Here is a 45,458-nt window from a genome sequence, read left to right on the forward strand (position 1 = left end):
ACTTCGACGCATCGTCCGCGCCGCCGTCGGCGTACGTGGGTGGGGCGCCGGCAGGAGGTGTATGCCACTGTTCCGGCGTCTTCCCCGGGCGATCACGGCGTGGCAGGCTACCGACACGTAGCAACACTGTGCGACCAGCCAACGATGACTGACCGCTAGGAGGACGGCCGATGGGCGAGATGGTGAGCTACCGCGGCAACGGGGGGACGGGCGAGGGGTATCTCGCGATACCCTCCGGCGGTGCGACCAGCCCTGCGGTCATCGTCATCCAGGACTGGTGGGGCCTGGTGCCGCACGTCCGGGCGGTCGTGGACCGCTTCGCCGAGGCCGGTTTCGTCGCCCTCGCCCCGGACTTCCGCCACGGCGGCCCGGCCAGCAAGCCGAGTGAGCCCCGGCAGATGCTGAACAGTCAGCAGATGGACGAGGCGGCGGCGGACATCGCCGGCGCGGCCGACTACCTCGCCAGCCGGCCCGAGGTCGCCGGCAAGGTGGGCTGTGCGGGCTTCTGCGCCGGGGCGAGCCTGGCCCTCTGGGCGGCGACCCGGTCCGAGCGGCTCGTCGCCACCACCGCCTTCTACCCCCGGCTGCCGTGGGACGGGATGCGCCCCGAGTGGCCCGACTACGCGGGCAAGGCGGCGCTCATCCACTGCTCCGAAGAGGACGGCACCTCCGCTGCCGACGGCGTACGCACCGTCCGCCGCGCCATCGAGACCTCCGGCGGCACCTGCCAGGTCCACGACTACCCCGGCACCTCGCACGCCTTCTTCAACGAGGACCGGCCGGAGCACTTCGACCAGCGCGCCGCCGCCACCGCCTGGGCCCGCACCCTCGAACTCTTCCGGGCCAAGCTTGGCTGAGCCCCGTACGCCCGACGAGGTGGTCGCCCGCGCCGCGCGGGCGACCGACCTGGCCGACCTCGACGCCGCCGTCAGCGACTGCTTCGCCTGCCCGCGGCTGGTGCGGTGGCGCGAGGAGGTGGCCCGTGTCCGCCGGGCGGCCTTCCGGGACCAGGAATACTGGGGCCGGCCGGTGCCCGGCTTCGGCGTCCCCGACGCGCGCATCGCCATCCTCGGCCTGGCGCCCGCCGCGCACGGCGGCAACCGCACGGGCCGCATCTTCACCGGCGACCGGTCCGGCGACGTCCTGTTCGCCGCGTTGCACCGGGCCGGGCTGGCCAACCAGCCGACCAGCGTCGCCGCCGACGACGGGCTGACCCTGCGCGAGCTGCGGATCTTCTCCGCCGTGCGCTGCGCCCCGCCGGACAACAAGCCCACCCCCGAGGAACGGGACACGTGCGCGCCGTGGCTGCACCGCGAGGTCGCGCTGATCCGGCCCACCCTGCGCGTCGTGGTCGCGCTGGGTGCGTTCGCCTGGGCCTCGTGGTGGCCGGTGCTGCGCCAGGTGTACGGTCTGCGCCCGCCCAGCCCGCGACCGGCGTTCGGCCATGGGGCACACTGGTCCGGCACGGGCGCGCCGGCGCTGCTCGGCTGCTACCACGTCAGCCAGCAGAACACCTTCACCGGGCGGCTGACACCAGGGATGCTGGACGATGTGTTCGCCCGGGCGAAGCAACTGGCCGGGGCGGACTGAGGCGCGGGGGCGGTGGCGATGACGGACGGAACGCGTCGAGTCGTGGGACACGCCCCGGCGACCCGGAGGTAGCCCCCGATGGAAATCAGCGTCCTGCGCAGGTGGTGGCCGGTCGCGGCGGTGGTGCTCCTGCTGGCCGTCGCCGCGTTCTCGTCCACCCACTCGTCGATCGGCGCCAGCCGGATCCCGCCCGCCGCCGACAACATCCCGTACGTGCCGGAGTATCCGAGCGGCGAGCCGGTCGAGTCGATCCCCGTCGAACCGCGGGACGCCGGTCAGGCCACCCAGGCGTCGATCCCGCAGTGGATCGCCACCGCCGCCATCGTACTGCTCGGGCTGGCGATCCTCGTCGTCTTCGGCTATCTCACCTGGACGTTGGTCCGGGGCGCGATACGCCGCACCACCCGGGCGCTGCCGGCCCAGCGGTCCCGGCGGACGCCCGAGGGCACCGCCCGCGAGGTGGCCGCGGCCCTCGACGCCGGCCTGGAGGAGTTGGACGACCGCGACACCGATCCGCGTACGGCGGTGATCGCCTGCTGGGTGCGCCTGGAGCAGGCCGCGGCCGGGGCCGGCGTGCCCCGGCTGGCCGGCGACACCCCCACCGACCTGGTCACCCGGCTGTTGCGGGGTGACCCGTCGGTGGGCATCCCGGCCATCGCCAGCGCCGACGTGCTGGCCGAGTTCGCCCACGTCTACCGCGAGGCCCGCTACGCCAGCCGTGAGGTCGACGAGCGCACCCGCGACCAGGCCCGGGCGGCGCTGCGCCGGCTGCGCGGCGAGTTGACCGTCGTGGTCGCCGACGACACGGAGGTACCGGCGTGACCGGGGCGCGGCCGGCGCCCGCCCGACGTGGCGAGGTGACGCCGTGAGCAGCACCAGCATCGACGACCTGCTGAGCGTCGAGGACGAGCGGCCGGCACGCGCCGAGTCCCGGCGGGGCGGGCGGGTCGGCCGGGTGCTGCGTCCCCTGGCCGGCGTCGCGGCCGTCGTGATCGTGCTGGTCGCCGGCCTGCGCCTGGTGGGCCTGCGGGCCTCGCTGCCGATCCTCGTGGCCGGGGTGGTCGCGCTGTTCGTGGTGCGTCGCGTCGTCGCCGCCCTCGCGCCCCCGCCCCCGCCCCGCGGCGGCGGCCGGGCCCCTGTCGCCGACGACGACGGCACCTGGAACTGGGGTGCCAGGGACGCGCTGCGCACCGCGATCAACGGCTGGGAACTGCCGCTGGACTGGTCGGCCTCCCGGCCCGAACGCTTCACCACCGTGATCCTGCCCCGGCTCGGGGAGTTGGCCGACGAGCGGCTGAGCCAGCGGCACGGCGTGACCCGCGAGTCGGATCCGGCCCGGGCCCGGGTGCTGCTGGGTGACCAGCTGTGGAAGTTCCTGGAGACCCCGCCTCGCCGCACCCCGTCGCCGCGCAACCTCGCGGCGATCGTCGCCGAACTGGAGAGACTGTGATGAACGACGTGGACCGCAGCATGCCCGCCGCCGAGGTCGGCCCCCTCGCCCGGTCGGTGCTGGAGGCGGTCGGTCAGGTCGTCGTCGGCAAGCGGGACGCGCTGGAGCTGGTGCTCGCCGGCATCCTGGCCGGCGGCCACGTGCTGCTGGAGGACCTGCCGGGCCTCGGTAAGACGCTGACCGCGAGGTCCTTCGCCCAGGCGCTCGGGCTGGACTTCCGCCGGCTCCAGTTCACCCCCGACCTGCTGCCCGCCGACGTGACCGGTTCGTTCCTGTACGACCAGCGCAGCGGTGACTTCTCGTTCCGGGCCGGGCCGGTCTTCACCAACCTGCTCCTCGCCGACGAGATCAACCGGACCCCGCCGAAGACCCAGTCGGCCCTGCTGGAGGCGATGCAGGAGAAGCAGGTCTCGGTGGAGGGCGTGACGTACAAGCTGGACGAGCCGTTCCACGTGCTCGCCACCGCCAACCCCATCGAGTACGAGGGCACGTACCCGCTGCCGGAGGCGCAGCTCGACCGGTTTCTGCTCCGGGTCTCCTTCGGCTACCCCGAAGCCGAGGAGGAGTGGGAGGTGCTGCGCCGGCGGATGGCCCGCCGCCGCGAGGAGGCGGAGATCAAGCCGGTGGTCGACGCGGCGACCCTGCGCGCCATGCAGGCCGCGCTGGAGGACGTGGTCGTGGAGGACTCCGTCGGCCGCTACATCGTCGCGCTGACCGCCGCCACCCGGGAACACCCGTCGGTGCTGGTGGGCGCCTCGCCGCGCGGCTCGCTGGCGCTGCTGCTGCTGTCCCGCGTACGGGCCGTGATGGCCGGGCGCGACTACGTCGTCCCGGAGGACGTCAAGGAGGTCGCGGCGCCCGCCCTGGCGCACCGGATCACGTTGCGTCCCGAGATGTGGTTGCGTCGTGTCGACCCGTCCTTCGTGGTCGGCGAGGTGCTGGAGGCGACCCCGGCGCCCGCCAGCGGTGCGCTGCCCAGCTACGCCGCCGGCCCCGGGCACTGATGGTCGCGTCCGCCGTGTCGGCCCGGGTCGAGTCGCCGCCACCGGAGCCAGGACCCGCGACCGGCTGGGTGCCCACGTGGGCGCTCGGCCGGGCGGTGCTCCTCACCGGGCTGCTGCTGATCGCGGGGGTGCTGCTCGGCCGGGTGGACCTGGTCGTGCTGGCCGCCCCGTTCGCGCTGGGCACCGCGTACGCGCTGCGCCGCCGGCCGACCGCCCTGCCGCAGATCTGGGTCTCCGCCGACGAGGGGCACCTGGTCGAGGGCGGCGAGTTGACCGGCACGGTCACCGTCGGCAACCCCGACCTGCTCGACTACGACGTGGCGGTGGTGCGCAGCCGGGTCTCGCCGTGGCTGCGGGTGCAGCAGGTGACGATCGCCGGGGCGACCACCGCGTCCGGGGCGAGCTCGGCCGTCGCCCCGTCCGTCGCCGACCGGCCGTTCGTGACCGCCGTCCCGACGGCGGCGGCCGTGGACCTGGAGTTGACCGGCACGGCGTTGCGCTGGGGCCGGCACCCCATCGGACCGGCGGGCGCCCGGGCGGCCGCCGCGCAGGGACTGCTGGTCTCCCGCGCCGTGATCGCCGAGCCGTCCCGGTTGCGGGTCTATCCGAGGACCGAGCCGTTCGACGCGGTCGAGGCGATGCCCCGGGCCGCCGGCCTGGTCGGCGCGCACCACTCCCGCCGGCCCGGCGAGGGCGGCGAACTGGCCGGCGTACGGGTCTTCGCCCCGGGCGACCGGCTGCGCCGGATCGACTGGCGGGTGTCGCTGCGCGCCCGGCAACTGCACGTGGCGGCCACCCTCTCCGACCGCGACGCCGAGGTGGTGGTGCTGCTCGACGTGCTCGCCGAGGCGGGCCGCTCGGGCGGCGTGTCCGGGGCCGCCTCCGTGCTGGACACCACCGTCCGGGCCGCCGCCGCGATCGCCGAGCACTACCTGCACCGTGGCGACCGGGTGTCGATGCTCGAGTACGGCCCGTCCGCCCGCCGGCTGCGCCCGGCCACCGGCCGCCGGCAGTACCTGACGGTCCTGGAGTGGCTGCTCGAGGTGCGGGCGGAGCACTCGCCGCACGAGCCGTACGACCAGGTGTTCGGGCCGCAACTGCTGTCGGCGGACGCGCTGGTGGTGGTCCTCACCCCGCTGCTCGACGAACGGTCGGCGCAGATGCTGGCCCGGCTGACCCGCTCCGGGCGGTTCGTGGTCGCGGTGGACACCCTGCCGGCGGACCTCACCCCGCCGAAGGACCGGGGCTGGGCCGAGGTGGCGTACCGGCTGTGGCGGCTGGACCGGGACACCATGATCGGGCAGCTGCGGGAGCACGGCGTGCCGGTGGTGCGGTGGGCCGGCGCGGGCAGCCTCGACGAGGTGCTGCGGGACGTGGCCCGCCTGGCGACCGCCCCGAGGGTGGCCCGGTGAGCGCGAGGAATGTAGCGCAGCGGAGTCCCGCAGTCGCGAACGAAAGGCGGACCCCGTGAGCGCGAGGAATGTAGCGCAGCGGAGTCCCGCAGTCGCGAACGAAAGGCTGGCCCCGTGAGCGCGAGGAATGTAGCGCAGCGGAGTCCCGCAGTCGCGAACGAAAGGCTGGCCCGGTGAGCGCGGTCACCGAACGGGTCAGAGCGCTGCGGTACGCCGCCGCCCGGATCAGCCTGACGCCGCTGCTGGTGCGCGCCGGCATCTTCCTCACCGTGCTGGTCGGCCTGCTGCTCGCGTACCCCTCGGAGGTGCTGCTCGGGCGGCCGCTGCTCGCCCTCGTGGCGGTGGCGGTCCTGCCTGCGGTCGGGCCGCGTCGGGTCTGGCCGACCTTCGCGGCGCTGGTCACGGTCGGCGGCTGGCTGGTCGCCACCGACGGGTACGGCCGGCCGATCGCCCTCTGGCGGCTGCTCGCCGTGGCGGCGGTGCTCTACCTCACCCACACCCTCTGCGCGCTGGCCGCCGTGCTGCCGTACGACGCGGTGGTCGACCCGAACCTGATCGTGCGGTGGCTGGCCCGGGCCGGCGCGGTGCTGCTGGCCACCTTCGTCCTCGGTGTCCTGCTGGTCGAGGTCGGCAGGCTCGGCGGTGACGCCGGACACCAGGCGGCGACGGTGGTCGGTCTGCTCGTGGCGGTGGCGGTGGCGGCGTTGCTGGGGTGGCTGCTGCGCCGCAGGTGACGGCCCCTTTTCGGGGTAGTCATGCAGGTCACAGGGGTTGTGCTCCGTCACAGAGAAGGGGCGCGAGCGGGATTAGCCGGGCCGCGCGGGGAAAGATAGATGACGTGAACCCGAAGCGGATCCTTGTGGTGGGTGCCGGGCACGTCGGTCTCTACGCGGCCCTGCGCCTGTCGAAGAAGCTCAGCTCCCGTGAGGCCGAGGTCGTCGTGGTGGACCCTCAGCCCCACATGACCTACCAGCCGTTCCTGCCGGAGGCGGCGGCCGGCAACATCTCGCCCCGGCACTCCGTGGTGCCGTTGCGGCGGGAGTTGCGGCGGTGCAAGGTGGTGGCGGGCGCGGTGACCCGGATCGACCACCACCGCAAGACCGCCGTGGTGCAGCCCATCAGCGGCCCCACCCGGGAGATCCCGTACGACCACGTGGTCGTCGCCCCGGGTTCGGTCTCCCGGACGCTGCCGATCCCCGGCCTGCACGAGCACGGCATCGGCTTCAAGACCATCGGCGAGGCCATCTACCTGCGCAACCACGTGCTGGACCGGCTCGACGTGGCCGCCGCCACGCCCGACCCGGCCGTCCGCCGTTCGGCGCTGACCTTCACCTTCGTCGGCGGCGGGTACGCCGGCATCGAGGCGCTCGCCGAGATGGAGGACATGGCCCGGGACGCCCTGAAGTACTACCCGGAGCTCAAGCCGGAGGACATGCGCTGGGTGCTGGTCGAGGCGACCCAGCGGGTGCTGCCCGAGGTCGACCGGGACATGGGCGCCTACACGGTGCAGCAGCTGCTCAAGCGGAACATGGACATCCGGCTGGACACCCGCCTGGAGTCCTGCCTCGACGGGGTGGTGAAGCTCTCCGACGGCGACAGCTTCCGCTCCGACACCATCGTCTGGACGGCCGGCGTGAAGCCGTCGCCGATGCTGGACGCGACGGACTTCCCCCGCGACGAGCGGCGGCGGGTCACCTGCCTGCCGACCCTCCAGGTGGTCGACGGCGACCGGGTGGTCGACGGCGCCTGGAGTGCCGGTGACTGCGCGGCCGTACCGGACCTGACCAAGGAGCCGGGCAACTACTGCTCGCCGAGCGCCCAGCACGCGGTCCGCCAGGCCGCCCGGATGGCCGACAACATCGTCAACGTCGTCCGTGGCCGGGAGCCGGTGGAGTACAAGCACAAGCACGCCGGCAGCGTCGCCAGCCTCGGCCTGCACAAGGGCGTGGCCCAGGTGTACGGGATCAAGATGACCGGCTGGCCGGCGTGGTTCATGCACCGGACGTACCACATGAGCCGGATCCCGTCGTTGAACCGCAAGGTCCGGGTCGTGGTCGACTGGTCGCTGGCGTTCTTCCTCAAGCGCGAGGTGGTCGCCCTCGGCCAGCTCCACGATCCGCGCGAGGAGTTCGCCGAGGCGTCCCAGCCGGTCGGCGCCGGCCGCGCCTGACGGAGCACGCGAAGCCCCCTCCGCCTGCGCGGAGGGGGCTTTTCGCGTGTTCAGCGGGTGCGGGTCAGACGCGCCAGGTCCAGGCGTCGGCGATCCGGGTGGCGGGGCCGTAGAGCTGCTCTAGCGTGCCGCGAAGGCTGTCGGCGTGCGGGGTGCCGTCGGCCAGCGCCACGCAGGAGGCGCCCCAGAACTCCGCGTCCTCCGCGGCCTGCCGGCGCTGTTCGTCCCCGATGACGGGTTGCCCGCCGCGCCTGCCGACCTCGGCCAGCAGGGCCGACGTGGGCTGCGCGTAGGTGCCCATCGCCGCCGTGCCGCCGCGACCGTACGGGCCGATGAAGAAGCCCTCCGGCATGCCGAACGCCGCGTCGGCGGCGGTCGCCCAGCGCATCGGCCACGGTTGCTTGGGCGTGGCGAGCGGCACCGGCACCAGCACCCCGCCCGGCTCGACGCACTGGCGCCAGTGCCCGCCGGTGACGAACTCGGGCAGCGGCGGGCGCTCGGCGGTGGGCAGCGGGGTCGGCAGCAGCGGCAGCAGCGCCACGCCGACCGCCGCCGGCACCAGGCGGCGGGTCCGGCCGGTGCCGCGCAGCGCCCGGTCGACCGCCAGCACCAGCAGCGTGGCGATGAGCGGGAGCACCGCGAGGGCGAACCGCATCGGCAGCGCACCGTCCACCACGGGCAGGCCCGAGAGCAGGGCGTACGGGCCCGGGACGGCGGTGCGTTCGCCGTCGACGACCACCCGGGGGCCGAGCGACAGCGCCCCCGTCACGAGCGTGCCGACCACGCACGCGACGACCAGCGGGCGACGGCCCAGCCAGAGCGCGCAGGCGGCGGCGACCAGCAGCAGGGGCAGCCCGAGGAAGGTGTTGTACTCGGCCGGCCCGGTGGTCAGCCGGGCAGCCCCGTCGCCGCCCGCGACCGACAGCGGCGAGACGGTCCACCAGCTGCGCAGGTCCGCCGAGAAGTAGTGCGGGCTGAACATGCCGTCCGCGACGCCCTGCGGGCCGGCGAACTGGAACCACAGCGGCCAGGCCAGTACGACCAGGGCCAGCCCGGCGGCGAGCATCATCCCGGCGGCGAAGCCGGGCAGGGCGCGGCGGGCCAGGTTCCGGTCCGCCACCGCGTAGGTGACCGCCATCACCAGCAGCGTGACCGCGCAGAGGAAGAGCACCTCCTCGCCGACGAAGACCTGCACGGTGACCGCCGCGGCCAGGCCGACTGCCGAACTGACCACCCGCCGGCGGTCCGGCCCGTCGGCGGTGCCCGCCGGGTCGGCGGCCCGCAGCATGCGGACCACCAGCCAGACGATCACCGGCACGAGCCACTGCGCGGTCATGTGCAGGTGGCTGTTGGTCTGCGAGACCATCCCCGGGCCGAACCCGCAGAGCGCCGCCCCGAGCGCGGCGGCGAGCCGGCGGGCGCGCAGGACCCGGGTGAAGAGCAGGTACCAGGCGATCGCGGTGCCCGCCAGGTTCGCCATGGCCAGCAGGGCGAAGGTCACCGGCGCGCCGAACGACAGGGTCACCGGGGCGAGGAGCACCCCGAGCGCGATGACTGTGGTGTTGGTCATCAGGTTGACCCCGTCCGGCGCGTTGAGCCGACCGGTGAGCAGGTCGAAGTCGCCGAGCAGCGCCCGCGAGTCGACGGCGAGGAACCACTCGTAGAGAGCCTGGTCCTCCGGGTTGAGCGCCAGGACCCGGGCCCCCGGGTCGGGCCAGAGCCCGTGGGTGAGCCAGCCGGCCAGCGCCACGAAGAGCAGCGCGACGGTGACGTCCGCCCGGCGACGGTGGAGGGCGGTCAGCAGGCGCGCCGCCCGGAGCCGGCGGGACGGCCGGTCGACGGCGAGGACAGCCTGGTCAGGGACGGCGTCGGGGGCCGTGGGGGCTGCGCTGCTCACGGTCTCGACCCTAGTGCGACCCGCCCGCCGGGGTACGCCGGGTCGCCGCCGACCCGCTACCGTGACACTGCACCACGCGTGTCGACCCGCGCGGTGTCACCCGCCCGGGTGGTGGAACGGCAGACACGGCCGCCTTAAAAGCGGCTGCCGCAAGGCGTGCGGGTTCGACCCCCGCCCCGGGCACGCCGCACTCTCAGCTTCCGCTCAGCTTGGCGATCTCCACGGGACTGCCCTGGGCGTTTACTCTTGGGGGTGCACGTTCACGTGCAACGACCCCCTGAGGGAGGCCTGACAGTGAAGACTTCGAACCCGGTGCTCGCCCGGCTCGGCCAGGCGGCCGAGCGGGAGCGCTCCGCCGGGTACGCCCCGACCGGGCCGTACGGACAGCCCGGTTATCCACAGCAGTACCCGACGGAGGCCGGCTACCCGGCGGCCCCGCCGACCGTCAACACCATGTCGATCGACGACGTGGTGGTCAAGACCGTCACGCTCCTCGGCATCCTCGGCGTCTCCGCCGCGGCCGCCTGGGTGCTGGTGCCCGACGCGCTGCTCGGCGCGGCCTGGATCGGCGCGGCGGTCGTCGGCCTGGTCCTCGGCCTGATCATCTCGTTCTCCCGGATGGCGAACCCGGCGCTGGTCGTCGCGTACGCCGTCGTCGAGGGCGTCTTCGTCGGCATGGTCAGCAAGTTCTTCAATTCGCTCTACGACGGCATCGTGGTCCAGGCGGTGACCGCCACGTTCGGTGTCTTCTTCGTGATGGCCATGCTCTACAAGGCGAAGGTCATCCGGGCCACCCCGAAGTTCGTCAAGGGCATGATCGCCGTGATGGCGGGTCTCTTCGCCGTCATGCTGATCAACCTCGTGTTCGCGCTCTTCGGCGTGAACACCGGCCTGCGCGACGGCAGCCCGCTGGCGATCGGGTTCAGCCTTGTCTGCATCGTGGTCGCCTCGCTGAGCTTCGTGCTCAGCTTCAAGGAGGTCGAGGACGGCGTCCGGATGGGGCTGCCCCAGCGCTACTCCTGGGTCGCCGCCTTCGGCATCCTGGTCAGCCTGGTCTGGCTCTACATCGAGATCCTGCGCCTGCTGAGCTACTTCCAGGGCGACGACTGACCGTCGCCCGCGACCGACCGGCGCCCGCCCCCGCATCCGCGAGGGCGGGCGCCGTCGTCCACCCCCGCTCGCCCCGATCCCCGCCCGCCCTGGCCCCGGCCGCTCCGGCCCCGCCCGCTCCGGCCCCGCGTGAACCGTCCCGGGCCTGGCCCTCGCCCCACCCTCGCCGCCGATCCCGCCCACCCCTCCCTCCCCGCCGCCCTGCCCCAGCTCTCGCCGTCGATCATGCAGTTGTGGTGTCCCGCGAAAGGGGCGAAAGCGCCCCAGTCGCCCACCACAAGTCCATGATCGACGGCGCGGGCCGGGCCGGGCCGGGCCGCGGGCTGGGCTGGGGCGGCGGGCCGGGGCAGGGCAGGCGGGGACGGGTCCGGGGCCGGGTGGGGCCAGGGCAGGCCGGGCAGGGCGGGGCCAGGCGGGGCCAGGGCCGGGCAGGGCGGGGTCGGGGTGCGGGGAAGGGACGCGGGGCGGGGGTTCGTAGACTTTGGATGTGGGTGGCGGGGAGTTGGGGCGGGCGGTGGAGTTGTTGGTGCGCCAGGTCGGGCACTGGCAGCAGCCCCGCTGGGCGGCAGCGGCCGCCGGTGGCAACGTGTCCCGCGCCGACCTCGTGCACCGGCTGGTGCAGGAGATGGCCAACCTGGCCGCCGACGTCGAGGGCGGACCCCGACGCACGGTGCCCCGGCTCGACAACGACCTGGCGCTGCCCGACCAGCTCCGGGTGGTGGCCGCCGACCTGGTCGCCACCGCCCCGCCGCCGGAGGTGCTGGCGCGGGCCGCCGCCGAGGTGACGGCGACCCGCAACGCTCTCTAGGGCCGACGGCGACCCGCAACGCTCTCCAGGGGTGGCGGCGACCCGCAACGCTCTCCAGGGGTGGCGGCGACCCGCAACGCTCTCCAGGGGTGGCGGCGACCCGCAACGCTCTCCAGGGGTGGCGGCGACCCGGTGCGCTCTCCAGGGCCGACGGCGACCCGCGACGCCCTCCAAGTCTGACGGCGACCCGCGACCCTCTCCACGAGGAACGGCGACCCACAGCTCGTCCGGGCTCCGGCCGGGCGGCGAGGGCCGCTCGGGACGATCCCGGCGCCCGGCCGGGCAGCCCGTGGTGGCGCCGTCCGCTCAGCTCAGGCGCTCGACGACCATGGCCATGCCCTGGCCGCCGCCCACGCACATGGTCTCCAGGCCGATCGTCTTGTCGTGCCAGTCCAGGGCGTTGAGCAGGGTGCCGGTGATCCGGGCGCCGGTCATGCCGAACGGGTGCCCGACGGCGATCGCGCCACCGGCGACGTTCAGCTTCTCGAGCGGGATGCCGAGCTGGCGGTACGAGGGGATCACCTGCGCGGCGAACGCCTCGTTGATCTCCACCAGGTCGACGTCGTCGATGGTCATCCCGGCCCGCTTGAGCGCCTGCCGGGTGGCCTCGACCGGGCCGAGGCCCATGATCTCCGGCGAGAGGGCGGTCACGCCGGTGGAGACGATCCTGGCCAACGGCGTGATGCCGAGGTCCCTGGCCCGCTGGGCGCTCATGATCACCACGGCGGCGGCGCCGTCGTTCAGCGGGCAGCAGTTGCCGGCGGTGATGCGACCGTCCGGACGGAACACCGGCTTCAGCCCGGAGACGCCCTCCAGGGTGACCCCGGCGCGCGGACCGTCGTCGGTGCTGACCACCGTGCCGTCCGGCGCGGTGACCGGGGTGATCTCCCGGGCCCAGAAGCCGTCGGCGATGGCCTTCTCGGCGAGGTTCTGGCTGCGTACGCCGAACTCGTCCATGTCGGCGCGGGTGACGTCGTACACCTGGGCCAGGTTCTCGGCGGTCTGCCCCATGGTCAGGTAGATGTCCGGCAACTCGCCGGCCTCGCGCGGGTCGGTCCAGACCGGGGCCCCGCCCTGGGCGCGGGCCTTCGAACGCTCGGCCGCGGCGGCGAAGCGCGGGTTCTCCCAGCCGCCGCCGACCAGCGCCTGCGCCTCCTTCGGCAGCCCGTCGGAGTTGCCGCGGGCGTACCGGGAGACGGTCTCCACGCCGGCGGAGACGAACACGTCGCCCTCGCCGGCCCGGATCGCGTGCATCGCCATCCGGGTGGTCTGCAGCGACGACGCGCAGTAGCGGGTGAGCGTCGCGCCGGGCAGGGTGTCCAGGCCCATCAGGGTGGCGACCACCCGGGCCATGTTGAAGCCCTGCTCGCCGCCGGGCAGACCGCACCCCAGGTAGAGGTCGTCGATCTCGGTCGGGTCGAGCTGGGGAACCTTGTCCAGGGCGGCCCGCACGATGGTCGCGGCGAGGTCGTCCGGGCGGACGTCGCGCAGCGAACCCTTGTGCGCCCGGCCGATGGGGGAGCGGGCGGTGGCGACGATGACGGCGTCGCGGGACGACTCAGTCGGCATGGACCAACGTTAACCCGTCGGTAACTTCGGGCGGAAGCTGCCCGCCGGCCGGGAAATGTCACGCCCGGCGGGACAGCGGGGACGGCCGCCGGGTCAGTGCCGGGAGCCGGCCGCAGTGCCCGGCCGGGACGGCGGGTGGATCAGCGCCGGCAAAGCGGGCACCGCGTCCGGGCGGGGGCGGCCGGCGGGTCACTGCCGGGAGGCGACCGCCGCGGCGGCGGCGACGGCCGGCAGCAGGGCGTGCGCCCAGACCCGGTAGCCGTCGGCGGAGGGGTGGTAGCCGTCGTGGCAGAGCGTCCCGGCGTCGGCCCGGAACACGGCGCCGGTCTCGGTGGCCAGGTCGACCACCGTGCCGCCGGCGTCGAGCACCGCCGCCGCCTGGGCGCGGGCCACCCGCCGCCCCGACCAGCCGACCACGGTGCGCAGCGGCGGCGCGATGGCGCGTACGGCGCCCAGGTCGGGGCACGTGCCGACGACCACCTCCACCCGGGCCTCGCGGAGCCGGTGCACGGCCGCCCCGAGGTAGGCGGCGGCCTCCACCGGGCGACGCAGGGTGGTGGCGTCGTTCGCCCCGATCAGGATCACCGCCACGTCGGGGCGCTCGCCGAGCAGCGCCCGGGCCACCTGGGTGGCCAGGTCGGTCGAGCGTGAGCCGGAGACGCCGACGCTGGACAGGTGCACCCGGCGACCGCTCGGGCCCTCGGCGAGCAGGTTGGCCAGCTGCCCACCGATGGTCTCGTCGAGGCGGCCGACCCCGACGCCGAGGGCGGACGAGTCGCCGAGCAGCACCAGGCGAAGCGGTGGCGCGTCGGCCCGTCCGACCGTGGCGCGCAGGGCGAGCGCCAGCTCCGGCTGGGCGTACCGGCGGTGCCGGGCGGCGAAGGCCTGACCGGCGAGGACGGCGGCGCCGCCGACCGTGCCGGCGATGAGGCTGAGCGTCGCCGCCCGGCCCAGTCGATTGGCGAGCCCCGAGGGGATGAAGCGCTCGCTCATGCCAGTCCCTCCAGTGTGGGTGAGTCGGCGGCGGGGCTGGGCTGCGGCGCCGCGCCGACACCGAAGAAGGCCCGTCGGCGCAGTTGCGCCCACCGGCCGGCGGGGCCGCGCTCGCGCCCCCTGACCCGGGTGCCGCTGACCTCGGTGCCCGCGTGGCGGGCCGCCTCCTGGGCGGCCTGCGGCAGCGAGCGCACGCCCTCGTCCCGGACGAGGGTCGGGCGGCGTTCCTGCCCCGCGCCGAGCGCGGACAGCACGGTCGGCAGCAGTGCGGCGGCGGCCATCGCGTAGCCCTCCGCCGAGGGGTGGAAACGGTCCCAGGCGAACATCCGGGTCGGCTCCGCCGTGAACCGGGGACCGAGCAGGTCGCCGAGGGAGACCGTCCAGCCGCCGGCCTCGACCACGGCCACCGTCTGGGCGGCGGCGAGCTGCCGGCTCCAGTGCCGGGCCAGCCACCGCAGCGGCGGCTGGATCGGCCGGATCGCGCCCAGGTCGGGGCAGGTGCCGACGACCACCTCGCAGCCGGCCGCGCGCAGCGTGCGGACCGCGTCGACCAGGTAGCGCACCGCCAGGGCGAACGGTGCGCGGTTGGTCACGTCGTTGCCGCCGATCAGGATCACCGCGACGTCGGGCTGGCACTCCAGCGCCGCCTCCACCTGGTGTCGCAGCACTGCCGAGATGGCGCCCACCACGGCGAAGCGGTGCAGCCGGACGGGGCGTTGCAGGCGGCGGGACAGCCCGGTGGCGAGCAGGGCGCCGGGCGTCTCCCGGCGGCGGTGCACGCCGTAGCCGGCGGCCGACGAGTCGCCGAGCACGACGACGGTGACCGGCGGGCCGGGCAGCTTCGCGCCGTAGACGCCGTCGCAGCGCGGCGGGGGCGCCTCGGCCATCGGGATCGTGCGGCGGGCCTGCCGGGCCTGCCCGAGGAGCACGCCGCCGGTCGCCACCACGGCCGCGGCGGTGGCGCCCGTGCCGATCGCCGCGAGGCGGGCGACCTGCCGGGCGCGCTGCCAGCGCGGACCAACCGGGACGACGGAACCAGCGACCCCCATACAGCGACATTATCGCGCCGGCACGACACACCGCTGTCGTCGTGTCGGCTCGCGGGTGCCTGGAAGCCGACGCTCCTGGGTACCTGTACGGGTGACCGGGGGCCGGTTGCGCGGGCACGCCACCCTGGCACGTGGAGAGGGGCCGAACATGGGGAAGACATTGAAGCGCACGGCGGCGTTCAGCGCGCTGGCCCGGGCACTCGCGGCCGGGTCGCGGGGCGGGCCGTCGCTCGGGGCGCGGCTTGGCGCGCTGCCGCGGATGATCCGGGCCACCACCCGGGGGGAGTACAACGGCGGCCTGCGGCTGGCCCTGATGACCGCGGCGACGGCGTACATCGTCTCGCCGGTCGATCTGCTCCCCGAGATCCCGCTGGCGATCTTCGGGCTGGCCGACGACGCGGTCATGGTGACCTGGCTGGCCGGCAGCGTGCTGGCCGAGACCGAGCGGTTCCTGGAGTGGGAGGCGCGGCGCAGCTCGGTGATCCCCGGGCACGTGGCGTCCTGAACCCACGTACCCTGGGGCGTCGAGAAGACGTCTGCCCGGCCGCCGCCGGCGGCGCCGGAGGAGAAGGGCACAACGAGGTGCGGTACTACGACAACGTCGTCGAGCTGATCGGCAACACCCCGCTGGTACGGCTGCGCAACGTCACGGCCGGGATCCAGGCCACCGTGCTGGCGAAGGTGGAGTACCTCAACCCGGGCGGCTCGGTGAAGGACCGGATCGCGCTGCGGATGGTGGAGGACGCCGAGAAGGCGGGCATCCTCCAGCCGGGCGGCACGATCGTCGAGCCGACCAGCGGAAACACCGGCGTCGGACTGGCGCTGGTGGCGCAACTGCGGGGCTACAGGTGTGTCTTCGTCTGCCCCGACAAGGTCAGCCAGGACAAGCAGGACGTGCTGCGCGCGTACGGCGCGGAGGTGGTGGTCTGCCCGACCGCCGTCGCGCCGGAGGACCCGCGCTCCTACTACAACGTCTCCGACCGGCTGGCCCGGGAGATCCCCGGCGCGTGGAAGCCCAACCAGTACAGCAACCCGGCCAACCCGCGCTCGCACTACGAGACCACCGGCCCCGAGCTGTGGGAGCAGACCGGGGGCGAGCTCACCCACTTCGTGGCGGGCGTCGGCACCGGCGGCACCATCTCCGGCATCGGGCGCTACCTGAAGGAGGCGTCGGAGGGGCGGGTCAAGGTCGTCGGCGCCGACCCGGAGGGTTCCGTCTACTCCGGCGGCACCGGCCGGCCGTACCTGGTCGAGGGGGTCGGCGAGGACTTCTGGCCGGAGACGTACGACCGGGGTGTCGCCGACGAGATCATCGAGGTCTCCGACAAGGCGTCCTTCGAGATGACCCGGCGGTTGGCGCGCGAGGAGGGGCTGCTGGTCGGCGGCTCCTGCGGGATGGCCGTCGTGGCCGCCCTGGAGGTGGCCCGCAAGGCCGGCCCGGACGACGTGGTCGTGGTGCTGCTGCCGGACAGCGGCAAGGGCTACCTGTCCAAGATCTTCAACGACACCTGGATGGCCCGGTACGGCTTCCTGGACAACTCGGGCACCGAGCCGACGGTCGCCGACGCGCTCGCCGGCAAGCCGGGCGGCCTGCCCGAGCTGGTGCACGTGCACCCGACCGAGACGGTCCGCGACGCGATCGACTACATGCGCGAGTACGGCGTCTCGCAGCTCCCGGTGCTCAAGGCCGAGCCGCCGGTGGTGACCGGCGAGGTGGCCGGCTCGATCGCCGAGAAGGACCTGCTCGACGCGCTCTTCACCGGCCAGGCGCACCTGCACGACACCATCGAGCGGCACATGGCCGAGCCGCTGCCGATGATCGGCGGCGGGCAGCCGGTGAGCGAGGCGGTCGGCCTGCTGGAGAAGTCCGACGCCGCCCTGGTGCTGGTCGACGGCAAGCCGAAGGGCGTCCTCACCCGGCAGGACCTGCTGGCCCACCTCGGCGCCCGCTGACGTGTCAGGAAGGGCCCCTTGTTGACGCTATGCGTTAGCAGGGGCCCTTCCTTACACCTGGCGGGCGTAGCGGAGCTGGGGGGTGAGCAGCCCGCCGATGTGCTCGTCGCGTTCGGTGCCGGTGGGGGTCCAGCCGCCGCGCTCGTAGAAGCGCCGGGCGTGCGCGTTGTCCCGCAGCACCCAGAGCACCGCGCGGGACCAGCCGCGGGCGCGCATGGCGTCCAGGGCGTCGACCATCAGGGTGCGCCCGGTGCCCCGGCCCCGTTCGGCGGGTTCGAGGTGGATGGCGTTGAGCAGGCCGGTCACCGGGTCGCCCTCGTCGTCCGGGCCGAGATAGCTGAAGCCGACCAGCCGGCCGGCGCGCTCGGCCACCGTCATCCGGTGCTCGTCCCGCTCCCACGTCCACCGCTCGGTCCAGTACGCGCCCATCGCCTCTGGCGTCGGGTCGGCCAGCGCCCGCGCCGGCAGGAAGGACGCGTAGGCGGCGACCCGGGAACGCTGGTGCAGCGCGCCCACCGTCATCAGGTCGTCGACGGTGGCGGGGCGCAGGGTGACCGTCACCCGGCCGAGGCTACCCGCCGGGGCGGGACCTGCACGGTCGTCAGGTCCTCGGCGATCACCAGGTCGCCGTCGAAGTGCGCGCGGGCCTCGTCTGCGAAGCGGGCCGGGTCGGCGTACCGCTGGGAGAAGTGGGTGAGCACGAGCCGGCGTACGCCCGACTCGGCCGCCACCCGCGCGGCCTGGCCCGCCGTGAGGTGGCCGACCTCGGCGGCCAGCGCGGCCTCCGAGTCGAGGAACGTCGACTCGATGACCAGCAGGTCGGCGTGCTCGGCGAGGGCGTACACCCCGTCGCAGAGGCCGGTGTCCATGACGAAGGCGAACCGCTGCCCGGGCCGGGGCACGCTCACCTCGTCGCGGGTGACGCGGCGCCCGTCGACGTCGAGGTGGCCGACGCGGATCAGCTCCCCGACCGCCGGCCCGGCGATGCCGTACGTGGCCAGCCGCTCCGGCAACATCCGGCAGCCGTCCGGCTCGACGAGCCGGTAGCCGTACGTCTCGATCGGGTGCCGCAGCCGGCGGGCCTCCAGCGTGCCGACGCCCAGCGCGATGCGCTGCCCGTCGGCCTCGATCGGTTCGACGCGCAGCTCGGCGGTCTCGTGGAAGCTGGCGGCGTGCCGCAGCCGGGCGAAGTATTCCGCGCCGCCGGCCGGGAAGTGCACCGCCACCGGGTGCGGCACCCGGTCGAGGGAGAGCCGCTGGATGGTGCCGGGCAGGCCGAGGCAGTGGTCGCCGTGGAAGTGGGTGACGCAGATCCGGGTCAGGTCGGTGGCGGTGACCGTGGTGTGCAGGAGCTGCCGCTGGCTGCCCTCGCCCGGGTCGAAGAGGATCACCTCGTCGTCCCAGCGCAGCACGTACCCGTTGTGGTTGCGCTGCCGGGTGGGGGCCTGGCTGGCCGTGCCGAGCACCACCAGCTCGCGCATCGACACGGTGACCTCCGGCTGCGTCGGCCACCCGGCCTGCGGAAAAGGGTCGACCCCCGGGGCTTCCATGCTCGCGCACGGGCCGGCTGGACTGGGCCGGCACCCCGGGGGTCGGGTGGCTGTCGTGGTTTCGCCGCACCGCTGCCACACGGTCTCGACGATGGTGCTGTGTTTGCCCGCCTCGCGGCGGACGGTTTCACTGTCGAGGACAGCGGCTAGCGGACAGCCACCTCACGAGTCCGATTGCTATACAAGTCTGGACCACCTCCTTTCCCGTGTACCGCCACGCTATCCAGCCCTCGCGCCGCCGGCAACGGATTTCGATCACACGGCGCCGGGGAATGGCGGGCCGGCGCTCAGGTGTTCTCGGCGATGCCGATCGGGCCCTCGCGGGGACCCTCCTCGCTGGCCGGCTGCACGGCAAGCGACGGGAAGTCGGCCAGGTCGCCCTCCGGCTCGGCGTCCCACTCGGGGAAGACCAGGTCGCTCTGGAGGTAGAGGCAGAGCAGCTGGGTGAGCTGGCGCAGGCCCTCCAGGTGGGTGCGCTCGTGCCCGTGGGTGGCGTCCACGCCGAAGCCGAGCAGCGCCACCCGGGCGTGCGCGCCGGCCTCCACCGCCGCCGCCACGTCCGAGCGGTAGTACTCGAAGACGTCCCGGACCAGGTCCACCCCGTGCTCGGCGGCGATCGAGGCCAGGTTGCGGGTCAGGTGGTAGTCGAACGGGCCTACGCCGTCGCCCATGGCCAGCGTGGCCGCGTCCTCGCGGGACTGCTGGCCGGGCGCCACCACCGCCGCGTCCACGGAGACGATCTCCGCCACGTCGGGGTCGAGCCCGTGCGACGCCCCGTGCCCGATCTCCTCGGTCACGGTGACCAGCAGGTGCGCGGTGACCGCCGGGCGTACGCCGGCGTCGACCATCGCCTTGAGGGCGGTGAGGACCGCCGCCACGCCTGCCTTGTCGTCCAGGTGCCGGGACTTGACGTACCCGCTGGGGGTGATCGTCGGGTTCGGCAGGAACGCCACGAAGTCGCCCGCGTCGATGCCGAGGGCGCGCAGCCCGGCCACGTCCTCGACCGGCTCGTCGACCCGTACCTCCACGTGCTGCCAGCCGACGCCCTGGAGGTCCACGTCGTCGTTGTAGCGGTGGCCGCTGGCCTTGAGCGGCAGCACCTGGCCGGTGATCACCCGCTCCAGGTCGTCGGTGAAGATCCGCACGTGGGCGCCCTCGGCGAACCGGGCGCTGTGCGTACCGATCGTCTTCAGCTCCAGCCGGCCGTTCTCCTTCATCCGCTTCACCATGCCGCCGATGGTGTCGGTGTGCACCACGATCGCGCGGTCGGCGCCCGTCGAGCGGGGGCCGGGCAGGCAGGCGCTGAGCGCGCCGCGGCGGGTCAGCGTGGAGGGGATGCCGAGCGCGGAGAGCCGCTCGCCGACGTACTGCTGCACGTGGTCCGTACGCCCCGACGGGCTCGGGATCTCCAGCAGCTCCACCAGCACCTGGCGCAGGTAGTCCAGGTCGATCTCCAGGGGCCTCGGGCTCACGCGGCACCTCCCGGGCCGGCCGGGGTCCAGAGCCGCTGCGGTGCCCGGGTGCCGGGGAAGAGCAGGTCCACGAAGCGCTCGGCGGTCGGCTGCGGCTCGTGGTTGGCCAGGCCGGGCCGCTCGTTGGCCTCGATGAACACGTGCTCCGGCCGGTCCGGGGCGCCGACCAGCAGGTCCAGCCCGGTGACCGGGATGTCCAGCGCCCGGCTGGCCGCCACGCACGCCTCGGCGATCGCCGGGTGCAGCTCGGCGGTGACGTCGTGGATGGTGCCGCCGGTGTGCAGGTTCGCGGTCCGGCGTACGGCCAGCACCTGCCCCTCGGGCAGCACGTCGTGCAGCTCGTGGCCGGCCTCGGCGAGCACGTCGCGGGTCATGTCGTCGAGCGGGATGCGGGACTCGCCACCGGTGGCGGCGGCCCGGCGGCGGCTCTGCCGCTCGATCAGCTCGGCGATGTCGTGCACCCCGTCGCCGGTGATCGAGGCGGGGCGCCGGACGGCGGCAGCCACCACCTCGTGGTCGATGACGACGACGCGCAGGTCCTCGCCGGCGCGCATCTCCTCGATCAGCACGTCGGGACAGAACCGGGCGGCCAGCTCGACGGCGGCGGCCAGCGCCTCGGGGGTGCGTACGCCCACCGTGATGCCGTTGCCCTGCTCGCCGCGCGCCGGCTTGACCACCACCCGGCCGACCTCGGCGAGGAACGCGGTGTCGTCCTCGTCGCCGGTGGCGGTCCGGCCGCGCGGCACGGAGAGCCCCGCCTCGGTGAGGATCCGGCGGGTGACCCGCTTGTCATCGCAGCGGCTCATCGCCACCGCCGAGGTCAGCTCCGACAGCGACTCGCGGGTCAGCACGGTCCGCCCGCCGCTGCTCAGCCGCAGCTCACCCCAGGCGGGGTCGGTCACCTCCACCCGGATGCCGCGCCGCATCGCCTCGTCGGCGACGATCCTGGCGTACGGGTTGAGCTGGTCGTACCCCTCGGGCATGGCGGGCAGGAAGAGCCGCTCGTTGATCGGGTTCTTCCGCTTCACGCAGAGCGTCGCCGTGCGGTAGAAGCCGAGCCGCTCGTAGAGCCGGATCGCCCCGCCGTTCTCGGCGAGCACGGACAGGTCCACGTACGCCCGGCCCCGCTCGACCAGCCGGGCGGCCAGCGCGGTGATCAGCGCCTGGCCGGTGCCCGGCGGCGCGGTGTTGAAGTCGACGGTGAGGCACCACAGGCTGGCGCCGTTCTCCGGGTCGTCGAAGACCGCGACGTGGTCGACGCCGGTGATGGTGCCGACGACCTCGCCGGTGGCGTCCTCGGCGACCAGGTGCAGGAACCGGTCGGTACGCGCGTTGGCAACGAGCACGTCGACCCCGGCGGTGACCATGCCGTTGCGGGCGTAGATCCGGTTGACCGCGTCCGCGTCGGCGGCGTCGGCCAGGGGGCGGATGGTCAGCCCCGGCACGTCGCCGTCGCCGGTCGGGCGGTCACCGTCGAGCGGCAGCCGATAGGTCAGCGACGGATCGATGAACAGCTCGTCGGGCAGCCGGGACACCAGCACGTGCGGGTCGCGCAGGTAGATGCAGATGTCCCGGGAGCCGGCGGCCTCGGAACGCAGCACGGCGGCGACGGCGGCCTGGTCGACGAAGGTCTGCCCGAAGACGAGCCGCCCCCAGCCGCAGTCCAGCACCACGTCGGTGTGGCCCTCCCGGGTCGGCGGCTCCGCCGGCTCCGGCGCCATCGGATCGCCGCCGGGGCCCACCCGCTCCCGTCGCCGGCTGTTGCGCGACCGGTCGGTACGGGCCGCGCCGGTCGCCAGGGTGTCGGTCACGGTGAGTCGATTCCGTGGCTCTGGAGCCACATTTCCAGGAGTCCGAGTTGCCACAGCTTGTTTCCGTTCAACGGGGTCAGTTCGGCGTTCGGGTCGGCGAGCAGGGCGTCGACGTAGTCGGCGCGGAACAGGTCGCGGCGGCGGGCCTCGGGCGCGGAGAGCGCGTCGCGTACCCGGTCGAGGAGTTTGCCCTCCAGGTGGGTGAGGCCGGGTACGGGGAAGTAGCCCTTCGGCCGGTCGATGACCTCGTGCGGCAGCACCCGGCGGCCGATCTCCTTGAGCACGCCCTTGCCGCCCTGCGCCAGCTTCAGCTCCGGCGGGCAGCTCGCGGCGAGCTCGACGAACTCGTGGTCGAGGAACGGCACGCGGGCCTCCAGCCCGTGCGCCATCGTCATGTTGTCCACCCGCTTGACCGGGTCGTCGGTCAGCATGACCTGGGTGTCGATCCGCAGGCCGGCGTCGACGGCGGTCTCCGCCCCGGCCCGGCCGAGGTGCGCGGCCACGAACTCCCGCGCCGGGTCGCCGTCGGTCAGCCAGGCCGGGTTCAGCACCCGGGCCAGCCCGGCCGCGTCCCGGTCGAAGAAGGCCCCGGCGTACGTGTCGAGCGCGCGGTCCCGGCCGACCCGGGCGAGCGGCGGGTACCAGTGGTAGCCGCCGAGGATCTCGTCCGCGCCCTGGCCGGACTGGACGACCTTGACGTGCTGCGACACCACCTCGCTGAGCAGGTAGAACGCCACGCAGTCGTGGCTGACCATCGGCTCGGACATCGCGGCGACGGCCGCCTCCAGCGGCGGCACCAGGTCGGCGGCGGCCACCCGAATCTGGTGGTGGTCGGTGCCGAACGTCTTCGCGACGAGGTCGGAGTAGCGGAACTCGTCGCCCTCCCGGCCGCCGACCGCGTCGAAGCCGATGGAGAAGGTGGACAGCCCGCGCTGGCCCTCGCCGGCGAGCAGGGCGACCACCAGGCTGGAGTCCAGCCCGCCGGAGAGCAGGACGCCGACCGGCACGTCGGCGACCATCCGCCGCCGTACGGCGGTGGTCAGCGACTCCAGCAGGGCGTCCTGCCAGTCCTTCTCGGACCAGCCGGCCCGCTCGGCGGAGCGGGTGAAGGACGGGTCCCAGTAGACCCGCTCGGAGGTGCGGCCGTCCGCCTCGTAGACCCGTACGGTCGCCGGGGGCAGCTTGGTGACGCCGCGCAGGATGGTGCGCGGCGGCGGCACGATGCTGTGGAAGCTCAGGTAGTGCGCGAGCGCGACCGGGTCGATGCCGGTGTCGACGCCGCCCCCGGCCAGCAGCGCGGGCAGGGTGCTGGCGAAGCGCACCGCGCCGGGCGTCTCGGCCAGGTAGAGCGGCTTGATGCCGAGCCGGTCCCGGGCCAGCACCAGCCGGCCGGTGTCCCGCTCGCTGATCGCCACGGCGAACATGCCGATCAGGTGGTCGACGAAGTCGAGCCCCCACTCCGCGTACGCCTTGAGCACGACCTCGCTGTCGCCGGAGGAGAAGAACCGGTGGCCCTTGGCCTGGAGTTCCTCGCGCAGCTCGCGGTAGTTGTAGATGCACCCGTTGAAGACGCCGGTCAGTCCCGCACCGGGGTCGACCAGCGGTTGCCCGCTCGCTGCGGAGAGGTCGATGATCTTCAGGCGGCGGTGTCCGAGGGCCGTCGGGCCCTGGGCCCAGACGCCGCTGTCGTCGGGCCCCCGGTCGCTCATCGTGGCCGCCATGCGCTCCACCGCCGACACGTCGGCGCGTGAGCCGTCACGGCGGAACTCTCCCGCAAGTCCGCACATGCCAGGCAATGCTGCCAGAGGGCTACGAGGATTGCCCGTTGAGCTGATAACAGTTTCTTGAAGTTTTGCTACACTGCTCGATTCCGTCACGGCACGTGTCGGCTCCGGTGGCGGACCGCGTCAGGAGTGGCGGATGGGGCGGTTTCCGCCCGGCGGCGGATGTGATCGATTGCTCAGTTCCGCAAGCGCGGAGGCCGGCGCGACCGATGCCGCGCCGGCCTCCGTGACGATGCTGGGGTTGCCGTGTCGACTCCCCACTCACTCGTCACCGGGTTGCGGGAGGTGGCCGAACCGTCGGACCTCCTGGGGCCAGCCGCATGCCTCCGCGAGCCTGCCGGCCCACATCCGGGCCGTTTCCACGTCGGCCACGTCCACCACGGTCAGCCCGCCCAGCCACTCCTTGGTCTCGACGTAGGGCCCGTCGGTGAACACCAAGGTGCCGCTCGTGGCGTCGGCACTGAAGACGGGGGTGTCCCCTTCCTCCAGGCCCCCGGCGAACACGTACGCCCCGGCCCGCCTTCATCTCGTCCACGACCGCCTTGGCGAGTGGCCCGCGCGCGCGAAACCACTCCTCAGTGTGGTCGCCCACCCACTGCTGGTTGAAGTAGATGAGGTACTCGGCCATGTCTGCTCCCTCGCCTCGGGCGGACCTTTGTCTGCCACCATCTCCGCTACGAACGGCGTCGAGCGGATACGACACTCAGGCAGGAAATTTCCACGTCGGTGTCGGCGGGGGAGCGGTGGCGGCCGGCTCTGCCCAGGAGACTAGTGAAGGTCGGACGGCACCCGGGCGACGCCGACCGGGCAGCTGAGCCCGTTCGGGCCGTGGTTGCAGTAACCGTTCGGGTTCTTCGTGGGCGCCAGATACTGCTGGTGCATGTCCTCGGCGAAGTAGTACTGGCCGAGCCGGTCGATCTCGGTGGTGATCTCGCCCTTGCCGGCCCGCGCCACGATCGGTGCGAACGCGTCCCGGGACGCCTGGGCGGTGGCGAGCTGCTCGTCCGTGGTTACGTAGATCGTCGACCGGTACTGGGTGCCCACGTCGTTGCCCTGGCGCATGCCCTGGGTCGGGTCGTGGTTCTCCCAGAAGACCTTCAGCAGGTCCTCGTAGCTGATCGTGGCGGGGTCGTAGACCACCTGGACCACCTCGGCGTGCCCCGTCATCCCCGAGCACACCTCCTCGTACGTCGGGTTCGGCGTGATGCCGCCCGCGTAGCCGGCGGACGTGGTGATCACACCCGGCAGCGTCCAGAACAGCCGCTCGGCCCCCCAGAAGCAGCCCATGCCGAACACGGCCACCTGTGCGCCCTCCGGGAAGGGACCCTTGAGCGGGGTGCCCAGCACCTCGTGCCGGTCCGCGATCGGCATCGCGATCAGGCGACCCGGCAGGGCCTGGTCGGAGGTGGGCAGTTCGGCCTTCATACGGCGCAGGAACACGGTGGGACTCCTCTCGTATTTCTCCCAGCGTGCAACACCGCCGGACCCGCCTTCCTTACCCGCTCCACCCACACTCAGGCGACCGCCGCCCACGAGAAGGTCACAGTCGTCCCCGGGCGGTGATGGCGCGCCCGGGCCGGTCACGCCTGCCGCCCGCTCCGTCACTCCTGGTGACATGGCTCGCCGGCTGCGCCTTCCTCGCCTCACCCGCTTTGCTCTGCATCCCTATATGCAACAGTCACTCTGGGTGGTGACTGGTCCTGTCGTGGCGACGCGGGCGTTTCGTGTCCTGGCAGGTCAGCGGCCTGGTGCGGATATGGCTGCAGAGCAAAGGGCGCGAGATGGCACCCCGAGCGCCCCGGGCGTCCGTCGCAGAGCGTGACGCATGGCCATCGCTACCGTGCGTGACGAAGGATGTCGAGAGGTGCACACCAAAGGGTCCTGCCGCCCTGACTAGCTCCCCGCCGCCCGCCCGCCACGCCTGCCTGGCTTGGCGTGGGCTGTCGCGTTCGCGCCGGTTCTCCGCCCGCTCCGGCTGGCCTCCGCCGGCCCCGCTGGCCTCTGCCCGCTCCGCTGGCCTCTGCCCGCTCCGCTGGCCCCGCTGGCATCCGCCGGCCTCCGCCCGCTGCGTGCGGCATGGTGCGCGTCAGAGGGCTGCGGTGATGCGGGCGGCGTAGGTCTCGGCCTCGGCGTCGTCGGCGTAGCGGGTGCGCGGCCAGAAGAAGCCGCGCAGGCCGTCGCCCTTCGTCCGCGGCACGACGTGAGTGTGCAGGTGCGGGACGGACTGGGACACCTTGTTGTTCATCGCCACGAACGTGCCACCGGCCTCCGTGCCGGCCTCCACGGCGACCGCGAGCCGCCGCACCAGGCCGAAGTAGCCGGCCAGCGCCTCGGCGGGCAGGTCGGCCAGGGCGACCAGGTGCGTGCGCGGCACCACCAGCACGTGCCCCTTGAAGACCGGCCGGGTGTCCAGGAACGCCACCCCGTCGGGTTCGTCGGCGACCCGGAAGGCGGGGGTCTCGCCGGCCACGATCCCGCAGAACACGCACCCGCTCATCCGTCCAGGCTATGCCGGCCGTCCGGATGGGAGACGTCCCCGCGCCGGCCCGCCGCCGTGGGCGCGGACCCGACAGCACCGTTCCGTTCCAGCCTTCGGGACGGGGGATTAGCCTCACGGGATGAGTCACGGCTTCGACACGCTCGCCATCCACGCCGGCCAGGACCCCGAGGCCCGCACCGGCGCGGTGATCCCACCGATCTACCAGACCAGCACCTATGCCCAGGACGCCGTCGGCGCGCCCCGGCTGGGCTACGAGTACAGCCGCTCCGGCAACCCGACCCGCGACGCCCTCCAGGAGTGCCTCGCCGCGCTGGAGGGCGGCCCCGTCGGGCTCGCCTTCGCCAGCGGCCTGGCCGCCGAGGACACCCTGCTGCGTACCGTCTGCAAGCCGGGCGACCACGTGGTGATCCCCGACGACGCGTATGGCGGCACGTACCGGCTCTTCGCCCGGGTGGCCGAGCGCTGGGGGCTGGACTTCACCCCGGCGAAGGTCTCCGACCCCGACGCGATCCGGGCCGCCGTCGAGCCGGGCCGGACCCGGATCGTCTGGGTGGAGACGCCCACCAACCCGCTGCTCGGCATCGCCGACATCGCCGCGCTGGCCGGCGTCGCGCACGACGCGGGCGCCCTGCTGGTCGTCGACAACACGTTCGCCTCGCCGTACCTCCAGCAGCCGATCGCGCACGGCGCGGACGTGGTGGTGCACTCGACCACCAAGTACATCGGCGGACACTCCGACGTGGTCGGTGGCGCGCTGGTCGCGGCCGACGCCGGGCTCGGCGAGGAGCTGCGCTACCACCAGAACGCGATGGGCGCCATCAACGGGCCCTTCGACGCGTGGCTGACCCTGCGCGGCATCAAGACCCTGGGCGTACGCATGGACCGGCACTGCGACAACGCCGAGCGGATCGCGGCCTACCTGGACGGGCACGCCAAGGTCGGCCAGGTGATCTACCCGGGGCTGCCCGCGCACCCGGGGCACGAGGTGGCCGCGAAGCAGATGCGCCGCTTCGGCGGCATGATCTCGTTCCGGGCCGCCGGCGGCGAGGAGCACGCCGTCGAGATCTGCAACCGGACGAAGCTCTTCATCCTCGCCGAGTCGCTCGGCGGCGTGGAATCCCTGATCGAGCACCCGGGCCGGATGACACACGCAAGTGCTGCCGGCTCGCCGCTTGAAGTTCCCGGCGATCTCGTGCGACTGTCTGTCGGCATCGAGACGGTCGACGACCTGCTCGCCGATCTGGAGCAGGCGCTGGGCTGACCGCTGGCTGGGAGGGTGGCCGTGCAGGACATCATGCCGACCTGGGTGGGGGCGACCGCCAAGCAGATCGCCCGGGGCGTACGCCGGGGCGACGTCACGGCCACCCAGGTCGTCGCCGACCACCTGGACCACATCGCCCGGGTCGACGCCGACCTCGCCGCGTTCCGCACGGTACGCGGCGGGGAGGCGATCACCGAGGCGGAGAAGGTCGACGAGCAGGAGGACCTGGCCAACCTCCCGCTGGCCGGGGTGCCGGTGGCGGTCAAGGAGAACACCCCCGTCGCCGGGCTGCCCACCTGGAACGGGTCGGCGGCGGTGCGTACGCCGGTGGCCGAGGCCGACCACGAGGTGGTCCGGCGGCTGCGCGGTGCCGGCGCGGTGATCCTCGGGGTGACCCGGATGCCGGAGCTCGGCCTCTGGGGCCTCACCGACGACGAGACGGCCGTGACCCGCAACCCCTGGGACACCCGGCGTACCCCCGGCGGCTCGTCCGGCGGCGCGGCCGCGGCCGTGGCCGCTGGCCTGGTGCCGATCGCCCACGGCAACGACGGCCTCGGCTCGATCCGCATCCCGGCGGCCTGCTGCGGCCTGGTCGGGCTCAAGCCGGGCCGGGGCGTGGTCCCGTGCCAGCTCGGCGCGGACGACTGGTTCGGGCTCACCGAGCACGGCATGCTGACCAGCACGGTCGCCGACGCGGCCGTCGGCTTCTCGGTGCTGGCCGGCCGCCGCCCGGACAAGCTGGTGCCGCCGCAGCGGCTGCGGGTGGGCGTCTCGCTCCGCTCGCCCGTGCGGGGCGTGCACGCCGACGCGCCCAACCGGGACGCGGTCGCCGCCGCCGGGCGGCTGCTCGCGGCGGCGGGCCACGACACCGTGCCGGCCGACCCGGTCTACCCGACGGCCCTGGGCCTGCAGGGCATCGCCACCTGGTTCGCCGCCGCGGCGGCCGACGTCCGCGCCGCCGGGTTGGACCGGCGCGGCCTCCAGCGGCGCAGCCGCCGGCACGTCGCCCTCGGGGAGTGGGCGCAGCGGCGGGGGTACGTCCGGGAGGCCGACCGGGCCGCCTGGCGCGAGCGCTCGATCGGCTTCTTCGCCGACCACTCGGTCGACCTGCTGCTCACGCCCGCCCTGGCCACCGCGCCGCCGGAGGCCGGCGGCTGGTCCGGCCGGTCCTGGCGGGCCAACATGCTGACCAACGTCAGGTACGCCCCGTTCGCCGCGCCGTGGAACATCGCCGGCCTGCCCGCGCTGGTGGTGCCGGTCGGCCGCCGCCCGGACGGGCTGCCGGTCGCGGTGCAGCTGATCGGCCCGCCCGGCAGCGAGCTGCTGCTCCTCGGCGTCGCCGGCCAGTTCGAGATGCAGGCCCCCTGGTCCCGCCACGCCCCCGGCTACCCGCGGATCCCCGCCCCCGTCTGAGAGGTGGCGTGCCGCGCGTCGGCGCGGGTGGCGGGTGGCACGATCAGGGCATGACGGAACTGGTCGGTCTCGCCGACGTACGGGCCGCGCGGGAGCTTCTCGCCGACGTCGTCCGCACCACCCCGCTGGAGCCCTCCCGGCCGCTCAGCGCGGCGCTGGGCGGGCCGACGTGGCTCAAGTGCGAGAACCTGCAACGCGCCGGCTCGTACAAGGTGCGCGGCGCGTACGTGCGGATCTCCCGGCTGTCGGAGGCGGAGCGGGCCGACGGGGTGGTCGCGGCGAGCGCCGGCAACCACGCCCAGGGGGTGGCGCTCGCCGCCGGCCTGGTCGGTACGCACGCCACGGTCTTCATGCCGGTGAACGCGCCGCTGCCGAAGGTCGCCGCCACCAAGGGCTACGGCGCTCAGGTCGAGCTGGTCGGCAACACCGTCGACGAGTCCCTGGTCGCGGCGCAGACCTACGCCGAGCGGACGGGTGCGACGCTGATCCACCCGTTCGACCACCGGGACGTGATCGCCGGCCAGGGCACGGTGGCCCTGGAGATCCTCGAACAGTGCCCCGAGGTCAGGACGATCATCACGGGGGTGGGCGGCGGCGGGCTGGTCTCCGGCATGGCGGTGGCGGCCAAGGCGCTGCGGCCCGACGTGCGGATCATCGGCGTGCAGGCCGCTGGCGCCGCCGCCTTCCCGCCCTCCCTGGTGGCCGGCGAGCCGGTACGCCTCCCGGCGTTCGGCACCATCGCGGACGGCATCGCCGTCGGCCGGCCGGGGGAACTCACCTTCACCCACGTCCGCAAGCTGGTGGACGAGATCGTCACGGTCTCCGAGGAGGACATCTCCCGGGCGCTGCTGATGCTGCTGGAGCGGGGCAAGCAGGTGGTCGAGCCGGCCGGTGCGGTGGGCGTGGCCGCGCTGCTGGCGGGCGTCGTCGAGGTGCAGGCGCCGGTGGTGGCGGTGCTCTCCGGCGGCAACATCGATCCGCTGCTGATGCTGCGGGTGATCGAGCACGGCCTCGCCGCCGCCGGACGCTACCTGCGGGTGACGGTGCGCTGCTCGGACCGCCCCGGCCAGCTCGCGTCGCTGCTCGGCGAGATCGCCGAGCACCGGGCGAACGTGGTGGACGTGGAGCACCAGCGGGCCAATCCGCACCTGCGCCTGGGCGAGGTGGAGGTGGCCCTGTCGGTGGAAACCCGGGGGGTCGAGCACTCCGACACGCTGATCAGCGCGTTGCGGGCCAGCGGCTACCAGGTGGTCTTCGCCGGCGAGGCGTGACACCGGGACCGGTGCCACGCCTCGCGGGGTCGCTCGTCGTCGCCGCCCGGCCGGATCGGCGCTCGGGCGGCCGTGTCGCCAGCCCGGGCCGCCCCGGCCCGGCGGCGGGGGCTCAGCCGGAGAACGGCTCGAAGCTGACCACGGTCACCTTGATGTCGGCCCCGCTGGGGGCGGTGTAGGTGCAGGTCTGGCCGGCCCGGCCGCCCAGGATCGCCTGGCCCAGCGCCGACTCCGGGCTGTAGACCGTCAGCTCGGTGGTCGACGCGATCTCCCGGGAGCCGAGCAGGAAGGTCTCGGTGTCGTCCTTGTCGTCGTCGAAGTAGATCGTCACGACCATGCCGGGCGACACCGCGTCGGCGGCCTGCGCCCCGCCCACCTTGGCGGTGCGGAGCAGCTCCTTGAGGTAGAGGATGCGCCCCTCGGCCTTGCCCTGCTCCTCGCGGGCGGCGTGGTAGCCACCGTTCTCCCGCAGGTCGCCCTCCTCGCGGCGGGCGTTGATCTCGGCGGCGATGACCGGCCGGTTGGCGATCAGCTCGTCGAGCTCGCCCTGGAGCCGGTCGAACGCGTCCTGGGACAGCCAGGTGGCGGGCGCCTCGTTGCCAGTGGACACAGGCGTTCTCCTCGTTCGTGCGTGCTGGCTGACAGGTGAACTTCCAAGTTACCAGTGCGGTACGACACAGGGCGCGCTCGAACACCGGCGGTACCCCCGGTGCCCGGGCCGCCGAGGCTGTCCGGGCCGCGCGCCCGAGCCCGCGCCGTGGCCGCTCAGCCCGCGGGCCGGCAGCGCAGCACCTCGCCGACGAAGGGGCGGGCGGTGGTGGCCAGCCGGTGCTGCGCGGTCGCCTGCCGCTGGTCGGGGCGGGCGGTCACCGTGACCTCTTCCCGGCCCACCTCGGCGCCGTCGCGGTCCCGGGCGCGCAGCAGGCAGACCGCCGAGCCCCCCTTCGGCAGGGTGACCCGGAAGTCGACAAGCACCTGGCTGTCGGTGATCCCCGTGTAGGTGATCACCTCGGCGTCGTAGTTCGGGTCGCCGTACTGCCGGTAGAGCCGCACCGCGACCAGGGTCATGACCGCGACCAGGGCGACCACCAGCAGCGCCACCAGCAGCGGCCGGCGACGCCCGGGCTCCCGGCGGCGGCCGTACCGGCCGGGCGGGAAGGCCGGCGCGCCCGGCGGAAGTGTGGCGTGCGTCTCGGTCACCGGCGGGTATCTCCTGGCGTCGTTGTCGGGGGCATCGGCAAGAATGGCAGGGTTCCATCTTCCCAGCCCGTCCCGTCGTCAAATATGACAGGTCGGCACCGGCAGGTCCCGGCGTGGGGGGAAGATTCCGGCAGGTCAGCCGGGCGGTCCCGCGGGGGGTCCGCCGGGGCCAGAGACGAGGAGCGCCGACGTTGGCAGAGCAACTGCGACTGATGGCCGTCCACGCACACCCCGACGACGAGTCGAGCAAGGGCGCCGCGACCATGGCGAAGTACGTCGCCGAGGGCGTGGACGTCCTGGTGGTCACGTGCACCGGCGGCGAGCGCGGCAGCGTGCTGAACCCGAAGATGGACCGACCGGACGTCTGGGCCAACATCGCCGACGTCCGCCGGGCGGAGATGGACGCCGCGCGGGCGATCCTCGGCGTCGAGCAGGCGTGGCTCGGCTTCGTCGACTCCGGCCTGCCCGAGGGCGACCCGCGGCCGCCGCTGCCCGAGGGCTGCTTCGCCCTCCAGGACGTCGAGGTGGCGGCCGGCCCGCTGGTGCGGCTGATGCGCCAGTTCCGTCCGCACGTCGTCACGACGTACGACGAGGAGGGCGGCTACCCGCACCCCGACCACATCATGACCCACAAGGTCAGCGTGGCCGCGTTCGAGGCCGCCGGCGACCCGGAGCGCTATCCGGAGCTGGGCGAGCCGTGGCAGCCGCTGAAGCTCTACTACGACATCGGCTTCTCCAAGGGCAAGATCATGGCGCTGCACGAGACGCTGCTCGCCGCCGGCCTGACGTCGCCCTACGAGGAGTGGATCAAGCGCTGGGAGGACCGCCCCGACAAGGGCCCCCGGATCACGACCCGGGTCGAGTGCGCCGACTACTTCCCGGTCCGCGACGACGCGCTGCGCGCCCACGCCACCCAGATCGACCCGGACGGCTTCTGGTTCCAGGTGCCGATGGAGCTGCAACGGCGGGCGTGGCCGACGGAGGACTTCGAGCTGGTGCGCTCGCTGGTCGACAGCCCGCTGCCCGAGTCGGACCTCTTCGCCGGGGTGCGCGAGACGGCCCATGCCCGCTGATCCGGGCCGGGGCTACCCTGGTCACCAACCGCACACCGGAGGAACGCCATGCTGACCGCCGCAGAGGTGCTCGCCCAGAACAACTTCGGGGACACCCGCACGGGTGGCCTGGCCGGGCCGATGGGCCTCTTCCTCATCCTCGTTCTGGCCACCGCCACCGTCCTGCTGATCCGCAACATGAACTCCCGGCTGCGTCGGCTGCCCGACCGGTTCCCCCAGCAGGGCCCGCCGGCGACCCCCGACCAGGCGGACGCGGCAGTCGTCGATCCGACAGATGCTGCGCTGACGCAGGATTCATCCTCCGCCGCTCCCACCGGGCGTCAGCAGCGTCGCAACGGCTAGTCCGCCCATGATTCACGTCGAACCCGGTCGTCGCCCCCTGTTGCGGCCACCGGGTTTGCCTTAGCCTCTCGCCGGGGGGACCAAGAGTTCCCGAGCCGTGCGCGGGAGGGGGCGCCGATGACCACCACACCAGCGGTCGCCCGTCGTACCGGCGAGCGGCCCGCGGGCGGAGCGGCCCGGTGACCTCCGGCAGGGCCGGCGAGTCGACCGACCGGGTCGGAGTCCGCGGCACCCCCGCGCGGCTGCTCCTGCTCACCGCCGCAGTCGCGCTGACCGCGCTGGTCGCCGCCGGGCTGGGGTGGACCGCCCCGAGCCACCTTCCCGCCGACGACCCGCTCGGCGGGCCGGCCCGCTTCGGCCTCGCCGTCGCCGTGTTCGCCGTCGCCCAGCTGGCGCGGCTGCGCTTCCGCACCGCCGCCGGGATGGTGAGCATCACCTGGGGCGAGGCGGCGCTGATCATCTGCCTCTACCTGACGCCCACCGGCTGGCTCCCCTCCGCCGCGCTCCTCGGCGCCGCGCTCGCCTGGTCGGCCATGTCGCTGCTCGGCGACCGGCGGCCGGTGCTGGAGGTCGTCCGGATCACGGCGTCGCTGACCGCCGCCACCGCCCTGGCCGTCTCCGTCACCACCGTGCTCGGCGAGCCGCTGCTGGCGACGCCGACCCCGGCGCTCGCCCTGGCCGTGCTCGCGGGCTCGGTCACCTACCTTCTCGCCACCGCCTGGCTCGGCGGCGCCAGCCTGGCGCTGCGGCACGGCATCCCCGTCGGGCCGCCGCTGCTCGCCGCGCTGCGGGGCAAGCTGCTGATGTTCGTCGGGAACGTGGCCGTCGGCCTGGTCGTGGTGGCGCTGCTGGAACTCGACGCGCGCTGGCTGCTGCTGCTCCCGCCGCCGCTCTGGCTGCTCCAGCAGACCTACCGGCACCGGCTCCGCGCCGACCAGGAACGGCGCACCTGGCGGGCCTTCGCCGAGGCCACCGCCGCGCTCAACCAGCTCGACGAGCGGGGCGTCGCCACGGCCGCCGTGACGGGCGCGCTGACCCTGTTCAACGCCGAACTCGTCGACGTCGACGTGGCCCGGGGCGACGGCCGGTGGCGGCGCTACCGGGGCGACCCGGGCGGCCAGCTGGTCGACCGGGAGGTCGCACCGCCCGGCCGGACCGAGCCCGAGGACCACGAGCTGGTGCGTACCCTCTCCGTGGGTGCCGCCCGGGTGGGCGAGCTGCGGGTCCGGTTCCCGCGCTGCGCGCCACCCAACGCCCGGGAACGCGACGCCGTGGCCGCGTTCGGCGACGCGCTCGCCGCCGCGCTGCACGACGCCGCGACCCACCGCGAGCTGCGCCTGGTCACCGCCCGCTCGTCGTACGAGGCGGTGCACGACCAGCTCACCGGGCTGGTGAACCGGTCGGCCCTGCTCAGCAAGGGCGACCAGGCGCTGCGCCAGCTCGCCCACGACCACCCGGTGGCGCTGCTGCTGCTCGACATCGACCAGTTCAAGGAGGTCAACGACACCCTCGGGCACGCGGCCGGCGACCAGCTGCTGCGGTTGACCGCCAACCGGCTGGGCGCCCTCGCCCGCCCCGGGGACCTGCTCGCCCGCCTCGGCGGCGACGAGTTCGCGCTGCTTTTGACGTCGGTCCCGGTGATCGGCGACCGGGCCGCCCCGATGGCGTACGCGCTGCGGCAGGCCCGCGAGATCGCCGAGCGGCTCGCCGCGCCGACCGAGGTGGCCGGGGTGCGGATGTCCGTCGAGGTCTCCGTCGGGGTGGTGGTCGCCGACGCCGGCACCGCCGACCTGACCGAGCTGCTGCGCCGGGCCGACATCGCCATGTACCAGGCCAAGGAGGGCGGCGGCAGCGTCGCCGCGTACGACTCCGCCCGGGACGCCGCCAGCACCGACCAGCTGGCCCTGCTGGCGGAGCTGCGCGAGGCGCTGAAGACCGACGACCAGCTCGTGCTGGCGTTGCAGCCGGCGGTCGACCTGACCACCGGCGCCCCGACGGGGGTGGAGGCGCTGATCCGCTGGCGGCACCCGCGCCGGGGCTGGCTCGGGCCGCACGACTTCATCCGCCCGGTGGAGAACAGCGAGCAGCTCGGCACCTTCACCCGCTACGTGCTGGACAAGGCGCTCGCCGTCGCCGCCAGCTGGGCCCGCGACGGGCTCGACGTGCCGATCTCGGTCAACCTGTCGGCGCGCAGCCTGCTCGACCCCCGCCTGCCCACCGAGATCGCCGACGCCCTGCGCCGGCACCAGGTGCCGCCGGACCGGCTGGTCCTGGAGATCACCGAGACGGTGGTGATGAGCGAGCTGGAGGTCATCGACGAGGTGCTCGCCACGCTGCGGTCGATGGGCGTGCAACTCGCCGTCGACGACTTCGGCACGGGCTTCTCCTCGCTGACGTTCCTCACCCGGATCGCGGTGGACGAGCTCAAGGTGGACCGTTCCTTCGTGATCCGGATGGCCGACTCCCCGGAGGCGGCGGCGATCGTACGGACCACCGTCGGCCTCGCCCACGAGCTGGGGCTGCGGGTGGTCGCCGAGGGCGTGGAGACCGCCGAGCAGCGCCTCGCGCTGGCCGAGCTGGGCTGCACGGCCGCCCAGGGCTACCACTTCTTCAAGCCGATGCCGGCCGACAAGATCGGGGCGGTCCTCGGCACCCTGCTCGACGAGGCCCGTCCCAACGTCTTCCCGCTGCGCGCCGACGGGGCCTCCTGACCCGAGCCCGCCGCACGGCCCGGGGAGGACTGGTCCACGTCGGAGCGCGGGCGGGCGCGTCACCGGGTGGTTATGGTCGTCGGGTGAACCGACTCGCTGACGCCACGAGCCCGTACCTGCTCCAGCACGCCGACAACCCGGTCGACTGGTGGCCCTGGTGCGACGAGGCGTTCGCCGAGGCGAAGCGCCGGGACGTGCCGGTGCTCATCTCGGTCGGCTACGCCGCCTGTCACTGGTGCCACGTGATGGCCCACGAGTCGTTCGAGAACGAGCAGGTCGGCGCCCTGATGAACGACGACTTCGTCTGCGTGAAGGTGGACCGCGAGGAACGCCCCGACGTCGACGCCGTCTACATGACCGCCACCCAGGCGATGACCGGGCAGGGCGGGTGGCCGATGACCGTCTTCGCCACGCCCGACGGCACCCCGTTCTTCTGCGGCACCTACTTTCCCCGGGCGAACTTCGTCCGGCTGCTCCAGTCGGTCGCCGCAGCCTGGCGGGACCAGCGCGACGCCGTCGTCCAGCAGGGCGCCGCCGTGGTCGAGGCGATCGGCGGCGCGCAGGCCGTGGGCGGGCCCACCGCGCCGCTGGACGCCGCGCTGCTCGACGCCGCGGCCGACCAGCTCGCCAAGGAGTACGACGAGGTGAACGGCGGTTTCGGCGGTGCGCCGAAGTTCCCGCCGCACATGAACCTGCTCTTCCTGCTGCGGCACCACCAGCGCACCGGCTCGCCGCGCAGCCTGGAGATCGCCCGGCACACCTGCGAGGCGATGGCCCGGGGCGGCATCTACGACCAGCTCGCCGGCGGCTTCGCCCGCTACTCGGTCGACGGGCACTGGACGGTGCCGCACTTCGAGAAGATGCTCTACGACAACGCGCTGCTGCTGCGGTCGTACACCCAGCTCTGGCGCCTGACCGGCGATCCGCTGGCCCGCCGCGTCGCGCAGGACACCGCCTGGTTCCTCGCCGACGAGCTGAATATGCCGCGCGGCGGGTTCGCCTCGGCGCTGGACGCCGACACCGAGGGCGTCGAGGGGGCGACCTACGCCTGGACGCCGACCCAGCTCGTCGAGGTGCTGGGGGAGGAGGACGGCCGTTGGGCCACCGACCTCTTCGCCGTCACCGAGGCCGGCAGCTTCGAGCACGGCACCAGCGTGCTGCGGCTCGCCCGGGACGTGGACGACGCGGACCCGGCGGTGCGACAGCGCTGGCAGGACGTCGTCGGCCGGCTGCTCGAGGCGCGCCGGGCACGGCCGCAGCCCGCCCGGGACGACAAGGTCGTGGCCGCCTGGAACGGGCTGGCCATCACCGCGATCGCCGAGTTCAACCGGATGGCCGACACGCTCGGTCCGGCGGGCCCCGACGAGGGGTCGCAGACGCTGGAGAGCGTCGCCGACGGCACCTACGGCGCGATGCGCGACGCCGCCGAGTACCTGGCGAAGGTGCACATCGTCGACGGGCGGTTGCGCCGCGTCTCCCGCGACGGGGTGGTCGGCGATCCCGCCGGGGTACTGGAGGACTATGGCTGCGTCGCCGAGGCGTTCTGCGCGATGCACCAGCTCACCGGCGAGGGGCGCTGGCTGGAACTGGCCGGTGGACTGCTCGACGTCGCGCTGGAGCGGTTCGCCGCGCCGGGCGGCGCCTTCTACGACACCGCCGACGACGCGGAACGCCTGGTCAGCCGACCGGCCGACCCCACCGACAACGCCACCCCGTCGGGGCGCTCGGCGATCGTCGCGGCGCTTGTCGCGTACGCGGCGCTGACCGGGGAGACCCGCTACCGGGAGGCCGCCGAGGCCGCCCTGTCGACCGTGGCGCCCATCGTCGGCCGGCACGCCCGGTTCACCGGCTACGCGGCCACCGTCGGCGAGGCGCTGCTCTCCGGGCCGTACGAGATCGCGGTGGTCACCGACGAGCCGGCCGGGGACCCGCTGGTCGCGGCGGCACACCGGCACGCCCCGCCCGGCGCGGTGATCGTGGCGGGCCGCCCGGGCCAGCCCGGGGTGCCGCTGCTCGCCGACCGGCCGATGGTCGACGGGCGGCCCACCGCGTACGCCTGCCGGGGTTTCGTCTGTGAGCGCCCGGTGACGACGGTGGACGACCTGGTCGGCCAGCTCGGCCGGCGCTGACGCCTCCGGTCCGTGCGGGTGCTCACGGCCAGAGTTGCTCGCGTTCCCAGCCCGTGCCGGTGCGGCGGTAGCGCAGCCGGACGTGCCGGCGCTGCGCGTCCGCCTGCCAGAACTCGACGCTGTGCGGCGCGACCGCGTAGACGGTGTGCGTCTCGGCGACCAGATCGGGATCGGCGGCCAGCCGCTTCCGGATCCGGGCCAGCTCGCGGTCCAACTCGGCGCGCTCGGTGAGCACGTCGCTCTGCCGGCCGGCCAGTCCGGCCATCCGTGACCCGTCGGGCCGTGCCAGGAAGTCGGCCCGGGAGACGTCGGGGTCCGCCGGGGAGGCGATTCCCCGCACCCGGACCTGGCGGCCCTGCTCGCGCCAGTGGAAGCTGAGCGCGGTCCGGGGGTTCCCGGCGAGCTGACGGCCCTTGGCGCTGGCCGAACTGGTGGCGAAGTGCCAGCCGGCCTCGTCGAGGTCCTTAAGGATCAGCACCCGGACGTCCGGCATGCCGTCGGCGTCGACGGTGGAAACGGTCATCGCGTGCGGCTCGTCGACGCCCGTGTCGATCGCAGCGGCCATCCACTCGACGAAGAGGGCCAGCGGCTCGGCCGGGGCGGCGGCAGGATCGAACGACGGCATGTCGTGCGCGAGCACCGGCAGGCCACGGAGCAGACTGCGAATCGTCATGCCATGATCCTTTCAGCAGCGGCGGTGGGTGTTCGATGCGCCATCCGGCGGCGCAGGTGGCGGGGCGTCCCGATAGGCTGGCGCCGCTATGGATTCCCGTACCGGTCTGCCCGTTGTCGGCATGGTGGGCGGTGGCCAGCTGGCCCGGATGACCCACCAGTCCGCGATCGCCCTCGGCCAGTCGCTGCGCGTGCTCGCGCTGGCCCCCGACGACGGCGCCGCGCTGGTCGCCGCCGACGTCCAGTACGGCGACCACACCGACCTCGCCGCGCTGCGCACCTTCGCCAAGGCCTGCGACGTGGTCACCTTCGACCACGAGCACGTCCCCACCGAGCACATCCGCACGTTGGCCGCCGAGGGCGTGAAGCTCTTCCCGCCGGCCGACGCGCTGCTGCACGCCCAGGACAAGCGGGTCATGCGGGAGCGGCTCGGCGAGCTGGGCGCGCCGAACCCGGCGTGGCGAGGAGTCGCCGAGCCCGCCGACCTGGTGGCGTTCGGCGACGAGATCGGCTGGCCGGTCGTGCTCAAGGCGGCCCGCGGCGGGTACGACGGCCGGGGCGTGTGGATGGTCGACGACGCGGCGCAGGCCGGGGAGCTGGCCACGACCCTGCTGGCCGGCGGCACCCGGCTGATCGTCGAGGAGCGGGTGCCGCTGCGCCGGGAGCTCGCCGTGCAGGTGGCGCGCTCGCCGTTCGGGCAGGTCGCCGCGTACCCGGTGGTCGAGACGGTGCAGCGCGACGGCATCTGCGTCGAGGTGCTCGCCCCCGCACCGGGCCTGCCGGAGGAGCTGGCGGTCGCCGCCCAGGAGCTCGCCATCGACCTGGCCACCGCGCTCGGCGTGGTCGGCCTGCTCGCCGTGGAGCTGTTCGAGGTCGCCGACCCGGCCGCGCCCGGGGGCAGCCGGATCGTCGTGAACGAGCTGGCGATGCGGCCGCACAACTCGGGGCACTGGACCATCGAGGGCGCACGCACGTCGCAGTTCGAGCAGCACCTGCGGGCGGTGCTCGACTACCCGATGGGCGACACCTCGCTGACCGCTCCCGTGGTGGTGATGGCGAACGTCCTCGGTGGCGAGCCGGGCGGCATGTCGATCGACGAGCGGCTGCACCACCTCTTCGCGGCCGAGCCGGGCGCCAAGGTGCACCTCTACGGCAAGCAGGTGCGGCCCGGCCGCAAGATCGGGCACGTCACGGTGCTCGGTGACGACCTGGACGACGTACGGACGCGGGCCGCGCGAGCCGCCCGCTGGTTGCGGGAGGGGCGGGCGTGAGCGTCGTTGGGCTGATCATGGGCAGCGACTCGGACTGGCCGACGATGAAGGCCGCCGCCGAGGTGCTGGACGAGTTCGAGGTGCCGTACGAGGTCGAGGTCGTCTCGGCGCACCGTACGCCGATCAAGATGATCGACTACGGGCGCGCCGCGGCCGACCGGGGCCTGAAGGTCATCATCGCCGGGGCGGGTGGCGCCGCCGCCCTGCCCGGGATGGTCGCCTCGGTCACCCCGCTGCCCGTGATCGGCGTACCGGTGCCGTTGAAGCACCTCGACGGGATGGACTCGCTGCTCTCCATCGTGCAGATGCCGGCCGGCGTGCCGGTGGCCACCGTGTCGATCGGCAACGCCCGCAACGCCGGGCTGCTCGCCGTCCGCATCCTGGCCGCCGCCGACCGCGCCCTGCTCGACCGGATGTCGGCCTACCAGGCCGACCTGGAGCAGTTGGTCGCCGAGAAGGACGCGGCCCTGCGCGCCTCCCTCGCCTGACGTCTCCGCGCCGGCCCGACTCTGGGGCTCATCGCTGTGGGTGACGGATGCCGGGGTTGCGCAGGGTTACGGTGACGGCTCGGGGTGCCAACCCCTTCTTCGCCCCTTTGCTCTGCATACCTCCGCGCACCAGCGTCCTGAACTGGCGTTTTCGCAAAGCCACAGTGGTTGACGCCTCAAGCATTCGCTACGCGCGGTGACTGTTGCATCAATGGGTGCAGAGCAAAGGGGAGACGGGGCATACGCCCGGTCGAGCCGAGAAGTCACGCTACGTGTTCTCCGGATCGGTGATCCAACGGTCGGCCTCTCGACGGTGCCAACCAGCAGTGGCAACTGACCGCCGGGGGACGGGCCCCGCCGGTCTCATCGCATGCCGCGCAGGGCCGTCTGGAGCCGTTCCTGGGCCCGGCGCCGGCGCTCGTTGCTCGCGCCGAGCGCCAGCAGCAGGATGCCGACGGGGATCAGGGCCAGCCACGGGCCCAGGCTGAACAGCGCGTGCACCGCCGCGATCGCCGTCACGGCGGCGCCCACGATCACCGGCGCCTGCTGCTGGCTCATCGACCCGAAGACGAGGACGGCCACGGCGCCGAGCAGCAGCAGCACCTGGCGCAGCGTGCTGGAGTCGGTGGCCAGCACGATCGCCAGGGTCGGCACGAACGCGGCGACCAGCGCGGGCCCGTACGCGACCCAGCTGCTCAGGTCGGGCCGGTGCCGCAACTCCAGCACGCCGACGAGCAGGGCGAGCGCCGCGAAGGGCAGCGTGTAGGCCTCCGGCAGCGCCACGTCGGCCACCCGCATCAGGATCCACCACGCGGCGATCTCGCAGACCACCACCGCCCAGAACAGGATGCGCCGCTCCACCGGCCGGCGGCCCGGTCGGGTCGCCGCCACGCCCAGCACCGCACCCCAGGCGGCCAGCAGCGCCGCGATGTGCCGGGGCGAGTCGAAGGCCAACGCCAGGGCGATCAGGGCGGCGGCGTACCCGCTCCACTCGACGGTGGCCGCCTCCCGCTGGGCCTCGGGGCGACGCAGCCGGGGCAGGGTCGCGGCGAACACCTGGAGGGCCGCGCCGACCGCCAGTACGCCGAACGCGGACCAGACGGCCGCGAGGCCGGCCACCAGGCCGGCGGTGAGCACGAAGAGCTGCGCCATCAGCGAGGCGAACAGCCAGCCGAGGATGCGCGCCCGCTGGGTGGTGCCAAAGATCGCGGCCACCGCGCCGACGCCGACCGCGCCGCCCAGGGTGAACAGGGTCAGCTCCCGCGTCGCCAGGCCGCCGACCAGGCCCGCGCTCCCGGCGGCCAGGCCGATGGCGAAGACGAGCACCCTGGCCAGCCGCAGTGAGCGGGCCCGCTCGGCCAGCGGCGGGGGCGGGGTGAGCGCCAGGCCCAGCATCGAGATGGTGAACACGGACAGCGCCGCCAGGGTGCTCGCCGGCCAGCCGTTGCCGAGCGAGACCGGGGTGATCAGCAGGGTGACGGCGGCACCGGGCAGCACCACCGGCACGGCCCGGGAGCGCCGCCCGCCGCTGAAGCCGGTGGCGGCCAGCGCGGCGGTCGCGGTCAGCAGCAGCGCGGTCAGCACGTGGGTCGCGTCGACCGCGTCGGGTGGCGGGGTGAGCAGCTCCGGCGGCGGCCCCTGCCACACCCGGCCCAGACTGCGGTGCGGGTCGACCAGGGCGACGACCAGGGACGGCGCGATCGACACCAGCGCCAGGGCGGTGGGCAGCGCGGCGGCGGCGAGCGCACCGGCGGCGGGGCTGACCCGCCAGCGGCGCCGCGTGCCGTCGTCCGGCAGCCGCCGCAGCGCGCCGTCCAGCAGCACCGACCAGCGCCGGACCGGCTGGGCCGCGCCGACCGGCGGTTCCGTCGCGCCCCGCACCAGCTCGGCGAGCACCCCGAGCAGGGCCGCCGCGGCGGCGTAGACGCCGACGGGCATGCCGGCGGGGACGGCGGCCAGGGCGCTCACCGTGGCGCCGCCGACCACCGCCGCGCTGGCCCAGGGCAGGTACTGCGGGATCCGTCGCCGGGCGGCGGCCACCGCCGCCAGGCCCAGGCTCGACGCGGCCAACGCGGCGGTGAGCAGCACCTCCGGCGGGCGCCCGAACTCGGCCGCCAGCGCCGCGACGGCGCCCGGGAACGCGAGCAGTGCGGCACCGGCCGCGGCGCCCCCGATCTGGGCGAGGTGCGGCGGCATCCCCTCGGTCTCGATGTCCTCCACCAGCGGCACGGCCAGCGACCGGGCCAGCGCCGCCACCACGATGCCGATCAGCGCGATGCTGCCCAGCGCCAGCGCGGTGGTCCACGGCCGGACCAGTCCCGCCCCGGCGGCGTGCAGGGCGACGACACCGGCCACGACCGCCCGGGACAGGCCAGCGCGGGGGTCGACCGCGGCCACGGCGGCGGCCCCGAAGACGGTGGCGACCATGCCGCCGACCAGGACGGGCGACCACCACGGCAGGTCGAAGGCGGCCGGCGCGCCGATCGTGGCGAGCACGGCCGCCGCGCCCGACACGTCGTACTTCCACGGTGGCGGCAGCAGGACGGCGGCGGCGACGCCGAGCAGGGCCAGCGCGACCGGGGCCTGCCACATCGACCCACCGGTCGGCCCGGCCGGCCAACCGGTCAGGTCACCGGCCCAGATCGGGCCCGGGGTGGCGAGCACCCCCAGGCCGCCCCGCAGCGCGCTCCAGCCGGCCAGCAGCCCGATCAGCACGCCGCCGACGGCGAGGCCGACGATCGGCCCCCGTCGCCACTCCTCCGGCATGGCCCGGGCGGCCACGGCCACCACCAGCACCAGCGCGGCGGCGACGGCGAGCTGCCCGCCGGGGGCGAGTACGGCCGCGATCCGGGCCAGGGTGGCGATCAGGGCGGCGGTCACCGCCGCGGCGGCCAGGTCGGAGCCGTCCAGGGTGAGATCGGAGCGCCGGCCGGCGTCGATGGGACCGGCGAACACCACCATCGCGGCGGCGACGAGCAGCAGGCCGCCGACCCAGGCGTCGGCGGCGGTGGCGCCCGGGGCCCCGAACGCGGCGGCGGTGACCGTGACCGCGCCGAGGGCGGTGCCCACCGCCAGCGGCGTCGGGATGCGACGCTGGGAGACCTGCACGATGGCGGCGTGCCCGAGGGTGACGCAGACCGCCAGGAAGCTGGCCGCGAGCACCGGGACGGTGACCTCGCGCAGGCTCGCCGGGGTCGGCGTCGGGTCGACCGGCACGGTCGCGGCGACGAAGGCGGCCACCGCGCCCGGCAGCGCGAACGCCGCGCCCCCGGCGGCCCACGCGGATACGGTGTCGGCCGCCGCCGGGGCGAGCCGCATCCGGGGCGCCACGGCGACCAGGACTCCGGCGGCGAACAGGGTGAGCAGGACCGCGGTGGTCAGCGCCGGCCGGGCCAGTCCCGCGCCCGCGCCGAACAGGCCGACGCCGGCGGCGGTCGCCGCGTGCGCCAGCGCCGCGCGTTCGGTGCGGGCGGAGAGCCCGACCACCCCGATGCCGACCGCCGTCAGCACCATCGGCCAGGGCGCCACCGCCCAGCCGAGACCGAACGACGCCGGTACGGCGAGCGCGGTCAGCGCCGCGCCGACCACGGCGAACTCCCGGCGGATCTCGGGCGGCAGGGCCAGCACCGCGGCGACGGTCAGCAGGAAGGCGCTCGCGGCGAGCTGCCAGGCCGCCGGTCCCACGGCTGCCGACAGCTCGGCCGGGTAGCGGCCCAGGTCGGCCGCCCAGGCCGGCAGCGCGGCCCGGACGGGGGCGACCCCGGCGCGCAGGGCGCCCCCGGCGACCACCACCCCGCTGACGGTGAGCGCCACCGCCGAGGCGAGCTGCGGCCCGCGTCGGGCCGCCTCCGGCACCGCCCGCACGGCCAGCCCGGTCAGCGTGATGACCGCCGTGATCAGCAGCAGCGCCCGCCCGGGGAACGCCACCGAGGCGATCCGGCTCAGCGCGCCGATCACGGCGAGGGTGAAGATCCCGGCGCCGAGGTCGGGCAGCGGCGGCCGGCGCAGCACCAGCGTCCCGGCCAGCCCCACCGCGGCGGCCAGCAGCAGCACCACGCCGGTCCCGGTGGCGGCCGGCACGGTGCTCGCGCGGAGCAGGGCGGAGACGGCGTACGCGAGGGCGAGGGCGACCGCCACCCCGTGCAGCACCCAGGTCAGCTCGCGCAGCCACGGCACCGGGCGGGCGGCCGGCACCCGTTCCTGCGCCGGCAGCCCGCCGTCGACCACCTCGCCGGCCTCCTCGGGCGCCCCCTCGGGCCGGCTGTCGGCGCGGCGCTGCCGGGGCGTCGCCGGGGACCCGGCGGGTGTCGCCGAGGGCCCGGGCAGGTCCCGGCGGACCGGCCGCTCCACGGTGACCGCGGACCGGGCCAGCCAGAGGTCGAGCAGGGCCACCGCAGTCAGCACGAGGGCCCAGCCGGCCGGGCCGGTGATCCGGTCGGATGCCAGCAGCGGCAGCACCGGCTGCGCGGCCAGCACCGTGGCGAACCGGGGCGCGCGCAGCCCCGTCCAGCCGGCGTAGCCGAAGGAGACGCCGGCGGTGACGGCGAAGATGACGCCGGCGAAGATCGCGCCCGAGGCGCCACCGTTGCCGATTTGGTCCACCGCCCACAGCGCGTAGCCGGCGAGCGGCACCAGGAGCAGGCCGACCGCCGAGATGGTCTCGGCGGTCGAGGTGAGCCCGCGTCGGGCCAGCACCGGCGGGGCGAGCAGCATCAGCACCGTCGCGAGGAGCAGGATGCCCAGCCGGGCCAGCGCGTCCATCGAGCTGGTGGCCACGGCGGCGAAGACCACGGCGGCGACCCCGAGCAGCAGCGCGCCGAGCCCGAGGGGGATGTTCTGCACCTCGCGGGAGGACGCCTCCGGCGGGTGCTCCGGGTCGTCGGCGTCGAGCCAGGTGGCGGTCGACGGCGGGGGCGGCGGCGGGTCCTCGGGGCCGGCCGGGGTGCCCTGCCGGGGGACCCGGGGCGGGGCGCCGGTGGCGGCCGTGGGCGGCCGGCGGCCCGGCCTGCGGCGCAGCACCCGACGGGGGCGGGTGGCCTGCTTGAGACGTTCCTCACCGGCGTGGGCGAGGATGTCCCGCTGGAAGAGCGCGGCCTGCATCTTGGCGGCGATCTGCCGCTGCTCGCTGGCGATGGCGGCCTCGCGGGCCTTCATCTCCGCGATCGAGCGCTCGATCTCCGCCAGGTGCTCGACCCACTGTGGCTGGTGCGCACCGCAGTGCGGGCAGCTGGCGGCCGGTTTGATCTCCCGGCCGCACGAGGAGCACTGAAAGCTCGCCACGACACCCCTCCACCCGCACTGTGGACTCCCACCTTGGCAGCATGCCCAATGTGGGCGCGGATTTCGACAGTTGTCGGCGGGTCCGGGGCAAAGATCGTCCACGCGTACGGCGAACGGCCGGTCGCGGAGCGTGCTCAAGCGCACCGGGCTGACGATCATCCGCGAGCGGGCCGCCGTCGGGTACCGGCACCTGGAGTACGAGGCGGCGACCGACCGGTACTCCCC

The 45,458-nt window shown here is 74.4% G+C and carries 36 protein-coding genes, 1 tRNA gene and 1 pseudogene; 22 read left to right on the plus strand and 16 right to left on the minus strand.

Features of this window, described 5'->3' with window-relative positions:
- Positions 1 to 170: 170 nt before the first annotated feature.
- The 8 genes from AB0B83_RS17420 to AB0B83_RS17455 all read left to right on the plus strand — a co-directional run bounded on the left by AB0B83_RS17420 (position 171) and on the right by AB0B83_RS17455 (position 7,626).
- Positions 171 to 857 (plus strand): dienelactone hydrolase family protein, encoded by a 687-nt coding sequence (locus AB0B83_RS17420; RefSeq protein ID WP_357579052.1) that lies wholly within the window; start codon positions 171 to 173, stop codon positions 855 to 857.
- 19 nt (positions 858 to 876) lie between these two features.
- On the plus strand, positions 877 to 1,590 hold the full coding sequence (locus AB0B83_RS17425) for a uracil-DNA glycosylase (RefSeq protein ID WP_357579079.1): 714 nt from the start codon (positions 877 to 879) through the stop codon (positions 1,588 to 1,590).
- Positions 1,591 to 1,668: 78 nt separating this feature from the next.
- Positions 1,669 to 2,412 carry a DUF4129 domain-containing protein gene (locus AB0B83_RS17430; RefSeq protein ID WP_357579053.1) on the plus strand — a complete coding sequence of 248 codons (744 nt, stop codon included), beginning with the start codon at positions 1,669 to 1,671 and terminating at the stop codon, positions 2,410 to 2,412.
- Between the two features lie 43 nt (positions 2,413 to 2,455).
- Positions 2,456 to 3,040 (plus strand): hypothetical protein, encoded by a 585-nt coding sequence (locus tag AB0B83_RS17435; protein WP_357579054.1) that lies wholly within the window; start codon positions 2,456 to 2,458, stop codon positions 3,038 to 3,040.
- Complete coding sequence (locus tag AB0B83_RS17440; protein ID WP_357579055.1) at positions 3,040 to 4,044, plus strand: MoxR family ATPase; 1,005 nt, start codon at positions 3,040 to 3,042, stop codon at positions 4,042 to 4,044. The genes AB0B83_RS17435 and AB0B83_RS17440 overlap by 1 nt, the downstream gene beginning before the upstream one ends.
- A gap of 68 nt (positions 4,045 to 4,112) precedes the next feature.
- On the plus strand, positions 4,113 to 5,456 hold the full coding sequence (locus AB0B83_RS17445; protein ID WP_357579056.1) for a DUF58 domain-containing protein: 1,344 nt from the start codon (positions 4,113 to 4,115) through the stop codon (positions 5,454 to 5,456).
- A 173-nt stretch (positions 5,457 to 5,629) separates the two neighbouring features.
- Positions 5,630 to 6,190, plus strand: coding sequence for a hypothetical protein (locus tag AB0B83_RS17450; protein WP_357579057.1), 561 nt, complete (start codon positions 5,630 to 5,632; stop codon positions 6,188 to 6,190).
- Between the two features lie 104 nt (positions 6,191 to 6,294).
- The gene (locus AB0B83_RS17455) at positions 6,295 to 7,626 is read left to right on the plus strand and encodes an NAD(P)/FAD-dependent oxidoreductase (protein ID WP_311414764.1); all 1,332 of its coding nucleotides are present in this window, start codon (positions 6,295 to 6,297) and stop codon (positions 7,624 to 7,626) included.
- Positions 7,627 to 7,690: 64 nt separating this feature from the next.
- Here the strand turns inward: AB0B83_RS17455 and AB0B83_RS17460 are convergent, their stop codons facing one another.
- Positions 7,691 to 9,523, minus strand: a complete 1,833-nt coding sequence (locus tag AB0B83_RS17460; RefSeq protein ID WP_357579058.1) for a hypothetical protein — start codon at positions 9,521 to 9,523, stop codon at positions 7,691 to 7,693.
- 102 nt (positions 9,524 to 9,625) lie between these two features.
- Between AB0B83_RS17460 and AB0B83_RS17465 the strand changes: the two genes are divergently transcribed.
- The 3 genes from AB0B83_RS17465 (at position 9,626) to AB0B83_RS17475 (ending at position 11,441) form a co-directional block, all read left to right on the plus strand.
- A tRNA-Leu gene (locus AB0B83_RS17465) sits at positions 9,626 to 9,706 on the plus strand.
- A 111-nt stretch (positions 9,707 to 9,817) separates the two neighbouring features.
- On the plus strand, positions 9,818 to 10,633 hold the full coding sequence (locus AB0B83_RS17470; RefSeq protein WP_121396533.1) for a Bax inhibitor-1/YccA family protein: 816 nt from the start codon (positions 9,818 to 9,820) through the stop codon (positions 10,631 to 10,633).
- 487 nt (positions 10,634 to 11,120) lie between these two features.
- Positions 11,121 to 11,441, plus strand: coding sequence for a hypothetical protein (locus AB0B83_RS17475; protein WP_357579059.1), 321 nt, complete (start codon positions 11,121 to 11,123; stop codon positions 11,439 to 11,441).
- A 306-nt stretch (positions 11,442 to 11,747) separates the two neighbouring features.
- On the opposite strand, the gene AB0B83_RS17480 is transcribed toward AB0B83_RS17475, so the two are convergent.
- From AB0B83_RS17480 to AB0B83_RS17490, 3 genes and pseudogenes are all read right to left on the minus strand, one after another.
- The gene (locus tag AB0B83_RS17480) at positions 11,748 to 13,010 is read right to left on the minus strand and encodes an acetyl-CoA C-acetyltransferase (protein WP_357579060.1); all 1,263 of its coding nucleotides are present in this window, start codon (positions 13,008 to 13,010) and stop codon (positions 11,748 to 11,750) included.
- Between the two features lie 189 nt (positions 13,011 to 13,199).
- Positions 13,200 to 14,003, minus strand: coding sequence for an SGNH/GDSL hydrolase family protein (locus AB0B83_RS17485; protein WP_357579080.1), 804 nt, complete (start codon positions 14,001 to 14,003; stop codon positions 13,200 to 13,202).
- Positions 13,992 to 15,052 (minus strand): annotated as a pseudogene (locus AB0B83_RS17490) (SGNH/GDSL hydrolase family protein); the annotation flags it as partial. The gene AB0B83_RS17485 and the pseudogene AB0B83_RS17490, both read right to left, overlap by 12 nt.
- 148 nt (positions 15,053 to 15,200) lie before the next feature.
- Between AB0B83_RS17490 and AB0B83_RS17495 the strand changes: the two are divergent.
- Entirely contained in the window at positions 15,201 to 15,557 is a 357-nt protein-coding gene (locus tag AB0B83_RS17495; RefSeq protein ID WP_357579061.1) for a YkvA family protein, read from the plus strand.
- 77 nt (positions 15,558 to 15,634) lie between these two features.
- The gene (locus tag AB0B83_RS17500; protein WP_132233468.1) at positions 15,635 to 17,005 is read left to right on the plus strand and encodes a cystathionine beta-synthase; all 1,371 of its coding nucleotides are present in this window, start codon (positions 15,635 to 15,637) and stop codon (positions 17,003 to 17,005) included.
- A gap of 51 nt (positions 17,006 to 17,056) precedes the next feature.
- Here AB0B83_RS17500 and AB0B83_RS17505 read toward each other — a convergent pair whose 3' ends face one another.
- From AB0B83_RS17505 to AB0B83_RS17540, 8 genes are all read right to left on the minus strand, one after another.
- Positions 17,057 to 17,566: a GNAT family N-acetyltransferase gene (locus AB0B83_RS17505; protein ID WP_357579062.1), complete on the minus strand. Its 510-nt coding sequence runs from the start codon at positions 17,564 to 17,566 to the stop codon at positions 17,057 to 17,059.
- A complete protein-coding gene (locus tag AB0B83_RS17510; protein ID WP_357579063.1) occupies positions 17,563 to 18,492 on the minus strand; it encodes a ribonuclease Z in 930 nt (309 codons plus the stop codon). Before AB0B83_RS17510 ends, AB0B83_RS17505 begins: the two co-directional genes overlap by 4 nt.
- A gap of 350 nt (positions 18,493 to 18,842) precedes the next feature.
- Entirely contained in the window at positions 18,843 to 20,027 is a 1,185-nt protein-coding gene (locus AB0B83_RS17515; protein ID WP_357579064.1) for an osmoprotectant NAGGN system M42 family peptidase, read from the minus strand.
- Positions 20,024 to 21,838: an N-acetylglutaminylglutamine synthetase gene (ngg, locus tag AB0B83_RS17520; protein ID WP_357579065.1), complete on the minus strand. Its 1,815-nt coding sequence runs from the start codon at positions 21,836 to 21,838 to the stop codon at positions 20,024 to 20,026. Before ngg ends, AB0B83_RS17515 begins: the two co-directional genes overlap by 4 nt.
- Complete coding sequence (locus AB0B83_RS17525) at positions 21,835 to 23,625, minus strand: N-acetylglutaminylglutamine amidotransferase (protein WP_357579066.1); 1,791 nt, start codon at positions 23,623 to 23,625, stop codon at positions 21,835 to 21,837. Before AB0B83_RS17525 ends, ngg begins: the two co-directional genes overlap by 4 nt.
- Before the next feature lie 258 nt (positions 23,626 to 23,883).
- Positions 23,884 to 24,126 (minus strand): YciI family protein, encoded by a 243-nt coding sequence (locus AB0B83_RS17530; RefSeq protein ID WP_357579067.1) that lies wholly within the window; start codon positions 24,124 to 24,126, stop codon positions 23,884 to 23,886.
- A gap of 264 nt (positions 24,127 to 24,390) precedes the next feature.
- Entirely contained in the window at positions 24,391 to 25,062 is a 672-nt protein-coding gene (msrA, locus tag AB0B83_RS17535) for a peptide-methionine (S)-S-oxide reductase MsrA (RefSeq protein ID WP_357579068.1), read from the minus strand.
- A gap of 646 nt (positions 25,063 to 25,708) precedes the next feature.
- The gene (locus AB0B83_RS17540; RefSeq protein WP_357579069.1) at positions 25,709 to 26,119 is read right to left on the minus strand and encodes an HIT family protein; all 411 of its coding nucleotides are present in this window, start codon (positions 26,117 to 26,119) and stop codon (positions 25,709 to 25,711) included.
- Between the two features lie 121 nt (positions 26,120 to 26,240).
- Between AB0B83_RS17540 and AB0B83_RS17545 the strand changes: the two genes are divergently transcribed.
- Genes AB0B83_RS17545 through ilvA form a run of 3 tightly spaced genes read left to right on the plus strand, consistent with a single transcriptional unit; the run spans position 26,241 to position 30,067 of the window.
- Positions 26,241 to 27,383, plus strand: a complete 1,143-nt coding sequence (locus tag AB0B83_RS17545) for a cystathionine gamma-synthase (RefSeq protein WP_121396518.1) — start codon at positions 26,241 to 26,243, stop codon at positions 27,381 to 27,383.
- Positions 27,384 to 27,398: 15 nt separating this feature from the next.
- Positions 27,399 to 28,796, plus strand: coding sequence for an amidase family protein (locus AB0B83_RS17550; RefSeq protein WP_357579070.1), 1,398 nt, complete (start codon positions 27,399 to 27,401; stop codon positions 28,794 to 28,796).
- A gap of 50 nt (positions 28,797 to 28,846) precedes the next feature.
- Positions 28,847 to 30,067: a threonine ammonia-lyase gene (gene ilvA, locus AB0B83_RS17555; RefSeq protein ID WP_357579071.1), complete on the plus strand. Its 1,221-nt coding sequence runs from the start codon at positions 28,847 to 28,849 to the stop codon at positions 30,065 to 30,067.
- Between the two features lie 112 nt (positions 30,068 to 30,179).
- Here ilvA and greA read toward each other — a convergent pair whose 3' ends face one another.
- On the minus strand, positions 30,180 to 30,677 hold the full coding sequence (gene greA / locus AB0B83_RS17560) for a transcription elongation factor GreA (RefSeq protein ID WP_132233490.1): 498 nt from the start codon (positions 30,675 to 30,677) through the stop codon (positions 30,180 to 30,182).
- A gap of 155 nt (positions 30,678 to 30,832) precedes the next feature.
- The gene (locus tag AB0B83_RS17565) at positions 30,833 to 31,267 is read right to left on the minus strand and encodes a DUF4307 domain-containing protein (RefSeq protein WP_357579072.1); all 435 of its coding nucleotides are present in this window, start codon (positions 31,265 to 31,267) and stop codon (positions 30,833 to 30,835) included.
- A 191-nt stretch (positions 31,268 to 31,458) separates the two neighbouring features.
- On the opposite strand from AB0B83_RS17565, the gene mca reads away from it, so the two are divergent.
- From mca to AB0B83_RS17585, 4 genes are all read left to right on the plus strand, one after another.
- Positions 31,459 to 32,340: a mycothiol conjugate amidase Mca gene (mca, locus tag AB0B83_RS17570; protein WP_357579073.1), complete on the plus strand. Its 882-nt coding sequence runs from the start codon at positions 31,459 to 31,461 to the stop codon at positions 32,338 to 32,340.
- Positions 32,341 to 32,388: 48 nt separating this feature from the next.
- Complete coding sequence (locus AB0B83_RS17575; RefSeq protein WP_357579074.1) at positions 32,389 to 32,682, plus strand: hypothetical protein; 294 nt, start codon at positions 32,389 to 32,391, stop codon at positions 32,680 to 32,682.
- 248 nt (positions 32,683 to 32,930) lie between these two features.
- Positions 32,931 to 35,393, plus strand: a complete 2,463-nt coding sequence (locus AB0B83_RS17580) for a bifunctional diguanylate cyclase/phosphodiesterase (RefSeq protein ID WP_357579081.1) — start codon at positions 32,931 to 32,933, stop codon at positions 35,391 to 35,393.
- An 83-nt stretch (positions 35,394 to 35,476) separates the two neighbouring features.
- Complete coding sequence (locus AB0B83_RS17585; protein WP_357579075.1) at positions 35,477 to 37,522, plus strand: thioredoxin domain-containing protein; 2,046 nt, start codon at positions 35,477 to 35,479, stop codon at positions 37,520 to 37,522.
- 22 nt (positions 37,523 to 37,544) lie between these two features.
- Here the strand turns inward: AB0B83_RS17585 and AB0B83_RS17590 are convergent, their stop codons facing one another.
- The gene (locus AB0B83_RS17590) at positions 37,545 to 38,195 is read right to left on the minus strand and encodes a pyridoxal 5'-phosphate synthase (RefSeq protein WP_357579076.1); all 651 of its coding nucleotides are present in this window, start codon (positions 38,193 to 38,195) and stop codon (positions 37,545 to 37,547) included.
- Between the two features lie 88 nt (positions 38,196 to 38,283).
- On the opposite strand from AB0B83_RS17590, the gene AB0B83_RS17595 reads away from it, so the two are divergent.
- Positions 38,284 to 39,465 (plus strand): 5-(carboxyamino)imidazole ribonucleotide synthase, encoded by a 1,182-nt coding sequence (locus AB0B83_RS17595; RefSeq protein WP_357579077.1) that lies wholly within the window; start codon positions 38,284 to 38,286, stop codon positions 39,463 to 39,465.
- Positions 39,462 to 39,953: a 5-(carboxyamino)imidazole ribonucleotide mutase gene (gene purE / locus AB0B83_RS17600; protein WP_311414331.1), complete on the plus strand. Its 492-nt coding sequence runs from the start codon at positions 39,462 to 39,464 to the stop codon at positions 39,951 to 39,953. The genes AB0B83_RS17595 and purE overlap by 4 nt, the downstream gene beginning before the upstream one ends.
- 363 nt (positions 39,954 to 40,316) lie before the next feature.
- Here the strand turns inward: purE and AB0B83_RS17605 are convergent, their stop codons facing one another.
- Positions 40,317 to 45,233 (minus strand): permease, encoded by a 4,917-nt coding sequence (locus tag AB0B83_RS17605; RefSeq protein ID WP_357579078.1) that lies wholly within the window; start codon positions 45,231 to 45,233, stop codon positions 40,317 to 40,319.
- Positions 45,234 to 45,458: the final 225 nt, after the last annotated feature.

Origin of the sequence: Micromonospora sp. NPDC049060, from assembly GCF_040649055.1 — a bacterium.
Classification (GTDB): domain Bacteria; phylum Actinomycetota; class Actinomycetes; order Mycobacteriales; family Micromonosporaceae; genus Micromonospora; species Micromonospora reichwaldensis.

What these genes read in the sequence shown, in the direction of transcription:
- AB0B83_RS17440 (WP_357579055.1), top strand. Translation starts at nt 3,040, where the DNA reads ATGAACGACGTGGACCGCAGCATGCCCGCCGCCGAGGTCGGCCCCCTC.
- ilvA (WP_357579071.1), top strand. Translation starts at nt 28,847, where the DNA reads ATGACGGAACTGGTCGGTCTCGCCGACGTACGGGCCGCGCGGGAGCTT.
- AB0B83_RS17495 (WP_357579061.1), top strand. Translation starts at nt 15,201, where the DNA reads ATGGGGAAGACATTGAAGCGCACGGCGGCGTTCAGCGCGCTGGCCCGG.
- AB0B83_RS17545 (WP_121396518.1), top strand. Translation starts at nt 26,241, where the DNA reads ATGAGTCACGGCTTCGACACGCTCGCCATCCACGCCGGCCAGGACCCC.
- AB0B83_RS17430 (WP_357579053.1), top strand. Translation starts at nt 1,669, where the DNA reads ATGGAAATCAGCGTCCTGCGCAGGTGGTGGCCGGTCGCGGCGGTGGTG.
- AB0B83_RS17575 (WP_357579074.1), top strand. Translation starts at nt 32,389, where the DNA reads ATGCTGACCGCCGCAGAGGTGCTCGCCCAGAACAACTTCGGGGACACC.
- AB0B83_RS17595 (WP_357579077.1), top strand. Translation starts at nt 38,284, where the DNA reads ATGGATTCCCGTACCGGTCTGCCCGTTGTCGGCATGGTGGGCGGTGGC.
- AB0B83_RS17480 (WP_357579060.1), bottom strand. Translation starts at nt 13,010, where the DNA reads ATGCCGACTGAGTCGTCCCGCGACGCCGTCATCGTCGCCACCGCCCGC.
- AB0B83_RS17420 (WP_357579052.1), top strand. Translation starts at nt 171, where the DNA reads ATGGGCGAGATGGTGAGCTACCGCGGCAACGGGGGGACGGGCGAGGGG.
- AB0B83_RS17590 (WP_357579076.1), bottom strand. Translation starts at nt 38,195, where the DNA reads ATGACGATTCGCAGTCTGCTCCGTGGCCTGCCGGTGCTCGCGCACGAC.
- AB0B83_RS17540 (WP_357579069.1), bottom strand. Translation starts at nt 26,119, where the DNA reads ATGAGCGGGTGCGTGTTCTGCGGGATCGTGGCCGGCGAGACCCCCGCC.
- AB0B83_RS17525 (WP_357579066.1), bottom strand. Translation starts at nt 23,625, where the DNA reads ATGTGCGGACTTGCGGGAGAGTTCCGCCGTGACGGCTCACGCGCCGAC.
- AB0B83_RS17485 (WP_357579080.1), bottom strand. Translation starts at nt 14,003, where the DNA reads ATGAGCGAGCGCTTCATCCCCTCGGGGCTCGCCAATCGACTGGGCCGG.